This window comes from Flavobacterium sp., assembly GCF_029945805.1.
Lineage (GTDB): Bacteria > Bacteroidota > Bacteroidia > Flavobacteriales > Flavobacteriaceae > Flavobacterium.
Genome location: NZ_JAQSDH010000007.1, coordinates 1 through 57,671, shown reverse-complemented (window position 1 = coordinate 57,671; position 57,671 = coordinate 1). Strand labels below are relative to the sequence as shown.

At 34.6% G+C, this 57,671-nt stretch carries 45 protein-coding genes and 1 pseudogene; 16 read left to right on the top strand and 30 right to left on the bottom strand.

Annotated features, from left to right (window positions below; genetic code table 11):
- Positions 1-47: 47 nt before the first annotated feature.
- Together PSU83_RS01535 and PSU83_RS01530 are read left to right on the top strand one after the other, a co-directional pair.
- Positions 48-1,265 carry a helix-turn-helix domain-containing protein gene (locus PSU83_RS01535; RefSeq protein WP_300585924.1) on the top strand — a complete coding sequence of 406 codons (1,218 nt, stop codon included), beginning with the start codon at positions 48-50 and terminating at the stop codon, positions 1,263-1,265.
- Between the two features lie 849 nt (positions 1,266-2,114).
- Complete coding sequence (locus PSU83_RS01530; RefSeq protein ID WP_300585922.1) at positions 2,115-7,919, top strand: hypothetical protein; 5,805 nt, start codon at positions 2,115-2,117, stop codon at positions 7,917-7,919.
- Positions 7,920-8,070: 151 nt separating this feature from the next.
- Here the strand turns inward: PSU83_RS01530 and PSU83_RS01525 are convergent, their stop codons facing one another.
- From PSU83_RS01525 to PSU83_RS01450, 16 genes and pseudogenes are all read right to left on the bottom strand, one after another.
- Complete coding sequence (locus PSU83_RS01525) at positions 8,071-8,220, bottom strand: hypothetical protein (protein ID WP_300585920.1); 150 nt, start codon at positions 8,218-8,220, stop codon at positions 8,071-8,073.
- A gap of 36 nt (positions 8,221-8,256) precedes the next feature.
- On the bottom strand, positions 8,257-8,697 hold the full coding sequence (locus tag PSU83_RS01520) for a response regulator (protein ID WP_363319838.1): 441 nt from the start codon (positions 8,695-8,697) through the stop codon (positions 8,257-8,259).
- Between the two features lies 1 nt (position 8,698).
- Positions 8,699-11,869, bottom strand: a complete 3,171-nt coding sequence (locus tag PSU83_RS01510) for a PAS domain S-box protein (RefSeq protein WP_363319839.1) — start codon at positions 11,867-11,869, stop codon at positions 8,699-8,701.
- A pseudogene (locus PSU83_RS14750) lies at positions 11,858-12,889 on the bottom strand (PAS domain S-box protein); the annotation flags it as partial. The pseudogene PSU83_RS14750 and the gene PSU83_RS01510, both read right to left, overlap by 12 nt.
- A gap of 15 nt (positions 12,890-12,904) precedes the next feature.
- Positions 12,905-13,327 carry a PAS domain-containing protein gene (locus PSU83_RS01505; RefSeq protein ID WP_300585918.1) on the bottom strand — a complete coding sequence of 141 codons (423 nt, stop codon included), beginning with the start codon at positions 13,325-13,327 and terminating at the stop codon, positions 12,905-12,907.
- Positions 13,328-13,609: 282 nt separating this feature from the next.
- A complete protein-coding gene (locus PSU83_RS01500; protein ID WP_300585942.1) occupies positions 13,610-13,825 on the bottom strand; it encodes an ATP-binding protein in 216 nt (71 codons plus the stop codon).
- Between the two features lie 156 nt (positions 13,826-13,981).
- Positions 13,982-15,907, bottom strand: a complete 1,926-nt coding sequence (locus PSU83_RS01495; protein ID WP_300585916.1) for a hypothetical protein — start codon at positions 15,905-15,907, stop codon at positions 13,982-13,984.
- 125 nt (positions 15,908-16,032) lie between these two features.
- A complete protein-coding gene (locus PSU83_RS01490) occupies positions 16,033-16,356 on the bottom strand; it encodes a hypothetical protein (RefSeq protein ID WP_300585914.1) in 324 nt (107 codons plus the stop codon).
- Between the two features lie 293 nt (positions 16,357-16,649).
- On the bottom strand, positions 16,650-17,471 hold the full coding sequence (locus PSU83_RS01485; RefSeq protein ID WP_300585913.1) for a hypothetical protein: 822 nt from the start codon (positions 17,469-17,471) through the stop codon (positions 16,650-16,652).
- Between the two features lie 281 nt (positions 17,472-17,752).
- Entirely contained in the window at positions 17,753-18,469 is a 717-nt protein-coding gene (locus PSU83_RS01480; RefSeq protein WP_300585911.1) for a LytTR family DNA-binding domain-containing protein, read from the bottom strand.
- Between the two features lie 11 nt (positions 18,470-18,480).
- Positions 18,481-18,798, bottom strand: coding sequence for an Hpt domain-containing protein (locus PSU83_RS01475; protein ID WP_300585909.1), 318 nt, complete (start codon positions 18,796-18,798; stop codon positions 18,481-18,483).
- Positions 18,785-21,487: a PAS domain-containing protein gene (locus PSU83_RS01470; protein ID WP_300585907.1), complete on the bottom strand. Its 2,703-nt coding sequence runs from the start codon at positions 21,485-21,487 to the stop codon at positions 18,785-18,787. Before PSU83_RS01470 ends, PSU83_RS01475 begins: the two co-directional genes overlap by 14 nt.
- Positions 21,488-21,492: 5 nt before the next feature.
- Complete coding sequence (locus PSU83_RS01465; protein ID WP_300585905.1) at positions 21,493-21,906, bottom strand: response regulator; 414 nt, start codon at positions 21,904-21,906, stop codon at positions 21,493-21,495.
- 144 nt (positions 21,907-22,050) lie between these two features.
- Complete coding sequence (locus PSU83_RS01460) at positions 22,051-23,094, bottom strand: PAS domain S-box protein (RefSeq protein ID WP_300585902.1); 1,044 nt, start codon at positions 23,092-23,094, stop codon at positions 22,051-22,053.
- Between the two features lie 2 nt (positions 23,095-23,096).
- A complete protein-coding gene (locus PSU83_RS01455; protein WP_300585900.1) occupies positions 23,097-23,525 on the bottom strand; it encodes a response regulator in 429 nt (142 codons plus the stop codon).
- Positions 23,522-26,968: a PAS domain S-box protein gene (locus tag PSU83_RS01450; RefSeq protein ID WP_300585898.1), complete on the bottom strand. Its 3,447-nt coding sequence runs from the start codon at positions 26,966-26,968 to the stop codon at positions 23,522-23,524. The genes PSU83_RS01455 and PSU83_RS01450 overlap by 4 nt, the downstream gene beginning before the upstream one ends.
- Before the next feature lie 377 nt (positions 26,969-27,345).
- Between PSU83_RS01450 and PSU83_RS01445 the strand changes: the two genes are divergently transcribed.
- Entirely contained in the window at positions 27,346-29,364 is a 2,019-nt protein-coding gene (locus tag PSU83_RS01445) for a T9SS sorting signal type C domain-containing protein (RefSeq protein ID WP_300585896.1), read from the top strand.
- A 300-nt stretch (positions 29,365-29,664) separates the two neighbouring features.
- On the opposite strand, the gene PSU83_RS01440 is transcribed toward PSU83_RS01445, so the two are convergent.
- Together PSU83_RS01440 and PSU83_RS01435 are read right to left on the bottom strand one after the other, a co-directional pair.
- A complete protein-coding gene (locus PSU83_RS01440) occupies positions 29,665-29,874 on the bottom strand; it encodes a hypothetical protein (protein WP_300585894.1) in 210 nt (69 codons plus the stop codon).
- A gap of 75 nt (positions 29,875-29,949) precedes the next feature.
- On the bottom strand, positions 29,950-31,539 hold the full coding sequence (locus PSU83_RS01435) for a peptide chain release factor 3 (RefSeq protein ID WP_300585892.1): 1,590 nt from the start codon (positions 31,537-31,539) through the stop codon (positions 29,950-29,952).
- A 254-nt stretch (positions 31,540-31,793) separates the two neighbouring features.
- Between PSU83_RS01435 and PSU83_RS01430 the strand changes: the two genes are divergently transcribed.
- From PSU83_RS01430 to PSU83_RS01415, 4 genes are all read left to right on the top strand, one after another.
- Positions 31,794-33,755: a peptidylprolyl isomerase gene (locus tag PSU83_RS01430; RefSeq protein WP_300585889.1), complete on the top strand. Its 1,962-nt coding sequence runs from the start codon at positions 31,794-31,796 to the stop codon at positions 33,753-33,755.
- Positions 33,756-34,607, top strand: a complete 852-nt coding sequence (locus PSU83_RS01425; RefSeq protein ID WP_300585887.1) for a hypothetical protein — start codon at positions 33,756-33,758, stop codon at positions 34,605-34,607.
- A complete protein-coding gene (locus tag PSU83_RS01420; protein ID WP_300585886.1) occupies positions 34,591-35,997 on the top strand; it encodes a peptidylprolyl isomerase in 1,407 nt (468 codons plus the stop codon). The genes PSU83_RS01425 and PSU83_RS01420 overlap by 17 nt, the downstream gene beginning before the upstream one ends.
- Positions 35,998-36,062: 65 nt before the next feature.
- Positions 36,063-37,016: a MoxR family ATPase gene (locus PSU83_RS01415; RefSeq protein WP_300585884.1), complete on the top strand. Its 954-nt coding sequence runs from the start codon at positions 36,063-36,065 to the stop codon at positions 37,014-37,016.
- 166 nt (positions 37,017-37,182) lie between these two features.
- Here the strand turns inward: PSU83_RS01415 and PSU83_RS01410 are convergent, their stop codons facing one another.
- A complete protein-coding gene (locus tag PSU83_RS01410; protein WP_300585882.1) occupies positions 37,183-38,322 on the bottom strand; it encodes a hypothetical protein in 1,140 nt (379 codons plus the stop codon).
- A gap of 331 nt (positions 38,323-38,653) precedes the next feature.
- Here PSU83_RS01410 and PSU83_RS01405 point away from each other — a divergent pair, with 331 nt between their 5' ends.
- Together PSU83_RS01405 and PSU83_RS01400 are read left to right on the top strand one after the other, a co-directional pair.
- Positions 38,654-39,763, top strand: coding sequence for an acyltransferase (locus PSU83_RS01405; protein ID WP_300585880.1), 1,110 nt, complete (start codon positions 38,654-38,656; stop codon positions 39,761-39,763).
- 166 nt (positions 39,764-39,929) lie between these two features.
- Positions 39,930-42,194, top strand: coding sequence for an aconitate hydratase (locus PSU83_RS01400; protein ID WP_300585878.1), 2,265 nt, complete (start codon positions 39,930-39,932; stop codon positions 42,192-42,194).
- A 71-nt stretch (positions 42,195-42,265) separates the two neighbouring features.
- On the opposite strand, the gene PSU83_RS01395 is transcribed toward PSU83_RS01400, so the two are convergent.
- From PSU83_RS01395 to PSU83_RS01375, 5 genes are all read right to left on the bottom strand, one after another.
- On the bottom strand, positions 42,266-43,099 hold the full coding sequence (locus tag PSU83_RS01395; protein WP_300585876.1) for an IS3 family transposase: 834 nt from the start codon (positions 43,097-43,099) through the stop codon (positions 42,266-42,268).
- Positions 43,099-43,578, bottom strand: a complete 480-nt coding sequence (locus PSU83_RS01390; protein ID WP_300585874.1) for a helix-turn-helix domain-containing protein — start codon at positions 43,576-43,578, stop codon at positions 43,099-43,101. Before PSU83_RS01390 ends, PSU83_RS01395 begins: the two co-directional genes overlap by 1 nt.
- Before the next feature lie 192 nt (positions 43,579-43,770).
- Complete coding sequence (locus PSU83_RS01385) at positions 43,771-44,145, bottom strand: hypothetical protein (RefSeq protein WP_300585872.1); 375 nt, start codon at positions 44,143-44,145, stop codon at positions 43,771-43,773.
- A 147-nt stretch (positions 44,146-44,292) separates the two neighbouring features.
- Positions 44,293-45,741 carry a glyceraldehyde-3-phosphate dehydrogenase gene (locus PSU83_RS01380; protein WP_300585870.1) on the bottom strand — a complete coding sequence of 483 codons (1,449 nt, stop codon included), beginning with the start codon at positions 45,739-45,741 and terminating at the stop codon, positions 44,293-44,295.
- Between the two features lie 188 nt (positions 45,742-45,929).
- Positions 45,930-47,318, bottom strand: coding sequence for a trypsin-like peptidase domain-containing protein (locus tag PSU83_RS01375; RefSeq protein WP_300585868.1), 1,389 nt, complete (start codon positions 47,316-47,318; stop codon positions 45,930-45,932).
- A gap of 134 nt (positions 47,319-47,452) precedes the next feature.
- On the opposite strand from PSU83_RS01375, the gene dapF reads away from it, so the two are divergent.
- The 5 genes from dapF (at position 47,453) to PSU83_RS01350 (ending at position 51,517) form a co-directional block, all read left to right on the top strand.
- The gene (dapF, locus tag PSU83_RS01370; protein ID WP_300585866.1) at positions 47,453-48,238 is read left to right on the top strand and encodes a diaminopimelate epimerase; all 786 of its coding nucleotides are present in this window, start codon (positions 47,453-47,455) and stop codon (positions 48,236-48,238) included.
- Between the two features lie 61 nt (positions 48,239-48,299).
- Positions 48,300-48,827, top strand: coding sequence for a GNAT family N-acetyltransferase (locus PSU83_RS01365; RefSeq protein WP_300585864.1), 528 nt, complete (start codon positions 48,300-48,302; stop codon positions 48,825-48,827).
- A gap of 17 nt (positions 48,828-48,844) precedes the next feature.
- Complete coding sequence (mltG, locus tag PSU83_RS01360) at positions 48,845-49,873, top strand: endolytic transglycosylase MltG (RefSeq protein WP_300585862.1); 1,029 nt, start codon at positions 48,845-48,847, stop codon at positions 49,871-49,873.
- 53 nt (positions 49,874-49,926) lie between these two features.
- The gene (locus PSU83_RS01355; RefSeq protein WP_300585939.1) at positions 49,927-50,793 is read left to right on the top strand and encodes a DUF2279 domain-containing protein; all 867 of its coding nucleotides are present in this window, start codon (positions 49,927-49,929) and stop codon (positions 50,791-50,793) included.
- Between the two features lie 88 nt (positions 50,794-50,881).
- The gene (locus tag PSU83_RS01350) at positions 50,882-51,517 is read left to right on the top strand and encodes a peptidoglycan-binding protein LysM (RefSeq protein WP_300585859.1); all 636 of its coding nucleotides are present in this window, start codon (positions 50,882-50,884) and stop codon (positions 51,515-51,517) included.
- Here PSU83_RS01350 and PSU83_RS01345 read toward each other — a convergent pair whose 3' ends face one another.
- The 3 genes from PSU83_RS01345 to dnaA are packed head-to-tail and all read right to left on the bottom strand — an operon-like array spanning position 51,518 to position 54,224.
- Positions 51,518-52,240, bottom strand: coding sequence for an SAM-dependent methyltransferase (locus tag PSU83_RS01345; RefSeq protein WP_300585857.1), 723 nt, complete (start codon positions 52,238-52,240; stop codon positions 51,518-51,520).
- Positions 52,241-52,288: 48 nt separating this feature from the next.
- Complete coding sequence (locus PSU83_RS01340; RefSeq protein ID WP_300585855.1) at positions 52,289-52,756, bottom strand: low molecular weight protein-tyrosine-phosphatase; 468 nt, start codon at positions 52,754-52,756, stop codon at positions 52,289-52,291.
- 40 nt (positions 52,757-52,796) lie between these two features.
- Positions 52,797-54,224, bottom strand: a complete 1,428-nt coding sequence (gene dnaA / locus PSU83_RS01335) for a chromosomal replication initiator protein DnaA (protein WP_300585853.1) — start codon at positions 54,222-54,224, stop codon at positions 52,797-52,799.
- Positions 54,225-54,411: 187 nt separating this feature from the next.
- Between dnaA and PSU83_RS01330 the strand changes: the two genes are divergently transcribed.
- Entirely contained in the window at positions 54,412-54,810 is a 399-nt protein-coding gene (locus tag PSU83_RS01330) for a thioesterase family protein (RefSeq protein WP_300585852.1), read from the top strand.
- Here the strand turns inward: PSU83_RS01330 and PSU83_RS01325 are convergent.
- From PSU83_RS01325 to ribD, 3 genes are read right to left on the bottom strand one after another with little or no spacing between them, the layout of a single operon-like run.
- On the bottom strand, positions 54,807-55,412 hold the full coding sequence (locus PSU83_RS01325) for a YigZ family protein (protein WP_300585851.1): 606 nt from the start codon (positions 55,410-55,412) through the stop codon (positions 54,807-54,809). The genes PSU83_RS01330 and PSU83_RS01325 overlap by 4 nt on opposite strands.
- 39 nt (positions 55,413-55,451) lie before the next feature.
- On the bottom strand, positions 55,452-56,060 hold the full coding sequence (locus tag PSU83_RS01320; RefSeq protein ID WP_300585849.1) for an HAD family phosphatase: 609 nt from the start codon (positions 56,058-56,060) through the stop codon (positions 55,452-55,454).
- Positions 56,053-57,093, bottom strand: coding sequence for a bifunctional diaminohydroxyphosphoribosylaminopyrimidine deaminase/5-amino-6-(5-phosphoribosylamino)uracil reductase RibD (gene ribD / locus PSU83_RS01315; protein WP_300585935.1), 1,041 nt, complete (start codon positions 57,091-57,093; stop codon positions 56,053-56,055). Before ribD ends, PSU83_RS01320 begins: the two co-directional genes overlap by 8 nt.
- A 28-nt stretch (positions 57,094-57,121) precedes the next feature.
- Here ribD and PSU83_RS01310 point away from each other — a divergent pair, with 28 nt between their 5' ends.
- Complete coding sequence (locus PSU83_RS01310; protein ID WP_300585847.1) at positions 57,122-57,646, top strand: GNAT family N-acetyltransferase; 525 nt, start codon at positions 57,122-57,124, stop codon at positions 57,644-57,646.
- The last annotated feature ends 25 nt before the right edge of the window (positions 57,647-57,671 follow it).

The following is a 57,671-nucleotide window of genomic DNA, read 5'->3' as shown; positions in this document are numbered from 1 at the left end:
TATTTAATTTTAGATTAAAATCAAGATTAATTATTCTGTTTGTAAACATGCCATTTAATTTATACGTATTTAGTATCGGTTCTTTTATGTTTTTGAGCTTTTCGCTTCATTTGCTCATTACTAAGTTTGGAAATACTTATTTAAACAAACTTTTGGCCCTATTAATGCTGTTTCGTGGTTTGCAGATGGTCTATTTTATAAATAACACCAGTGATCAATCCGTCTTTGTTTCAAGTTTATTCACTGTTTTACTGCTCTTTTCTTTTGCCCATCCTGTTTGTACGTATCTTTATTTTAGAGGATATATTGCTGATGAAAGTCGATTTCAAAGAAAAGATTGGATTCACTTTTTACCTTTTGCACTCGTAGCATTAGTAAGTTTGATTAGTTTTTTTACTGATACTTTTAAGAGTAACAATCCCATCAGTTCCTTTATACCTCAAAAAATACACTCTATTTTTTTAAACAAGGGTGTCCTTTTATCAGAATATGTTTTGTTATTGCGAAATGTGTTGTCATTACTTTATTTATTTTTTATATGGGGTATTGTTTTGAAAGCTAAAATTATAAAAAACAGGCGTGCCAATTTGGTTAGCAATAACTGGATTTTATTGCTATTATTTTTTGTGACCTGCACGAGTGCTATTTTTATTTTCAATACTTTCATTATTATTGCTAATGGTACTGCGGCTAGTAATTTATTTATGAATACTAAAGGATCGGTCATTTTGTGTGTCTTAGTTATTTTTTTAATTGGTTTTGTCTTTTACAACCCCAAGACTTTATACGGTTATGTGTTTCTTTCTAAAGGATATGTACCTACTAATAAAAACAATAATGCGCAACCATTAGAAAATGAAAACGCTGTAATGCCGATTGCAATTCCGTTTTTTGATCCAGACCAAACAAAAACATCCGTCAAATTTACTGATGATGAACAATTTTATTTGGAACAAATTACTACCCACATGGAAGCTAAGCAATCCTATTTGAATCCTGACTATTCCATTACGCTGCTGTGTCAAGAAACGGGTATACCGGTGCATCATTGTTCTTATATTATGAATTATTGTATTGGTAAGAATTTTAGAGAATGGATAAATAGTTATAGGATTGCTTATTTTATCGAACATTACCAAAACAATTCAACCATAAAGACCATTTTAGCGCTTTCTATGGAAAGTGGTTTTAAGAACAAAGTCACTTTTTATAGTGCTTTCAAAAATGAAAAGGGCGTCTTGCCTTCGGATTATTTTTCTTCCTAATACTCTTTATTTACTGGTATGTAACTATTAAATTAGTTCAGTTTTACTAAAATTGAACTTATTTACACTGCATATCTAGTTAAACCCGTTATTTTTTCCCGTTTTTCGCAAAAAAAATAGGACTCTATAATGGTAGGGCTGAAACTATTTCGGCTTGTTTGTTTACGGTACAGTTTAATTCTTTTCAGATTTCAATATAAGTATACTATTAAGACTATATTAAGTGCAATAATACGCACTTAAACGATTAAAAATGCATTTTATCGATAAATAAATTTGGTTAGTTCCAATATTATATATTTATTTGTACTCTGTTCTTAAAGATAGTAATGGTTTGCCAGAAGGATATGGTTTTTAAAAGATGGTTTGATAGCATGTAACCGAAGCGACAAAAAAGAAACATGGAGCTAAAGCAAATGGCTTAAAAAAAACAAACCGATAAGATAAAGAATAGCACCATGCCAGAAGAGCAGAATACGAAGAAAGACGAATAACAAATTATTGTATTGTTTAACATATTATATAAATGAATAAACACATTAATATAATAGAAAGAGGAATATAAATAACGCAGGTCTATCACATAAAAAGACGAAAAATGAACAAAACAGTTATTTTTTTACTGCCATAAAGCAGGTTTAACTGCAATTATACCAGTTATTTAAGTGTCATTCATCGAGTATTTTTGCACTTCAAGAGGGCAAATTATATATTAACGAGTTTATTGGCAGTTGAACGAAAATATAGTATTAAAAAAAATAGCGTTTTAATTTTGACGCTCTAAACAATGAATAGTTTACAAATTATTAAAATGAACCCAAATCTAAATTTTATTTAATTAAATGTTTTATGAAAACAAACACACAAACAACTAACAATCTTTTTACTAAGATTACGCGTCTGCAGCGATCGTGTTGGCCGGCGTTATTTTTATTGATGTTCCTGCTGAGCGCGAATAGCTCGTGGGGGCAAAGTGCTTCTGCGACTTGGAACTTAACTTCAAACGGAAATGCTGCTGCAACCGGAAATATTTCAGCAAGTAGTGTTGTAATTGGCAGTGGTATAAGCACAGCCGTCTATAATAGTACAATTGGAATATCAACAAGTTCATGGTCCAACGATGCATCAAATCTTGTTAGCGACGAATATTATCAATATAATGTTTCTCCCAATTCTGGAAACTCATTTAATTTTACTTCCTTGACCGGTGCGCATAGTAGATCAAGTGGGAATTGGAAAGTTGCAGCTTATTACTCACTAAATGATTTTACGAACTCCACTCTAATAGGGTCAGAAATAAGCATAAATTCTTCTACTTCAACAGCATTCTCATTTACAAATTTAAATATAACTGTACCGTCTGGAAGTACACTTAGTATAAGAATTTATGCATGGGAATCAGATGGTAGTAATAGGAGTTATCAAAATAGGAATATTGTCATATCAGGAACTACTTGTATTACCAATGCAGGAACGCTTAGTGGCAATCAAAATATTTGTTCTAATGGAACAACAACTTTAGGTTCAACTGTATCAGGAGGATCATGGTCTTCAAGTAATGCAGGAATTGCTGAAATTAACAGTTCAACAGGAGTTGTATCTGGAGTTGCGGCAGGTACAGCAACAATGACTTATACAGTAACAGGAACAGGCGGATGTTCCAATGCAACTGCCACAAGAACAGTAACTGTCAATCCAGCACCAACTTCTGTTACTGCAAATACAAGTGTATCAGTAATATGTTCAGGAGGTAGTGTTAATTTAACTTCAAGCGCTACTTCTAATTCAGCTACTGCAACGACTTTGTTAACACAAAACTTTAATGGTACTCCTACTGGTTGGACCACTACAAACACTAGTGCTAACGGTACACCTACCAATGCTGCTTGGACTTTAAGAACGAATGGCTATAACGATGGTAACGAAACATTTAACAGCAATGATGCTTCACAATTTTATTTAAGTAACAGTGATGCTCAGGGAACTGGAGGCACAACAAATACCACATTAACATCTCCTGCTTTTAGCACCTTAGGTATGAGTGCGGCTTCTTTGACTTTTTATCATTATTATAGACATTATGACGCAACAGGTTCTGCTATTGTTGAAATTTCAACTGATGGAACAAATTGGACAACATTGAATACCTATACTACCACTCAAGGTACACTTAATGGGTTCGCGCTGGTAACTACTAGTTTAAATTCGTACATAAATCAAGGATCTGTTTCTATTCGTTATAGGTATACAGCAGTTTATAGTTGGTATTGGGCTATAGATAATGTAACTGTTACTTCAACACCAAGCACTCCTGCAATCAGCTATGCTTGGACATCAACACCTTCAGGATATACTTCTTCAACTCAAAATCCAACAGGTGTTTCGCCTACTGTAAATACAAGCTACACAGTTACAACAACTAATAATTATGGTTGTACGGCAACTGCATCAACTGCAACAGTAACGGTAGATCCAATACTTGTACCATCGGTTACCACATCAATAACAACAGGAACAAATCCGACATGTAGTGGTACTTCAATTACCTTTACCGCTGTTCCAACAAACGGTGGTTCACCAACGTACCAATGGACTAAAAATGGGACAAACATTCCTACTGCTACTTCGGTAACTTATACAGGCGTTGCAGGAACAGACTTTGTAAATGGTGATTTGATTAGAGTTGTAATGACATCAACAGCCACTTGTGCAAGTCCAAGCACAGCAACAAGTACAGCTATCAATATGACAGTAAATCCAATACTTGTACCATCGGTTACCACCTCAATAACAACAGGAACAAATCCGACATGTAGTGGTACTTCAATTACCTTTACCGCTGTTCCAACAAACGGTGGTTCACCAACGTACCAATGGACTAAAAATGGGACAAACATTCCTACTGCTACTTCGGTAACTTATACAGGCGTTGCAGGAACAGACTTTGTAAATGGTGATTTGATTAGAGTTGTAATGACATCAACAGCCACTTGTGCAAGTCCAAGCACAGCAACAAGTACAGCTATCAATATGACAGTAAATCCAAACTTGCCAGCGAGTGTTTCTATAGCCGCTTCACCATCATTAACAATTTGTTCAGGAACTAATGTAACGTTTACGGCAACGCCAACCAATGGAGGAACGCCAAGTTACCAATGGAAATTGAATGGAACTAATGTTGGGACCAATAGCGCTACTTATAGCAATGCATCTTTAACAAACGGTAATACAGTAGCTGTTGTAATGACATCAACAGCAACATGCGCAACAGGTTCGCCAGCATCATCGAATACGGTTACAATGACTGTAAATCCAAACTTACCGGCGAGTGTTTCAATAGCAGCATCGCCATCATCAACAATTTGTTCAGGAACTAATGTAACGTTTACGGCATCGCCTACAAATGGTGGAACTCCAAGTTACCAATGGAAACTTAACGGAGGAAATGTTGGAACTAATAGTGCTACATATAGTAATGCGGCATTAACAAATGGTAATACAGTAACCGTTGTAATGACATCAACAGCAACATGTGCAACAGGTTCGCCAGCGACATCGAATACGGTTACAATGACGGTTAATCCAAATTTACCAGCGAGTGTTTCAATAGCAGCATCGCCATCTTCTACGATATGTTCAGGAACTAATGTAACGTTTACGGCATCGCCTACAAATGGTGGAACTCCAAGTTACCAATGGAAACTTAACGGAGGAAATGTTGGAACTAATAGTGCTACATATAGTAATGCGGCATTAACAAATGGTAATACAGTAACCGTTGTAATGACATCAACAGCAACATGTGCAACAGGTTCGCCAGCGACATCGAATACGGTTACAATGACGGTTAATCCAAATTTACCAGCGAGTGTTTCAATAGCAGCATCGCCATCTTCTACGATATGTTCAGGAACTAATGTAACGTTTACGGCAACACCTACAAATGGTGGAACGCCAAGTTACCAATGGAAATTGAATGGAATTAATGTTGGGACCAATAGCGCTACTTATAGCAGTGCAGCTTTAACAAACGGTAGTACAGTAGCTGTTGTAATGACATCCACTGCAACTTGTGCAACAGGTTCACCATCGACATCGAATACGGTTACTATGACGGTTAATCCGAACTTAGCAGCGAGTGTTTCTATAGCCGCTTCACCATCATCAACAATTTGTTCAGGAACTAATGTAACGTTTACGGCAACGCCAACCAATGGAGGAACGCCAAGTTACCAATGGAAATTGAATGGAACTAATGTTGGGACCAATAGCGCTACTTATAGCAATGCAGCTTTAACAAACGGTAGTACAGTAGCTGTTGTAATGACATCCACTGCAACTTGTGCAACAGGTTCACCATCGACATCGAATACGGTTACTATGACGGTTAATCCGAACTTAGCAGCGAGTGTTTCTATAGCCGCTTCACCATCATCAACAATTTGTTCAGGAACTAATGTAACGTTTACGGCAACGCCAACCAATGGAGGAACGCCAAGTTACCAATGGAAATTGAATGGAACTAATGTTGGGACCAATAGCGCTACTTATAGCAATGCAGCTTTAACAAACGGTAATACAGTAGCTGTTGTAATGACCTCTACTGCAACTTGTGCAACAGGTTCACCAGCGACATCAGGCGCTATTACTATTACGGTTAACACTCCAATAGGAATTACGTCTATAACAGCAGCAAATAATCCGATTGCTCCTACTCAAACTACAACAATTACAGCTACAGGAGTTGTTGGAACAGGCGCACTTGTTTCTTGGTATTCTGGTCCAAATCAAACAGGAACAGCATACGGAACTGGTCTAACATCAAATGCAGTTGGTCCCGGTACTTATTATGCTTATGTTACGGGTACTTGTGGTTCGGCTATCGAATTGGCTACTACTATTTCTCCGCTAGCAAGTTGGACCGGAACGATTAATAATTTATGGCATGTTACAGGAAACTGGGCAGAAGGTGTTTTGCCAACTACTGCTACCAATGTTGTCATTGGTGATGGTAAAGTTGTACAAATTTCTTCAGCAGACGCGGTAGCTAATACTATTACTATAAATGGTTCGGGAACGTTAACCGTTCAATCCGGAAGAACAGTAACCGTTACTAATGCAATAAACACTACTTCTGCTTCGCAATTTGTATTAGAGAGCAATGCTAATTTACTTCAGGGAGGTACTACAAATCAAAACACAGGTGCCATAACCGTAAAACGGAATAGTTCTGCTTTGATGCGTTTAGATTACGCATTGTGGTCTTCTCCTGTTATAGGTCAAGGTCTTTATGCCTTTACTCCATTTACTTTCGGAAATCGTTTTTATGTGTATAGAACTAATAATAATGTGTTTAACAATGCAGATGTTGGTTTTAGCTTGACAGGTTTAGATGCAAATGGTGTTAATGGAACAGATAGCAGTAATGTACCGTTTACTCAGGCAAAAGGATATTTAATCCGCATGCCGTGGAATCATCCAACAGCACCAGCAATTTGGGATGGTAATTTTAAAGGTGTTCCAAATAATGGAAATATCGACTATACTTTGGTTGATGGTGGCGCAGGGAATAGATTCAATTTAGTAGGTAATCCTTATCCATCACCAATTAATGCAGTAGCTTTTGTTGAGAATGCGAATAATAGTTCATCCATAACAGGTGCGATATATTTTTGGAGAAAAACCAACAATTCGTCGGTACCTACTTATTGCACTTGGACTATGGGAGGTTTTGTAACCAATGGAGGAGCTCAGGTTTTTGATCCGAATGATGTTATCCAAACCGGACAGGGATTCTTTGTTGAACGCAAGGCGACCGGAAGCGGAACGATTAATTTTGATAATACAATGAGAATTAATAATCATGCGAATCAGATTTTCAGACCCGGAGGTACTACTTCGGTGAACGCTATTGAAAGGAATAGAATTTGGTTAAATGCCACTAGTGCGAGCGGAGCATTTTCTCAAACAATGGTGGGTTATATCACTAATGCTACTCAAGGTGTTGACCCTTCTATAGATGGGAAATATATTAATGATGGTGATATCGCTTTAACATCGTTAATAAATGAAGTGCCTTATGCAATTCAAGGTAGAGCACTGCCATTTGATACTAGTGATAGTATTCCTTTGAATTTCAAAGCAACAACTGCAGGTAATTATACCATTGCTATTGACCACGTTGACGGATTGTTTACAGGTGGTGCACAACCCATATATCTTAAAGATAATTTGACAACAACTATTCATGATTTGAATACCGGTGCATATACTTTTGCTGCTACAGCAGGAACGTTTGCAAGTCGTTTTGAAATTGTATATCAATCGTCAACATTAGGTGTTACTACTCCTGGTTTTAACGAAAATCAGGTTGTCATATACAAAACGCCAACAAGTGAGTTGTCTATAAATACAGGAAGTGTGATCATGTCAAGTGTGAGAATATTTGATATTAGCGGCAAACTTTTATTGGAGAAAAAAGGAATAGACGCATCACAAACCTTATTAAGGCTGAATTCCACAACAGAGATATTATTAGTTCAGATTACATCAGATCAAGGTGTCGTGGTTACAAAGAAAGTTTTGTTTTCAAGAACATCTTTAAAGAAAGATAAAAAGATTGATGTCAAAACACAATTGGCAGAAGATGAATAGGTAAGTTTTTCTATATTTTTATTTAGTTAAGATCCCAACGGAAGTTGGGATTTTTTTTTGTGTCATGTACTAGACTAATTTAGTCTATTTGACATAAATGCTTTTTTATACACTTTTCATACAGTAGCTATGCCTTTCCTGTGGCTTTAAATTAGATTGTAATAGCTTTTGTTGCTGTGTTTAGCTTTACTATTCCTTTATTCGCAAAAGGAGTTCTTTGTGGAGTTGCTAATTTGTTTAAAACCGCAACGGCAATATCTTTAAAAAACTCATATTTATTTTTATAAATTCTAATTTTCATAAAGTGTTATTACAAAAACATATTTATTTTTTCAAATTAATTAGAGAGTGTAGTTAGTTGCAACCAAAACTCTTCAATTTTGAGTATTGTGGTTAAAAATTCACTGATTTCTAGCGGTTTTTTTATGTAGCTGTTGCAGTAGTTTTCGTAAGCTTCATCTATGTCTTTTTGACTGGATGATGTGGTGAGCATAATAACTGGGATTTTTTTAAGAATTGAATCGGACTTAATCTGTTTCAACACCTCATGTCCATTAAATATTGGGATGTTTATATCCAAAAGGATAAGATCTGGTTTTTTTGACATGGAAAATTGGCCTCTTTTAAACAAAAAATCAAGTGCTTCCTGTCCGTTTTTTGCGATGCTGATTTGTATTTTTACTTTACATTCTTCAAAAGCTTCTTTTGTGAGTATAATATCCCCTTCATTGTCTTCGACTAAGAGGATGTGCATGAGTTCTATTTTTTTATTGTTCAAGTTACGTAGTTTTAGGGATTGTAAAATAAAATGTAGTGCCTTCACCAACAGTAGAGTCTAGCCAAATTTGTCCTCCTAAAAATTCAACTTGTCTTTTGGCAATAGAAAGTCCTATTCCTGTGCCGGGATAGTCATCCTTGTTATGCAATCTTTGAAAAATAATGAATATTTTAGAAAAGAATTGAGGGTTAATTCCAATCCCATTGTCTTTTATAGAAAATTTCCATTCTTTTTTATTTTCTGCCACGACAATATCAACTATTGGAGGGGTATCCTCTTTTGCATACTTGAGTGCATTGTCTAACAAACAATGCAATATCTGGGTAATAGCTGCTTTATAAGTGTTTAGTGTTGGTAGTTCCTTTGATGTAATTATAGCTTTTTTTTCTAAAATGAGTTTTCTTCGTAACTGCTTAAATTCAGATAAGACCTCGCTCATTTCCACTTCTTCTTTTCCATCTGTAGATTTTCCTGCTCTGGAATAGTCTAACAAATCGAGAATAATTTGTTTCATCCTTTTGGCACCATCCGTAGCAAAATGAATGTACTGGTGTCCTTTTTCATCAATCACATCTCCATATTTTCGTTTCAATAATTCCATGAAGCTAGAAACCATTCGCAGCGGTTCTTGTAAATCATGTGAAGCAACAAAAGCAAATTGTTCTAATTCTTGATTGGAGCGTTGCAGTTCAAAAGTATGTTGTTGAAGTAACTGATTAAGTTCGCTTAATTGAACGGTCATCTGTTTTTGCTCAGATATATCAGTCATAGCACCAACCACACGTATTGCTTTTGCTTGCTTGTTTCTGATTATTATTGCTCGGTCTATAACATAAATCGTTTTCCCTTGTTTATTAATTACTCGGTATTCCAATTCCCAACGTGTAGTTGCGGGGTTTTCAATTGCCTCAAAAAAACTGTCCTTAATTTTAATAAGGTCTTCGGAATGAAAATGTTCTGTGCTCCATAAATCGGTATCAGGAAATACTCCCGAATATTTTTTTCCAAAAAACCGTTTAATCGCTTTGGAGCGATAATAGGTTTTGTTCTCTATGTCCCAATCCCAAATAACATCATTTGTCGCTTCGGTGACTTTTTCAAAACGTTCGTTGGATTGGAGGATGCTTTCTTCCGCCTTTTTGCGTTCTGTAACATCCTGACAAATGCCTAGTGCTAACATTGGCTCGCCATTATCGTTATAAGTTATTTTCCAGCGTTCTTCTACCACTTTAACCACTCCGTCTGCTGTTACTATGCGGTGTTCAATCAGGTTTTGAGAATGATTAGTAGACTTTGTTGAATCTGCGAAAGCTTTATCTACACTATCTCTATCAAGTGGATGAACAAGATTCAAGAATTTCTCATGAGTAGGTTCAAAACTTTTTATATCCGTTCCAAAAATACGGTAGGTTTCATCAGACCAAGTTAACTTTAAGTCAGACAAATTTGTTTCCCAGCTTCCTATTTTGGCGACCTGCTGTGCGTTTGTAAGATGGAGTTGTTGCAATTGTAACTCAAGCGCAAGTAGGCGGTATTTTTGTTCGCTATGAACCAGTTTTTCTTCAGCTATTTTACGTTCTGTAATATCCCTTGTTACTCCCAATAATGAAATAATTTTGCCCTGCTCATTTTTCAACGGAACAGCATGAGTCTCTAGCCAGCGTCGCGTTCCTTTGAATCCTTCTATTTCAAATACAAGTTTTCCAGGTTCGTCATTAAAAACTTTTTTTGTAAGTTCTGAAAACGCTGCTCGATGTTCGGGTAAAAGAATTCCAAGAACAGATTTGCCTATAACCTGTTTTTTAGTATCTGCCCCAATCATGGCTAAGCCAGCAGGGTTCATCATCAATACTTCGCCAGTTGAATCTAATAATTTTATACATTCTGGTTCCGCTTCTAAAATGGTACGAAACCTGTTTTCGCTTTCCGCCAATCTGTTCTCCGCTTCTTTTCGTTCATGGATATCTTGAAAACTGCCGTAAATGCGCTTGCAATGCCCCTCTACAATTTCTGCATTGCCAATTACTCTTACCCAACGTTCCTTATTATTTGCGGTTACTAGTACTGCTTCAAAATCAATAGCTTCCCCAGTAGTGCTACTTTTTTCAATCATGGCATTAATCATAGGCCGGAAATCGTCTCGGTAAAACTTTAGGCTTTCCGCTAAATCAGGAAAGAACGATTTAGGGTCTGTTTCGTGCAGCTGGTGTGTAATTTCAGACCAATAGTTCGTTGCGTTGATTAAATCCACTTCCCAGCTTCCAATTTTGGCCAAAGCCCCGGCTTGCTTGTTTAGCTCGCGGAGTTTCTTTTCTTCTGTTATATTTTTGGCGGTGGCATAGATTAGACCCTCTTCAAAAGAGGGATTACAATACCAACTCAGCCAGATGATTTCACCATCTTTAGTGAGGTAGCGATTCTCAAATTGGGAGGTGTTTTCTCCATGCTGTGATTGCAACACTTCACTAAAAGAAATATTTTTATCATCAGGATGAATAAATTGGTCGAAACTATGGTAAAGGATTTCTTCTTCGGTATAACGAAGTAATTTACAACCAGCATTGTTAATCTTCAAAAACCTGCCTTCAAAATCTAATAGGCAAAGGATATCCGGAATTGTATCGAACAACTGAGTCAAGTCATTTTCAAGCTTTTTCCGGTTGAATTCAGAACCGATAAATCCTTCAATATTTTTAAATAGTTGCGTGTAATTGTTCAAATAATTGCCACTTTGCTTTGTCCCAATCTTTAGAACGCCTATTACATCGCCATCGGAAATTATTGGTATGCCAAGTACAGCTATTAAACCTATTTTTTTTGCCGCATTTTTTCTGACAAAATCATTGTAATTTTGAATGTCAGGACACAGGATCTGTTCCTGTTGAGCCCAAACTTTGCCCGCTAATCCCTCATCTATCGGAATTGTAGTAAGATCGCTGCTGTAGTCATAAAATTTTTCATCTTCAGGAGCAGCTACATACTGGCTAAACAATTGCATATGGCTTTTTTCAAGATTTGGAATCCATACCTCAACCCAATCAAATTTTCCGAATTCACTGATTGATTTACACAGCTTTTTTGAAGCATTAATTAGCTCATTTTCTTCATTAAAGTTTATACTGATTAGAGCCAGCAATTCATTTTCTAATTCTTTATTTTTTTGTTCTGTCACATCCCGCTCAATTGATATCCAGTGAGTGTAACAGCCTTTTTCATCTGCAACGGGAGTCAGCTTAAAGTTAATCCAGAATTCCTCGCCACTTTTTTTATAATTGATGGTGGTTAATTCGCAAGTCTCCCAGTTCCTCATTTTGCGGCCAAGCGCTGCTAATTCTTCTTTGTTAGAATTTGGTCCTTGCAGTATTCGCGGTGTTTTACCGATGACCTCTTCTGCCGAATAACCAGTCAATTTTGTAAAAGCCTCATTAACATAGATGATTTTATTACCCGGTTCTTCAAACGGTTCTGCTTCGGTAATTAAAATAGCGTCAGTAGTATTGGTAATAACCCTCTCGAGCAATTTTAGCTTATGCTGTTCCTCAATTTTTTCAGTAATGTCTCTTGAATTGGCGACGATACCATTCACTGCAGGATTACCCAGCATATTTGTTAGTACAGTTTCCATCCATCGCCATTCTTTTTTATGATTTTGAAAACGAAAAGTGTCCACCACGACTTTATTTTCAGTAACTATTTTTTGTATACTAGCTAAAACTTTTTCTACATCATCGGGATGGATGAATTCAAATGGACTTCTTCCAATAAATTCTTCGGGTTTCATCCCCAGAACAGAAATACTTGTTGGACTGACATACATATAATTACCGTCTGCGTCTAATATTGCTATGAGGTCAGACCCCTCTTGAACCAAGGCTTTAAAACGTTGCTCGCTTCGTTGTACTATTTCGTCCTGTTCAATTTTTTCCTTGTAATCTTTCGCTACAGCATACCTTAATTTTGTGTTAGCATCCCACCTTGCCGACCATAGATTATAGGCAATGCTACCATCTTTTTTCTTATATCTATTTACAAACGAATTAATTTCTTGGCCGCTATTAATAGCATCAATTATTTCGTTCGTTTTTGGTTTATCCGCTTCAAAGAGCAAATCCCTGAAAGAAGTGCCAATAAGCTCCTCGGGAGTATATCCCCAATGACTAAAAGAAGCTGCACTCACATACACAAAACTGCCTTGTTCATCAACAGTTCAAAAAACATCTAAAGGAGAATCGATTAATTGGTTGGCTTCAGATCTTTGTTTTACTATTTGTGTAATATCTTTTGATTGGCAAGCTACTGCAAAAAGCTTATTATCGTCATCGATTAACGGAGTAAAAGTAACCTGGCTATGTTGAATTTCATTGGATTGCGGATGAAAGAACTTAGTTTCTATTTCAATATACTCACCTGTAAATGCACTGCTATAATACGACTTCCATTTTTCTATCGAACCATCACCAAATCCTTCGACCAAGACCGAGTCGTTTAACTTCTTTTCCACCCCAGTGATTTCTTTCATTAAGGTGAGGTAAGTTTTATTGGCATAAACCAATTGGAAGTCAAGATTAACCATCCAAAAAAGATCTTTGCTTTGATCAAGTAAAATATTTGTCAACTGAGAATGGTTCATGTTTGGGTTTGTATTGTAACTAATACTTTTGGGTTTATTATATTTCTATGATAAACTTAATCTTATCAGCGTGGGAAAGGATTTAATAGCGTTTGTAAGTGCAAATTTAATAAATAATTGCGAATGCATGATGAATTACTACCGATAGCTATTTATTTGAATAGTAATTTTGTTACGGATTCTTTATTTTTAGCTAGATCGCATTGCAAGATTCGATTTAAACTTTCGATTCCATTGCTAATAAAACGTATCATTTAAATAATTACTACCACGTAGTTTTTGTTATGACACTGGTAAATAAATAGTAAATATTGTACCAATGCCCAACTTGCTTTCTGCTACAATAAAACTATCGTGGTTGGTTATATTTTTTTTAACAATAGAAAGACGTATTCCTGTTCCTGAATATTCTATTCTACCATTTAAACGCTTGAAAGGTTCAAAGATTTTTGTAGTGTATTTTTCCTCAAAACCAGCTCCGTTGTCTGTACTTTTTATGGGGTACTATTTTTGTTTTTTGTATGGTGCTAGATGACTGATTTCATTTCCATCAATACGCACCGAATTTATTGTAATCTTCGTTCAGAGAAAAAGACTACCCCTGACAGATTTTAAAGCCTGTCAGGGGTAGTATAAATGAACTCTACAACTCTTCTATTGAATAATCTTTTTTGAAATGATTTGATTATCGATAGTTTTTACTTGAACCACTAAGAGTCCGTTTGTAACTATGGTATTAAATTTGAATTCTGTCAAATTGATAGCTTCTTTATGCAATAATAGACGACCCGCGCTGTCAAATACAGTAACTCCAGACATAGGAACAACTCCCGTATTGATCACGATTTGCTGTTGCTCTTTATAAATCAAGATAGCATCGGCATTTAAAACATCATGATTGACTCCTAAAGTGGAATTGTTGTAACGTAGTACAAAACGCGTATCAAATGTTCCTGCCAGGGTTGAAAAAGAATAAGGAGAGTCTCTCAGGTTGTGAAAAACTTGCAATAAAGTGTCTTCCAGATAGACTGCCTGCTGCGTAAACAAACCATCAAAGTGCGATAATGTAATAGTATAGGTTGAAGCAGTATTGGTTTTATATCCTAACGGTACTTCATCATTAGCATTAAAAGGCAAGGCTCTTCCTTGAATAGATAGTTTATTTGTAGTATTTACAGAATAAAAACTTACCGGATTTCCTGCTTCTGCAATTGGACCATCAAAGCCGTCCTCATAATTATTTGTTGCATTGGTTATATACCCCACCAGGATTTCCTTAAACTGACCTTGTTCATTTTTAAAATCAAGCCACAGTCTGTGTTTTTCTGTAGTTGGTGTTGCATTTATATTTTGTCTGTAAAACTGTTCATTGTTTCCGGTAATACGCATTTGATTAGTGAAAGTAGCTACACCTGTAGTAATAGCTTTTACCATAAAGCCCTGTCCAGCTGCAATATTTCCACTGGGAATGTTATTGTTTGCTCCTTCTGCGACCATTATTCCTCCGGTTTTGTTGTAAGCCGCATAATCACTATAAGCATAATTATTATCAGTAATGGGAGTGTTATGCGTCCAGAAATAGAAAGTTGTTCCAAACTCACCCATAGTAGCGGTATTTTCATCCATAAATTCATCAGCACTAATGGCGCTAGGATATGGATTTCCTAATAAATTAAAAGCAGTACTCTCATTGGAATAAACATCAATAGGATAATCTCCATTATTTGGAACACCAGTAAATTCTCCGGTCCAAGATGTTAAAGTCGTAGTAGAAAACGTTTCTGGTCCACGAATAATGTACCCTTTTGCTGGATCCATTATTGATGCTGCTGACAAGTTAGTCCAACCGAAGCTAGGAGTGCCATACGCATTCCACCAATAAAACGTGCTAGGTGAGGTTAAAGGTGAGAATAGGTTCAGTGCTACTGAGGCGACAGGAGATGACCAATACGTATAATCGTATTTACGCATCACAGTATTTCTCTTGTAAGTGATGTTGCCAGAATTTAGGGCATTGCTAATTTGAACCAGACTCGCATTGCTTTCAAAAAGTAACGTTCCGGAAGTTACCTCGACACTGTTTTGAACAGTCAGGGTATGGTTGGTATTAATTATGACCTGTGCATCGTTGACAATTATTACTTTGCATGCATCAACCGATGCTGTAGATGAATAGTTTCCTGTAAAAACTGCAGTGGTACTAGTATCGGGCAGTTCGTTATCCCAGGCAGTTCCATTCCAACGGGTTACTGTGCCTACTTCCACTTTTGCCGGTTGCATGTCCGGATAGTCTGTATCAAGCACAGGTCGAAACCAGGTTGTTTCAGTTAGGCTTCCTATACTGGCGCCGGTTAGGATTGTTGTGGTATTAGGGATATCAATTGGATCGGTAAAAGAACTGTTTGCGGCCTTTTGCCATTTAATAACTTCAGCAGCAGTACCGCTTAGTACAATATCTGCAGGTTGAATCGAATTGCAGATGATCTGGTTTGGTCCGATTAGTGGGGTTTGGGCATTTGTAATGCCAGCACATGATAAAAATACAATCACCATGTGAAGAAAGTGGAATTTATTATTCATAGTTTATTTTTTTTAGTTATTTGATTTGAAATGATTTGATCTTTTATTTGTTTAACTTTTATCTGTTTGCAATTTCAGTTTGCGTTAGTGTGTGTATCAAATTCAGATTTTATTTTGGATGTTTCCTACTCATTATACTCCCTGGCCGTGTCCTTTATTAGAATTGCTTCTTGTAGGTTGAATTGAGTATGCCACAGTAGGGTTTTAAATGCTAGCGCTGCGGGAAGATCTGATTTACCAAATGAAAAAGTATTCTTTTTTGAGTTATCCACAGTAATAGTAAAATTATACCTGTTGATTTTGAAATAGTTGCTCAAGTTCCAACTATCCGTCGTTGGCCTTTTACTGATTTTTATTTCAGTGATTGCAGGGATAAGAATCGTTTCGGTATTTAATTTGTAAAGTATTAAATGGTTGGTTTTTATAATTCCATATCTGGTAAAAATCATGTGATTATGTTTTTTAAATGGTTGCTATTATTTTGACAGTTTTTGTTTTATTAAAGTTTTTGATAGTTTATAATTAAAGGGGAAATATACCTAAATTGACGACCTATTCCAGGCTATATTCTTTTTCTGTTCAGTAGTGTAAAAATTTTAAACTTCAGGCAGATTTAAAACGGTAAAACTTTTTTAAAACCGTCCCGATGGATTGGGACGGTTTACTGTTTTAAATGTCAAATAAAACAAGGGAACTTAAAAAAGAAACATTCTGGTTGACCCAAAAACCAGAGAGTATGTCTCTAAAGACAAAGCCACTTTTTGGAAACAACACTGCCTTCCAAAGTGATAGCTTTTATAATTACATACTGATTGTTTAAAGAAACTGTAGTAATAGTAGTCAGACTTGCATTAACCTGACTGTTTTGATATAGCAATTGTCCATTGATTGAATATAGCGCCACACTTTTTAAAAGCGTTACTCCTGCATCGATTACGACATTGTCATTTTTTTGATACACAGCAAGATTAGATGCAGTAAAAATGTTTTGATTATTTCCCAAAACATTCGAAGGTTGGGCATAGATAAGTTCAAAACGATTATTGTTTATACCAATAGGAGCAGTAAAAGTATAGCTACTGATTTTTAAGTCGTTATATGTATTTGTAACTGTATCATGAATGTATATAGGAAGGTTCGAATTGTTAAAAAAACCATCCATGTGGTCAATGGCAAAAGTATAATTTCCGGCATAGGATGCACTAAAGCTTAATGGTACCGCATTAGTTGCTGAAAAAGGTAATCCTTTGAACTGAATGGCATAACGTACACCATCAATTAGAGTAGCCAATGCTACAGCACCATTGTTCATATAAGCGCCATCCAAGCCATTATCCACTCCGTCAGTAGCGCCATCACGATACCCCATTAGGGTTTGTGAAAAAGCACCGTTTGTATCGGTTACATTTATCCAAACTCGATTGGTTTCTACCAGAAGTTCTGATTTGGAGTTTGTGTCTAAAATTGCAGCTTGTGTTTGAAAGCCAAAAAAAGTTATCACAATTGTTACTGAATTAATGTAATTTTTAAGAAAGCCGAGCAGATTTAGGGTACTTTTTTTCATGTTAAAAAATTTAGTTGTTAATACTTCTTTTGACTAAAATTGGGGGCTATAATCTGATACAAATATATTTACATGATTATCGGCTAGTGCAAAAATTCGACGACTGTATTTTGTCTGTGGCTGAAAGGTCAAAATCTATAGACGAACGTGATTTTTTATCGATGTTCTGCTTTTTTTAATGGATTGGTATGATAAATAGTTACGCGGTAGTAACAAAATACCCTGCCAAAAACTGGCAGGGTAGCGAAGGCATTTAGGTGCGTTTTAAAATAAGTAATCCTCTATAACAGATTAAGTCTGGCCATTAATTCATTTCTATTTCCGCGACTCACAGGAACCACATCTTTACCTATTAGTACACTATTGTCTTTTATATCAATAATCTTTTTGGTATTGATAATATAAGAACGGTGTACTTTCAGGAACAAACTGGGAGGAAGTTTAGCTTCTATTTTTGTAAGTGAAGTATGTACCGTGTAGGTAGTAGTATCTGTTTTTATAATAATATAATCACCATTCGCTTTTACTAAACTTACAGACGGGATTTCAATTTTTATTAAGCGGTTTCCAATATTGATATAAAATTCGTTTGTTTCATCGTCAGTACTGATTTTTACTTTAGTTTTTGAAGGTGCTGCATTTAACAGATGGTAGGTGTTTAGTTTTTCTATTGCTTTATTAAAACGTTCCTCAGAAATCGGTTTTACCAAATAATCTACGATACAATCAAATTCAAAAGCTTCGAAAGCAAAGTTTTTATCTGAAGTTACCAATATAATTTTAGGCGGACTTTTTAAGGTTTTAATAAAGTCAAATCCTGTGAAATCAGGCATGTGAATGTCTAGAAAGATAAGATCTACCTGGTTTTCATTTAAATATTTGATGGCTTGTATGGCGTTAGGAAATTCGTTTACTATTTTAATTTTAGTTTGTGAAGTAACAAACTGCGCTACGATAGCTCTTGCCATCATTTCATCATCAATAATTATACAATTCATAAGCCCTTATCTTATAGTTCATTAACAAAATTCTGCATTAAAGTTAAGGTATTTTCAAACTTTTTTTGTAGATTTTTTTTGTTTTTTTTTAGTTCGTCTTCATATTTTTCGGCAGTATAGTAACTTTCTTCAAGTCCTAATATACCTATTTTGTGTTTTAATTTATGAACACAAGAGGCTGCTTGTTTCGTTTTTTTTAAATGCATGCATGCAAAATAGGCATCTATTTCTAAGGGCAGTTCATATTGCAGTATACTAATAAGTTTTAGTTGAATGGCTTCATCATCACCCGAAAGTTTTAGGATATAGTCAAGGTTAGGTTGTTCCATGTTTTTTTGGAAGTTTTATAAAGAATGTTGTTCCTATTCCTAATTCGCTTTCAATCCATATTTTTCCATTGTAATTGTTCACGATTCTTTTTACTATCGACAGCCCAATACCAGTTGATTTTTCTTTTTCTATAAACGATTCAAATATTTTGAATATTTTGTTATGGTACTTCGTGTCAATTCCAGGGCCATTATCAGCTACATAAAAAGTGTAGTTGTTGTCATCCTCATTGCAGCCTATAGTTACGATTCCTTTTTCTTTATCGTTATAATTTACAGCGTTACTTATGAGATTTTGAAACAATTGTTGCATTCTAAATTTGTCGGCTTTTTTTGTTGGAAGTTCATTCGCTATTGTAACACTAACGTTTGGCGGAATATCAATAATCCTTATGATATTCTTTACAATGTCGTTAAGGTTAATAAGCTCGTTTGAGAGTTTGGTTGAATCTATTTTTGAATAGGTTAATATTCCCTGAATCAAATAGTCCATTTTTTCGACCTTATCTTCAATCATTTCCAAATATTGTTTGGTCTGAACATTAAATTCTTTATCGTTGTCTTCTTTTATCCATGTAATCAAAGTGTATATGCTTCGCAATGGCGATTTCAAATCGTGTGACACCATTTGGGCATATTCATTTAGATTTTCATTTTGTTTTTCTAATTTATTTAGTAAATGTTCTTTTTGCCGTTCATTTTTCTTTTGTTCGGTAATGTCTAAATGAATACCAATTGAACCAGTGATTTCTCCATTTACATTATAATTAGGTGCGCCACTGATTAACCAATATTTTTCATCTCCTTTTTTGGTCGTGATGCTCATTTGATAAGAATCAGAAATGTTATTTTTTCTGATATTTATTTTTTCGTTCATGACCTGTTTGTTCTTATTTTTTAAAAATAAATCCGAAGCTTTCCGACCGATTAATTCTTTAATTTCGTAACCGCTCATATCAAGAAATGACTGATTGGCCAGTTGAATTTGATCACTATTATCAACCTCAAGTAGTCCCATGTTCATGTTGGCGATGATATTGCTGTATTTTTCCCTTTCGGTTTCTAAGATTTCTTTGTGTTTTTTCTTGATGGTTATATCTTCATAATTCCAGAGATGGCCATCATATTTTTCACCATTTATTATAGGTATAAAACTTCTTTCAAATATACGACCATCAGCAATACTAATTTCTTCGGCGATGACTATATCCTTTTTTTCCAGTATTTCAGAGATTCTTTTTAAAAAGGTATCGGGTTCTGCGAAAAAATCTTTGGTTGCGTCAGCCATCAAGTTGCAATCAAAACCTTTCATCAATTCAGGCTCCACTTCAATATCAAATAATTCACAGAACTTTTTATTTACAAATACAATTTTTCGTGCCTCATCTTCAAGTAATATTCCTGATTGTAAATTGGCTATGATGGAATTAAGTCGGTTTTCAGATTCTATTAATTGTTGATTGAATTCTTTCTCAAAAGTGATGTCTTCCTGAGTGGCAAAAAATTTAATGACTTCGCCATATTTATTGTGAAGTGCTTGTCCTTGTATGCGAACCCAGTATTTTTCTTTTGATTTGGTATAGTTGATAATTTCACAGCTAAACGGAATGCCATTTTTGATTTGATTTCTCAGAAAGGCAATGGTAGTTGGATCACTTTCTGGACCTTGAAGTAAATTTCCGGGCTTTTTACCAATAAGTTCTGATAAAGAATAGCCTGTCATTTCCAAAAAGCTTGAATTTACCCATTCGGTTTCTCCTTTTTCATTGGTAATTATAACCGAATTAGTATTTTTTTCTGCTATAGATGACAAAAGTAATAGTTGTTGCTCCCTTTCTTTTTCAAACGTAATATCTTCAATAATTGCAAAATACTGGCTCACAAAACCTGCATCGTCCATAATGGGCTGGCCCGTGATTTTGGCCTGAAATGGATCTCCTTTTTTCTTTAAATGGATGTATTCTACCTCAAAACCTGAACCATTATAAAAGGCTTCCAGCATTTTAAAAACCTCTTCTTTATTGGTTTGTTTTCCGCAACCAACCTCTGTCAGCGTTTTTCCTATAATTTCCTTTTGTCCAAGTCCTGTTAAATTCATAAAGGATTCGTTGCACCAAAAAATTTCACCTTGAGGATGGGTAAAAACTACTCCGTCTTTATTGGCGCTTGCCACCAGTGACAGTTTATCTAGTTCTTCCTTGTCATCTTTCAGTTTTTTTCTTTGGAATTCAGTTGTGACAATGAGTTCTTTTAACTCTTTATTAGTGGTTTCCTGATTCTTTAAAACCTGAAGTATGTCAATTAATGGGTCGTGATGTGCAAAATCTTTAGCGGTTAATTGACTTTTATCCACTTCCTGCATTGACATGAACCAAGGAGACCCTACGAAAAGAAATCCGTTTTCGTGGGGTTCAAATTGTCCTCTGAGCGTTACTATATTTTTTCCTTTTGAAGTAAAAACAACCAGTTGATTTAGAAGTGCCTTGAAATTTTGTGGTTTTATATTATTTTTAAAAGGCCTTACAATGGTGAAGTGTTTAGTAAAAGGCTCTTCCGCAGTAAGCTCCGGCTTCATTTTAGAGATACTCTCCCCAAAACTTTTGATGATGAGATGCTCATCAATTAAAAGATAAAAAGGGAAAATACTATTTAAGGTTGAACCTTTTAAAGTAAACTGTAATTCAGGCATATCCTTTATTCTGATATTAACTCGTTACAACCCCAATAATCGAAAATCTTTTGAATTTTAGATACATAATCTTCATATTTCAATGGTTTCAAAATATAACCTGCAATACCAATCTCGTAACATTGTTTAAGGTCTTTGTGATTACTTGATGTAGTTAGAATTATGGTTGGAATGTATTTAAAAGTTTTATCGTTTTTTAGAAAAATAAGGAACTCTATGCCATTCATTTTTGGCATGTTCAAATCTAGGATAATGATGTCAGGAAGGTTTGAACGATCTTTTAAAAGTTCCATGGCTACCTCGCCGTTGTGTGCTTCCACAATGCGATGATTGAATCCCAGAGTCTTTATTACTCTATTAAATTTCATGACTTCAATAGTATCGTCTTCAATAAAAAGTATTTTCAATGATTCCAACATGTTTCTGAAAATTATAATTACAAAAATATTTTAACAGTTTTTCTTTTCTCTATAATTTCGTTCGTTGACCATATACTATAGTCAAATGGCATTAAAGTATAGATAGGTACTAGTTTTTAATAGACGAAAGATATGGAAATAAGCCTATTGTAATGGTTTTTTATGTTCAATTTGCAGTTTTATTTCTTCTGCTTTGTTTGATATATCCCTAATAATGGTATCTAATTCTGCTGCGGAATTCAATAAATAGCCAAATAATTTTTCATTATCAGAACCCGCATTAAAGCCTTCATTTTTAATAAGATCTATAAGTCCTACGATTTTGGCTAATGGAGCTCTAACCACATGCGATTGTATCCAGGCAATTTCCTTTAGTTTTTCGTTTTGTTTTTCGATAGCTTCGATATAGGCAAAGCGTTCAGTGACATCGTTAGCCAAAATAATTCTGCCTATAGTATTCTGGAATGGCAGCGTGTTACTTTGAATGTCAACATGGATGATATCACCATTCTTCTTTTTATGTCTATAGGTTCCTGAAAAGAATGTTGGTTTATTTTCATTTAAAATTTGAACTCGTTCTAACATTAAAGGAATATCTTCTTTTGGTCTGATATCGCCAATTGTCATCCCTAAAAATTCCTGTAAGCTGTAACCATAATGCTTTTCAGCAGCCATATTGACATCTAGGAAACGCATTGTCTCAGTATCATATACCCACATTGGTATTGGACTTAGATGAAATAAATCGCTATAGCGTTTTTCAGAAATTTCTAATTGAATTTGCGACTTTTTTCTTTCTATATTATAAAGGATGCTTTTGTAAAGAGAGGCAGGATCTAATTCGTCTTTTATTAAATAATCGGACGCTCCTAAAGAAAGCGATTTTATTCCAAATAGTATATCAGAGTAACCGGTAAGTATAATCAACGGAATATCGGAACAAAGCGGAATAATGTCATTAATAAGTGCTTCTCCGCTTTTGTCTGGTAAGGTCAGGTCTAATAATACTATGTCACTTTTACGTTCTGAATTTATTAAATATTCTTTAGCCTCCTTAAAACTCTTGGTCCATGCAATTTTAGGAGACATTAATCTTTCTTCAAGATAATCCTGAATAAGCGTAAAATCGCCGATATTGTCTTCAATGACTAGTATATGATAATTTATTTTGTCTATGTGGTTTTTCATAATTACAGCCTTGGAAGATGAACAATACTAATCCAAAAGTTTTCTATTTTAGCCACAGCGTCTATAAAGTCATTAACCTCTAAAGGTTTTGAAATAAAACAGTTCGCATAATTTTTATACGACATCATAATATCCTTTTCAGAAGAGGAAGTGGTCAGCATAATTATGGGAATATGTTTAAATTTATCATTTGATTTGATGTATTGCAATACTTCGTGACCGTTCTTTTTGGGAAGGTTAATATCTAACAATATAAGATTTGGTAATTCAGCATCTTTATGCTCGTTTTTCTTATTTAAAAAATCAATCGCCTGATTTCCGTCTTTTACAACACTAATCTTATTGATTATTTTTTTTTCTTCTAAAACATCTGTGGTAAGAAGTATATCTCCCTCATTGTCTTCTACTAATAAAATGTGAATTGAGTTCATAATCTTTTTGTTTGTTTCTTAGGAATTGTAAAATGGAAAGCAGTGCCGACGCCTTCTTCAGATTCCAGCCAAATCTGGCCACCTAAATTATCAATGATTTTCTTTGTTATTGCTAATCCCATTCCCGTTCCGGAATATTCGTCTTTATTGTGCAGTCGTTGAAATATGATGAAAATTTTTTCGAAATACTCTGAATTGATTCCAATGCCATTATCTTGAATAACAAATTTCCATGAAAGTGGTGTTTCTTCACTGGTAATTTTAATTACGGGAGCTGAATCTGATTTGGAATATTTTAAACTATTACTGATGATGTTTTGGAAAATTTGTTTTACCGGCGATGAGTAGCATTTTATTATGGGCAGGTTTTTACAAACAATTTTGGCTTTCTTTTCTTCTATTTGTTTTCTATAGAGTAAAACAACCTCGTGTACAATTTCATTTAAATTGATTTCTTCTAATTTGCTTTCAATTTTACCAATTCTTGAAAACTCTAATAAATCTAAAATAATTTGGCGCATTCTTTTAGCTCCATCTACGGCAAAAAAGATATATTTCTTTCCTTTTTCATCTAAAATAGCTTCATATTTTTTTTCAATTTGTGTTAGGAAACCGGTAACCATTCTAAGGGGTTCCTGCAAATCATGTGAAGCTATATAAGCAAACCGCTCTAGTTCCTCATTAGAAATAGCCAACTCTTTTAAACGGGTTTCTAAGGTTCTGTTTGTTTTTTTTAACTGATTCTCCATATGCTTTCTTTGATTAATATTCTTGAAATAAACGGTTAATCCCATACTGGACGGAAAGCCATTTACTTCAAACCAATTCTTACTAATCTTTGAAAAGATTTCTAAACGAACAGGTTTATTTTCATTTTTAGCCTTATGAAATTGGTAATACATTTTTTTTGAAATTTTTCCTTCATATACATCCCATATATTCATGCCCTCCATTTCATATTGATTTTTGCCAGAAATTCCTTCAACTACATGGTTCCAATACATCACATTCCAATTGTTATCCAAAGTATAAAACCCATCTTGAATACTATCCAGAGTATGTGCTAATTTTTGGCTTACTTCGGATAGGTTTTGTTCCTGTATTTTGCTTTCGGTGACGTCACGTTCTATAGATACCCAATGCGTATGCTCTCCTTTGTTATTGAATACAGGGTTTACTACTAAATTTACCCAAAACTCTTGTCCGTCTTTTTTATAGTTTAATATTGTTATGTTTGTGGTTTTTAACTCATCAAGCGCTTTATAAAACAGTTCCAATTCCTTGGGGTCCGTATTGGGTCCATGTAATAATTTGTGTGTTTTGCCTATTATTTCACTTTTAGCATACCCACTCATTTTTGTGAAAGCATCGTTAACATAAAGTATTTTTCTGCCCAATTCACGTGAGGGATTTGCTTCTTTTATTACTACAGCATCGGTGGTATTGGTAATTACAGTTTCTAAAAGCATTAGACGTAATTCCTCTTCTTTTTGTTTGGTAATGTCCTGCATAGCGCCAACCATTCGCTTGGCTTTTCCAGTGGCGTCTCTTATTACAATTCCTTTGTCATTAACAAAGGCGTAATCTCCATTAGATTTTTTATACCGGTATTCCGCCATCCATTTATTCTCTTTGCCATTTATGATGTTGTAAATAGTTGCTAAAACACTTTCGTTATCATCAGGATGTATATTTGATTTCCAAAAAGCACTGTTATTTTGATGGGCATCGATTTTGTATCCAAATAAACGATCAAAACCTTCTCCGTAATAAATACCATCAGTAATTAAATCCCAATCCCAGACGGCATCTGATGTTGCTTTGGTTACATATTCGTAACGCTCATTACTTTCATGAATTATTTTTTGTGCTTGTACCTGATCCGTCACGTCCATTACAGTAGAAATAATCAGATTTTGTTCAGGAATGGGAATGGAAAGCGCATTCATAATTTTCTGCTCTCCTGTCTGAGTGGTAATGATAAGGTTTTTCGAATTGATCTTATCCTTATCGCCAGTTCTAATATCATTCATGATACTTTCCGATATTTCATTTCGATACCTTTCGTCTGGAAATATCTTAGTTAAATAATCCGGAAATTGACTCATTACTTCAGCAGGCCAACCATTAATTTCCGTTACTTTTGAATTCATCCAAAGTACTTTAAAGTTTTCGTCTACTTTCTGAATAGTTACACCAATTGGTAAATTTTTCAACGCGATTTCAATAAAATCTTGTTTTTCTTTAGCTTCTTTTTTTGCTATTTTTAGGTTGGTAACATCCTTACCCACACCATACACTATTTTTTCTGATTCATCAAATCGAGCCGACCATAACATAGAAACTAAGCGCCCGTCTTTGTGAATCATAGTATTTTCTAGGACTTTGACTGCTATTCCGGAAACTACTTCTTCTTGTGCATCTATTGATTTTGTAAAATCATCTTTATATACAAATTCAGTAAAGTTTTTTCCTTTAAATTCCTCTGGGGTATAGCCCAAAATCAACTCGCAGGCAGCGTTTGTAGTAAGGAAATTACCAAGTTCATCACCCGTACAAATAATATCTAATGATAAATCTAATATTTTTTGAATTGCTCTTTTTGACTCTAATGCATTAAATTCTGCAGTGGTGATATCGGTTGTGTCTTGAATCGTTCCAACTATTTTTTTTGGTTTGCCGTTATTGTCAAATATAAAAACACCTCGAATTGTTATATAAACTATGGATTTGTCTTGGGCTACAAATCGCACATTCATATAAAAATCTTCCTGATTTTTTTGCGCATGCTCAAAAAGAGTATTTCTTCTCTCTATATCATCGGGATGGATAAATTCAAAAATTTTTTCCATTGTTATTTCAAACTCTTGCGGTTGGTAACCAAGGAGCAAATACAGATTGTCTGACCAATGCATTTTTCCTGTAACAAAATCGCGTTCCCATCTCCCGATTTTTGCTATTTCTTCAGTTTGTAGCAGAATTTTAGTCCTTAATTTTTCACTAATTTTGGATTCATTCGAATTTTCATCAATTACTTTTTTTTCAGTTACATTAGTAAAAGAATGAATAATCATCTTTATGTCTCCGCAATCATTCAATAATGGACTGTTCTCTGAATCCCTATACTTAAGTTTATATTTAGAAGTTCCCTTAATAGGAATAGGGTATTTTTGAAGCGCCATTTTATGGCTCTTTTTGGTTTTAATAACCGTATTGAGAGACTGTGTTAAGTTCTTCAAGCTTTCAGCAGTTGGGTCTGACGCGTCGTAAGGAAAGGCTTCAAGAATTCCTTTGCCAATTAAATCTTCACGCATAGAGTTAGTTGAGGCAAGATAAGCAGGATTGACTTCAACTATTGTAAATTTTGGTCCATCAGGAAGCAACACTAAACTAGGCGTTGACGAAATATTAAAAAACTCGATTAAAGATTTTTCACTAATCATAAATAAAATAATGGAATTTAAGTTTTCAGATTAAAACTAATAAAACGATTGGTGAGCCTGCGTGATATTCAAATTTAAGTTTTTTTTATGATTTTTTGAAATTTAATTTTGTTAAAAATTGCCATTATTATCAAATAAAATTCTGATTAACTGATTATAATTATGTTATAAAAAGAGTTAAAAATGTATAGCTGAAAAAAAACGTAATTTTTATAGCCTTAATTTATGCATTTTATGTTCGTCATTTTGTCGAGTAAATTACCGTTTAACTACAATAAAAAGATTTTCGTCTACACTTACTATGTCATTCGTCTAAATTTTTAAAGTAGACTAGGTAATACCAGTAAGTTTGTCTCATAATTAAAACCCTGAAAATTATGAAAGCAAATTTACCTACTCCTAGAAAGCATGTTTTATGTTCGTTACTGATCTTTGGATTGTCAATTGTTTCTTATTGTAAAACAAATCCTTTATATAACAATGAAAATCCCTTCAATAGAAATTTAGTATCAGTTCACTCCAACTTTTTAATTACTGGAGAAGGTGGACTAGTTACCGCTAATCAAACCATTTGCGCAGGAACAAGACCAGCCAATTTAGTTTTGACAGGCTATGCTGGGGATATTTTAAATTGGGAAAGCTCAGAAGACTCTAGCTTTACTTCGCCTAGTACTATTGACAATACTTTAGCAACTTTAACTGGAGCTAGGGTAGGACAATTAAGTACCACTATTTATTTTAGAGCTGTAGTACAAACAGCAAATTCGGGTATTGTTTATTCTGAATATGCTACTGTAACAACAACAATAACAAGTACAACTTGGAACGGGACTAGTTGGAGTGCAGGCGAACCTACTCAAGCCGTCTCTGCCATAATACAAAGTAATTTCACGTCTCAAGGAACCAATATTTCAGCTTGTAAGCTAACAGTCGTAAATAATGCAACTGTGATTATTTCATCTGGAGATACTGTTAATATAAAAGGTTCGTTAGAAGTTTCAGAAGGAAGTTCAGTAAGTTTTGAAAGTAATGCTTCTTTGTTGCAAAGTGAAGATTCTAATCCTAATATAGGGGATATCTTAATCCACAGAAATAGCTCTCCTTTAAAACGATTGGATTATACGTTGTGGTCATCACCTGTTGCCAATCAAATACTTACTGATTTTTCACCAAATACAGTAACTACTCGCTTTTATACTTACAACACTGCTAGCAATTTGTATGATGTAGTAACTGCACCTAGCGCAACTAATTTTAATTCGGCAAAAGGATATCTGATTCGTACGCCAAATAACCATCCGACTACTCCAACTGCTTGGACTGGTGCGTTCAGAGGTGTGCCAAACAACGGAGATTATTCTGTCTCTCTTGATGACAATGTATTAGGTCAACGATATAACTTAGTAGGTAATCCTTATCCATCTCCTATTGATGCTTTAGCTTTTGTTTCTAACAATAACAACAGTCTCAATATTACGGGTGTCCTTTATTTTTGGAGAAAAACTAACGGGAGTTTAAACTCAAGCTATTGTGTCTGGACCGAACTAGGATTTACTAGTAATGGAGAAGATGGTGTGACGAATCCTAATGGTGTTATTCAAACTGGACAAGGATTTTTCGTGGAACGATTAGAGAACTTAAGCGAGAGTTTTGTTATTTTTACTAATGATATGAGAGCTTCAAATAGCGCTAATCAATTTTTTAAAACTGCTGCTACTAATGCTATTGTTGAAAAACATCGTATTTGGTTGAATGCCACTAGTGCAACCGGTTCTTTTTCACAGACTATGGTCGGTTATATGAATGGTGCTACTGTAGGAGTTGATTCCAAAATTGACGGCAAGAATATTAACCAAGGAGATATTGTTTTAACATCTTTAATTGAAGCTACTCCTTATGCTGTTCAAGGAAGACCGCTGCCATTTGACAACGCTGACGTGGTTCCGTTAAGTTTTAGCGCAACTACAGCAGGAAACTACAGCATAGCTATAGACCATGTTGATGGTTTATTCTCTAGTGGGCAAACGGTTTATTTGAGAGATACTTTAGCGAATACAGTTCATAATTTAACCATGGCTGGAGCCTATACTTTTGCTTCTAATGCCGGAACATTTACTAGTCGTTTTGAAATTTTATATCAATCTCTATTAGCGACTCCAATATTTACTGCCAACAATGTAGTTATCTACTCTCAAAGCAATGAGTTTGTAGTGAATTCTGGAAATGCAATCATGGCATCAATCAAAGTATTTGACATTAGAGGCAGATTGATAGAAGAGAAAAAAGCAATCAATTCAAACCAAACTACTATAAATGGGGGATTAGCAAATCAAGTGTTGTTAGTTCAAATTACTTCAGAAGATGGAGCAATGGTAACTAAGAAAGTAATAAGATAAATTTTAGATATATTTTACCTTTAAATCCCCATTAATTCGATGGGGATTTTTTTATATACTTACTTATTGTGTTTTGCCTTTTTTCTAGAATGACATTAAATTTTTAAACTCTTTACTTTTGTAAAATAACAGTACCATCAAAAAGGTTTACTTAAAGTTATAGCTTGATTCCTATATAAGAAGTAAAGTAGTAGATTATAATTGACCGCAAATTTCATTAAATAGTATCACAAAAAAGCACAACAAAAAATCCCTGCTAGTGATAACAGGGATTTTTTTATTTTGAAACTTAAAAATTGTTTAAGCTTGTTTTCTGTTTTTTCTAAAACTGTAAACTGCGAAAAGAATACCAATAATTGCTAAAAGGATTAATTTGCTGTCGATAGGTGCTGGTTGTGGATCACCACCTTCAAGACCTCCAGTACCATCATCATCACCGGGTTGGGCAAAGGCTATAAAATCCGACAAAAATATAAACGAAACTAAATATAATTTAACTAAATTTCTCATAAACACTCTATTTCAAGGGGTAAATATAGGAATCATTTTCAAAACTAAAAAATTTAGTTTGGATTTTACGATGATTTAATCAAATTCAGAGGTGAAATACAACTTTACGTTAGGAAACTTCGTTTGAGTCATCTGAATTGTAAATTCAGAATCGGCTAAAAATACTAATTGTCCATATTTATCATGCGCTAAAAACTTCTGTTTAATTCTTTTGAACTCCTTAAATTCTTCACTCTTAGGGTCATTTGGCTTTACCCAGCAGGCTTTGTGAACTGGGAAATTCTCGTAGCTGCATTTTGCTCCGTATTCATGTTCTAAACGGTATTGAATTACTTCGTATTGCAGTGCGCCAACCGTTCCAATAATCTTACGGTTATTCATTTCTAAAGTAAATAACTGTGCAACCCCTTCATCCATTAATTGGTCAATTCCTTTGTCTAATTGCTTTGCTTTTAACGGATCGGCGTTGTTGATATATCTAAAATGCTCTGGTGAGAAGCTTGGAATACCCTTGAAACTCATTATTTCGCCTTCGGTTAAAGTGTCGCCAATTTTAAAATTTCCCGTATCATGTAATCCTACAATATCACCAGGATAGGAAATGTCGACAATTTCTTTTCGCTCTGCAAAGAACGCATTCGGACTAGAGAATTTTAAATTTTTGCCCAATCTCACATGCATATAAGGTTTGTTGCGTTCAAATGTTCCTGAAACAATTTTGACGAACGCCAATCTATCTCGGTGTTTCGGGTCCATGTTTGCATGAATTTTAAAAACGAATCCGGCTAATTTTTCTTCTTCAGGTTTAACCAATCGCGTTTCTGATTCTTTTGGCCTTGGTGCCGGAGCAATCTCAATAAAACAATCCAATAATTCTCTAACTCCAAAATTGTTCAAAGCCGAACCAAAGAATACGGGCTGTAAATTCCCAGAAAGGTATTTTTCTCTATCAAATGGCGGATAAACTTCTGAAATTAATTCCAATTCCTCACGCAACTTCACTGCAGGTTTTTCTCCAATGATTTTCTCTAATTCTGGACTGTTCATATCAGAAAAAGCAATAGTATCTTCAATATTTTTTCGGCTATCACCACTGAAAATATTAATGTTTTGTTCCCAAATGTTATAAATTCCCTGAAAGTCATATCCCATTCCAATAGGAAAACTTAAAGGGGTAACGCTCAACCCTAATTTTTGCTCTACTTCATCCATCAAGTCGAAAGCATCTTTTCCTTCTCTATCTAATTTGTTGATAAAAACAATCATTGGAATATTTCGCATTCGGCAAACGGCAACTAATTTCTCGGTCTGTTCCTCAACACCTTTCGCAACATCAATAACAACAATAACGCTATCAACAGCGGTCAAAGTTCTAAAAGTATCTTCAGCAAAATCCTTATGTCCCGGAGTATCTAGTATGTTTATTTTCTTTCCTTTGTAATTAAAGGCCAAAACGGAAGTCGATACCGAAATTCCTCTTTGACGTTCAATCTCCATGAAATCCGAAGTGGCTCCTTTTTTGATTTTATTGTTTTTAACGGCACCAGCTTCTTGGATTGCGCCTCCAAACAGTAATAACTTCTCTGTTAGTGTAGTTTTTCCGGCATCGGGATGCGAAATAATCCCAAAGGTTCTTCGACGTTCTATTTCTTTTAAAAAACTCATGATTTTTAATAAATTGGTTGCAAAAATACTATTATTTACTGATTATTTCTGCATGCTTTGCAGTGCAAATCTTCTTAGGGCTATTTACATAGGAAGTTGTGTTAATAAAATTTTGTTAATAGTAGCTTGTATAGTTGGATAATGTGTTTGAATTACTATTTTTGTTGATTGTTACTATGCAAATCTTAACTAATTTTAGCTAGTAAAGGAATACCAAAAGTAATTGTAAATTTTATATAGAAAATTTTATCAGCATGAACTTAAAACAGTTTTTTTTCGGTTTATTATTTTTACTGTCCATTGCCAGTTTTGCACAAAATAATTCAAAAGAAGTTTTGTTTACGATTAATGAAAAACCGTATTATACCGACGAATTTTCTCGGATTTATAAAAAGAATTTAGATTTAGTTAAAGACGATACCCAAAAAGATTTAGACCAATATTTAGAGCTTTTCATTGGCTACAAATTGAAAGTTAACAAAGCATACAAATTGGGTTTGCAAAATAATCCACAGTATCAAAATGAGTTAAAATCGTATAGAACGCAATTGGCCAAAAACTATTTTAACGATACTAAAATCACTCAAGAGCTTATTGAAGAAGGATACAATCGCCTTCAAAAAGAAATTAAAGCGTCTCATATTCTTATCTTGGTAGATGAAAATGCAATTCCTGCAGATACATTAAAAGCATACAAAAAAATAGAAGATATTAGAAAAAAAGCGGTTGCCGGAGAAAATTTCGATGATTTAGCCACTCAGTTTTCTGAAGATCCATCTGCCAAAGAAAACAAAGGTGATTTAGGTTATTTCAGTGCGTTTAGAATGGTATATCCATTTGAAAATGCAGCTTTTAGCACTTCAAAAGGGCAGGTTTCTAAAATAATCAGAACGCGTTTTGGATACCATATTTTAAAGATTAATGATGTTAGAGATAACCGCGGCGAAATAACGGTGGCTCACATTATGATTTTAAATGAAAAACCAGAAGAAGCAGAGAAGAATTCTAAAAATACGATTAACGATATTTACAAAAAAATTCAACAAGGAGAACAATTTGACGCTTTAGCCAAACAGTTTTCTGAAGATAAATCATCGGCTGCAAAAGGTGGCGTTCTAAATCGATTTGGTTCAGGTCAGTTGAGTTCTCAAGAGTTTGAAGATGTTGCTTTTTCACTTACAAAACCCGGCGAAATTTCAAAACCATTCCAATCTCAGTTTGGATGGCACATTGTCAAATTAATAGAAAAGCATCCAATAAAATCATTGGATGAGATGAAATCCGAGTTGGAAACTAAAATTGGTAAAGACGATAGGTCAAAAAAAATAACTGCGTCTTTAAACGAAAAACTTAGAAAAAAGTATACGTACAAGACAGATAAAAAACAGTTTTCAGCACTTTCAAAGCTGATAACAAACGATTTCTACGAATCAAAGTGGACACTTCCTGCAAACGCGAACGACTACAAAGCGCCCTTGTTGACGATAAATAATAAAAGAATTGAGGGTAAAACCTTTTTGGAATTTGTTGACAAACAACAGAAGGCCGCTTCTAAAACCAAACCGCTTTCAAATCTAATAGAAGAATTGTACACAAAATTCCAAGACGAACAATTGACCGCATACTATGATGAAAACCTAGAAAATGATTTTCCTGATTTTGCCAATGTAATGGAAGAATATCGAGATGGATTATTGCTTTTTGATCTAATGGAAAAAGAAATTTGGGATCGTGCAAAAACGGATACTATTGGGCTGAATAAGTTTTATGAAGCGCACAAAATGGAGCATTTATGGAAGAAAAGAGTTGAAGTTACAGTAGCATCATCCACCAAATTGGAAATGATTAAAAAGGCACAAGCACTTTTAAAGAAAAATACCGAACCACAAGAAGTTAAAGACCAACTAAATCTTAACAATGTGGTGAATGTGATGACCAACAGCGGTGTTTTTGAAGAAGGAAGTGATGCTTTGCCAAAAACAATGAAATATGATGTTGGCGTTTCCGAAGTGTTCAAGGAAGGCGAATATTATTTTGTAACCAACGTTGAAAGAATACTGCCAGAAAGTGTCAAAAGTTTGGAGGAATGTAAAGGGAAAATGGTTAACGATTATCAGCAATATTTAGAACAAGGCTGGGTTGCTGATTTGAAAAAAGAATTTACAGTGAAAACGAATACAACGGTTTTTGAGCGCGTAAAACAACAGCTGAAGTAAATGTTAAGAAATAGTTTTTTACTAATCTTTTTGTGTATAATTTCATCATGCAATTATTTCGAACCAGGAAAAAAACCACAATCCATTGCTAGAGTAGGGAAGAATTATTTGTATAAAAGTGACATTGCGACATTGGTCTCGGAGGGAACTTCAAAAGAAGACAGCTTACTTTTAGTGCGTGATTTTATTGATAGATGGGCAAGTCAAAAGTTGTTAATTGATGCGGCTGAAAGGAACCTTAGCGATGGTAAAAAGAAGCAATACAGCGCGTTAATCAAACAATATCAAATTGATTTGTATACGAGAGCCTATATAGAAGAAGTGGTTGAAAATACTGTTGATACCGTTGTAAGTAAGAGTGAATTAAAAAAATATTACGACGAAAACAAAGAGAATTTTAAAACCAACGGAACATTGGTTCAGTTGCGGTTTATCCATCTGGCAAAAGACAACCCGCATTTTGAAACTATAAAAAGTAAGTTCTTTAATTATAATAAAAAGGATAAAAAGTTTTGGGAAACCTATAAGCTTCAGTTCAAAAACTTTGCATTAAATGATACGGTATGGGTTGATATGAGTCAGGTATATGAAAAATTACCGGTCATAAATCCAGATAATAGGGATGAATTCATCCAATCTGGAAAAAAATCGGAAATTCAGGACAAAGACAATGCTTATTTGATAAAAATATCTAATGTAATTGATAGGAATCAAGTTTCTCCTTTTGAATACATTAAACCAACATTGAAGGAAGTTATCCTGAACAGAAGAAAATTAGAATTGATTAAAAAATTTGAAAAAGATATTACTAATGATGCCATTAAAAACAAGGATTATGAAATATATAAGTAGCAAGTTTATTGTAGCGATAGTAGCAATTTTTTGCACAGTAAGCTTTGCGAATGCTCAAGAAATTATTAAAGATACCGTGAAGACAAAAGCGGTATCCTTTGGTACTAAAAAGCAAAAAGTAGATGGCGTTATAGCAACAGTTGGAGATTACATTATCCTTGATTCAGACGTGGACAAAATGTTCCTAGAACTTTCAAGCCAAGGACAAGCTGTAAAAGATATTACGCGTTGTCAAATGTTAGGAAAACTATTGGAAGAGAAATTATTTGCGCATCAAGCGGTGCAAGATAGTATTATTGTTAGAGATGAAGAAGTTAAAGAAAAACTGAACGAGCAAATGGCGTATATGTTGGAGCAACTTGGTTCGGAAGAGAAAGTGATTCAATATTTCAAGAAAAGTACCATTGATGAATTGAAGGCTGAATTATTTGATATCATTAAAATCAACAAACTTGGTGCTGAAATGCAAAAGAAAATTATTGATGGTGTAGAAATTACTCCAGAAGAAACACGTACGTTCTTTAAATCAATTAAGGAAAGTGAATTGCCAACTTTTGGAGCAGAAATGGAGGTAGCGCAAATTGTAGTAACTCCAAAAATTAGTAACGAGGAGAAGCAAAGAGTAGTTGCCAGATTAAAAGAAATTAAAGCAGAAGTGCTAGCAGGTGCAAGTTTTAAAACTAGAGCCGTTATTTATTCCGACGATAAAGGTTCGGCTTCAAGTGGAGGTTTTTATAAAATTAATAGAAAAACTCAGTTTGTAAAAGAATTTAAAGATGTAGCGTTCAGTTTGGCAGAAGGTGAAATATCAGAACCATTCGAAACTGAATATGGTTATCATATTATTATGGTTGAAAAAATCAAAGGGCAGGAAGTGGAATTGAGACATATTTTGATGATGCCAAAAGTTTCTGACCAAGCTTTGAAAGATGCCAAAGAGAAAATTATTCAAATTAAAAATAAAATTGAAAGTGGTGAAATAACTTTTGGAGATGCAGCGAGAACCATGTCTGATGAAAAAGAAACACGCGCTAACGGTGGCGTTTTGATCAATCCAAAAACACAAGACACTCATTTCGAATTGACAAAAATGGATCCGAGTTTGTACAGCGAAGTGTCAAACTTAAAGGATAAAGGAATTACACAGCCTATTTTAGATGATGATCCTAGAACTGGGAAAAAATACAAAATCATCACGGTGACAGATAGAATTGAATCGCATCCAGCAGATTACGCTAAAGATTATGTAAAAATCAAAGATTTGGCTTTGAAAGAGAAGCAAATTAAAGCGATCGGAAAATGGTCTGATGAAAAAATTAAAGAAACCTATGTAAAAATTAATGGTGAGTACAGAAATTGTACTTTTGTCAATAATTGGATAAAAAAATAAGTCGTAAATCTAACCCGAGGCGCTACCGAACTTTATGGAGCGTATCGGAATAAAATCTAAATCAAATGTCAGACGTTACCGCCATTAAAAATTTGGTTACTAAAAGAATAGAGCTTAAACAAGAAATTGCCAAAATTATTGTTGGACAAGATGATGTTATTGACCAGATTTTGTTGAGTATATTTTCGGGAGGGCACGCACTTTTGGTCGGTGTTCCCGGATTAGCAAAAACGTTAATGGTGAATACTATTTCTCAAGCATTAGGATTAGATTTTAAAAGAATTCAGTTTACGCCCGATTTGATGCCGTCCGACATTCTTGGAAGTGAAATTCTAGACGAGAGCCGTCAGTTTAAATTTATCAAAGGCCCCATTTTCGCAAACATCATTTTGGCTGATGAGATCAATAGGACGCCACCCAAAACGCAGGCTGCTTTGCTTGAAGCGATGCAAGAACGTTCGGTAACTATTGCGGGCCAAAATTATAAATTGGATTTGCCGTATTTTGTTTTAGCAACCCAAAATCCAATTGAGCAAGAAGGAACATATCCTTTACCGGAAGCACAGTTAGACCGGTTTATGTTCGCTATTAAATTAGATTATCCTTCATTTGCAGAAGAAGTTGATGTCGTTAAAAATACAACTTCGGATAGCAAACCTGAAATAAATCCACTATTTACAGCTCAGGAAATTATTGATTTTCAACATTTGGTTCGTAGGATTCCAGTTGCGGATAACGTAATTGAATATGCGGTGACTTTGGTAAGCAAAACGCGTCCTAACAATCCGTTGTCAAATGACTATATTAAGAATTATTTAGATTGGGGTGCTGGACCAAGAGCGTCTCAAAACCTTATTTTGGCTGCCAAAGCCAATGCAGCTTTCAACGGAAAATTCTCTCCAGATATTGAAGACGTAAAAGCAGTTGCAACCGGAATTCTTCGTCACAGAATTATCAAAAATTACAAAGCTGACGCGGAAGGAATTACCGAAGAAATGATTATCGATAAATTACTATAATTTTTTGGTATAATTTTTTAATTAATGTCAATTATTTATCGTTTGTCACACTGAGCTTGTCGAAGTGCTTAAAAACGTATTCGTCAAGCTCAGACTGAAATTTTTGAATCAAATTGGATTCAGAATACTTTGAAAGCTGACCGACTGACGATAAGCACCAAACAGGTTATTTTAATCCTTTTTGAAGTAAATCATCCAATTCTTTATCGTAGAAAAACAAAAACATGCTTCCCATCATGTCTTGATTTATTTGAGAAGTGTTGTCGACATCTAATACAATTTCATAATCGTGATTTTTGTAGAGCCAAATCCCTTCTTCAGAAGAAAATGGATCAATCCTCGTTAAACCAATCTTACCTTTGTGATTTACAATGTTGCTTATAACAATTGGCTTGTTTGCAGTTTTATCAAACAATGAAATCTTGGTTGCAAACGGATGCACATGAATCGTCGCCGCATGCAGACGCAAGCTGTCTTGTAGCTGTAACTGTTGGTTCACGGAACTTCGATACGTGTGTTTACCCATTGGAATTACCCAATGACCTGAAAGTTTATTGCCTTTGCCATCATCATAAGTATGATTTCTGGTTTCCACTGGAATACATTGGTTGGTTCCAGGATCCAAAGGAGATTTGTACGGATCAGATTCGTTGAACGGAAGCATTATAAAAGCCGTTCGACTCATTAAAGGTCTTGTGGTTTTCGCTCTTGAATAGGTAATATCCACTTCATGCCGTATCCAAAAATTAGCATCCGGTAGATTGTGGTTTAAAGCTTGCGTTGTCACATAAAGAAACTCAGTTCCTTTCATCGGAACACCATAACCAGCAGGAAAACTAAAATGTTCCATACCATGAGAAAGTGATGTCAGCCGCGGATATTGTGTGCCAATCCGTTTTTCTAGATGAAACGAACTATAATAGTTTGCATCATTAAAATCAACATTAGTATGGCAAATAAAATCATTAGAAATATACTTTAATGAACTATTGTCAAGTGCTTTTACTTGAAATCCGGTCAGCCAAAGCAAAGTCGAATCTTGCGAAAGCTGAACATAATTAGAAGATTTGGGTCCTTCCATCGATTTGTAAATTCCGTCAATATAGAATTCAGGCGAAATCATTTTATAGGTTTCCAATTTGTTCTCAACTTTCCAATTCGGATTTACTATTCCTAATTTTTCAAATAAAAAAGTCTTGGCAATGGCTTTGTGACGCTTAGGCAATTGCCAATACCAGATTCCGCCGCCAATAATGACTAACAAAATTAGAACTCCTAAAAATTTATATATCTTTGATTTTCTCATTGTTGTCAAATTTACATTTTTATATGAAGGATGGAAAGCAAATAATTACAAAAAATAGTTTTTTTGGATTAGATTTTCTACGAGTGCTTGCCATACGAATAACCTTGTGTACTCATAAGTTATGGCTGTATATTACAACGGGAATTCTAGAGAAGTTCGATTGTGCGCATCGATTTTTGGGTGTCAAATTGTTCTTTGTTTTGAATTGTTTTTTTAATTGGCGGAATACTATACAAACTATCTTTATATGGAAACTATATTTTGAAGAGTGCCCGTCTGTTTATTTGCCGAAAACCAATCATTGACTATCGGACTAAAAACTTGAAATTGAATGGCAAATAATAGGCAACGTATTTTTGGATTAGATTTGATGCGGGCAACAGCCATTATGATGGTTTTGTTTGCGCACACCCTTTGGATTTTTCCCGAAAGCAATGGGTTTTTTTATCAGATATTAAAACTATTTGGGTTTTTAGGTGTTGAGATTTTTTTTGTTTTAAGCGGATTTTTGATTGGCAAAATTCTATATCAATTATACCTTAAAGATAATTTTTCGCTAACAGCAGTTTTCTTTTTTTTAAAACGAAGATGGTTTAGAACAGTACCGAGTTATTTTTTAGTACTGCTTCTAAATATCATAATTGCATCAATAATTGGCTATTCAGTGCCCGAATTATGGCGGTATTTCCTTTTTCTTCAAAATTTTAAAGCAACTATGTTACCTTTTTTTCCAGAGTCTTGGAGTCTCTCGGTGGAAGAGTATGCCTATGTTATTTTGCCGTTTTTCCTGTTACTGCTGTCGTTCATTACTAAGCCTAAAAATAAACCTAGATTTTTTTTACTAGCGGTTTCATTCTTGATTTTACTCTTCTTTAGTACTAAAATGTTTTATCAAAATACGACTTTAAACACTACTATTGATCAATGGAATGTTTCGTTAAAGTCAGTGGTTTTGTATCGCTTGGACAGCATTTTTATTGGTGTTTTTTGCAGCTGGATCTATAGTAGCCGCTATTTTTTTTGGATAAAAAACAAGTTGTTTTTTGTGTGTTTTGGAACGTTGATTTTTGGTTTTTTGTTTGCTGGAATTGGATATTTTGGCCTATTTATTGAAACAAATGCAGCATTTTGGAATGTTATTTATTTACCTTTAGTATCTGTTGCCGTAGCTTGTTTTTTGCCTTTTTTATCAGAATGGAAGGAAGAAAAATCACTGATAAATAAACCAATTGCCTTTATTAGTATCATTTCATATTCCATTTACTTACTCCATTATAGTGTCATTTTGCAATTGATGAAATATTACGCTTCTACTGCAATAACTACTTATTTTGGATTATATACCTTCGCTTTTCTGTATATACTCATTACCGTACTAGTAAGTTCTATTTTTTACCGTTTTTATGAAAAACCGATGACGGATATAAGGGATAAAAATTGATAATTGTCATTATATAGGCTTTAAAATAGCGTATTGACAAAAAACTAACTCCAAAAGCAATCATTTCGCAAAATAGTGATCCAAATCAATATATTCTATTAAAAACTTTTACATAAGTACAACGTTTTCGTAAATTTGCACAGCAAACAATTAAACCCAATATACTATGGCTTTTGATATTGAAATGATTAAAAAAGTGTATGCAACAATGGCTGAACGTGTTGACGTAGCTCGTGAATTAGTTGGACGACCATTAACACTTTCTGAGAAGATTTTATATTCCCATTTGTGGGAAGGAAATCCAACACAATCTTTTACGCGTGGAAAGGATTATGTAGATTTTGCTCCAGATAGGGTAGCGTGTCAAGATGCTACTGCTCAAATGGCTTTGCTACAATTTATGCACGCCGGAAAAAAGACAGTAGCGGTTCCAACAACCGTTCATTGTGATCACTTAATCTTAGCAAAAGATGGCGCCATACCTGATTTAGCCAATGCCAATTCACAGTCAAAGGAAGTTTTTGATTTCCTTTCATCTGTTTCTAATAAATACGGAATCGGGTTCTGGAAACCGGGTTCGGGAATTATTCACCAAATTGTGTTAGAAAATTACGCATTTCCAGGTGGAATGATGATTGGAACCGATTCACATACAGTAAACGCCGGAGGATTGGGAATGTTAGCAATTGGAGTAGGTGGTGCGGACGCTGTTGATGTAATGTCGGGAATGTCTTGGGAGCTTAAATTCCCAAAATTAATCGGAGTAAAATTAACCGGAAAACTTTCGGGTTGGACTGCTCCAAAAGATGTAATTCTTAAAGTAGCAGATATTCTTACTGTAAAAGGGGGAACTGGCGCTATTGTTGAATATTTTGGCGATGGAGCAATTAGTATGTCGTGCACAGGAAAAGGAACTATTTGCAATATGGGTGCCGAAATTGGCGCTACGACTTCGACGTTTGGCTATGATGATTCTATGAGAAGGTATTTGTCCGCTACCGGTAGACAAGATATAGTTGATGCTGCTGATAAAGTGGCTGATTATTTAACGGGTGATGCCGAAGTTTATGCTAATCCAGAACTGTATTTTGATCAATTGATTGAGATTAACTTATCAGAATTGGAACCCCACATCAATGGACCTTTTACGCCAGACAGAGGAACTCCAGTTTCAGAAATGAAAGCTGAAGCTGCTGCAAACGGTTGGCCAATAAAGGTGGAATGGGGGTTAATCGGTTCTTGTACTAATTCATCTTATGAAGATATGGCGCGTGCGGCGTCAATTGTACAACAAGCAGTTGATCATGGGATTAAACCAAAAGCTGAATTCGGAATTAATCCAGGTTCGGAACAAATTAGATATACTATCGAAAGAGATGGAATCATCGCGACTTTTGAAAAAATGGGAACAAAAGTATTCACCAATGCTTGTGGACCTTGTATCGGACAGTGGGATAGAGCAGGTGCCGATAAACAAGAAAAGAACACCATTGTACATTCGTTTAATAGAAATTTCTCTAAACGTGCCGATGGAAATCCAAATACACATGCTTTTGTAACTTCGCCAGAAATGGTGGCTGCTTTAGCAATTTCTGGTGATTTAACTTTTAATCCAATTACGGATACATTATTAAACGATAAAGGTGAAGAAGTTAAATTGACTGCTCCGTTTGGCGATGAATTGCCTAAAAGAGGTTTTGATGTTAAGGATGCAGGTTTTCAAGCGCCAGCTGCCGATGGAAGTCATGTGCAAGTTGTGGTTGCTCCAACATCGGATAGACTGCAATTGCTAGCGCCATTTGATGCATGGGATGGTAAAAATATTTCTGGTGCTAAATTGTTAATCAAAGCGTTCGGAAAATGTACTACAGATCACATTTCTATGGCTGGACCATGGTTGCGTTTCCGCGGACATTTAGATAATATTTCTAATAATATGTTGATTGGAGCCGTGAATGCTTTTAATCAGGAAACGAATAAAGTTAAAAACCAATTAACGGGTGAATATGGCGCAGTTCCTGCGGTAGCTAGAGCTTATAAAGCGGCTGGAGTTCCAACTATTGTTGTGGGAGACCAAAACTATGGGGAAGGTTCGTCAAGAGAACACGCTGCAATGGAGCCCAGGTTCTTAGGTGTGAAAGCGGTTCTAGTGAAATCGTTTGCTCGTATTCACGAAACGAATTTGAAAAAACAAGGAATGTTAGGATTAACATTTGCTAACGAAGCAGATTACGAAAAAATTCAGGAAGATGACACTATCAATTTCTTAGACTTAACCGAGTTTGCTCCAGGAAATCCTTTAACCTTAGAATTTGTTCATGCCGATGGTTCAAAAGATATTATCTTAGCAAATCATACGTACAACGAAAGTCAAATTGGCTGGTATGTAGCGGGTTCAGCATTGAATTTGATTGCGGCTGGAAAAGCATAAGTAACTTACGTTTATAAATATAAAAATCCTCTCATTTTAGACTGAACCCAAAAGTTTAGACAAATTTATAATTAATTTTGATAATAATGAGCTCGATATTTAATCGGGCTCATTTTGTTTAAATTAGACTTGATTCTATCGTTATTGTAATAATTTATATATTCTTCAATTTCTTGTTTTAATTGGTCTATCGACTTGTATTTTTTAAGATAAAATAGTTCAGATTTAATTATTCCGAAGAAGTTTTCGATAATGGCATTATCTAAACAATTTCCTTTTCTTGACATACTTTGCTTAATCCCTTTTTGTTGCAATAAATGTTGATATTGTTTCATTTGATATTGCCATCCCTGGTCAGAATGCAGCACCAGATTAGTGTTATTTGGTATTGTCTTAAAAGCTTTATTTAACATCATAACTACTTGATTGAACACTGGTCGTTCTGTAAGTTCATAACTGATAATCTCTTGATTAAACAAGTCTATTATAGGTGATAAATACAGTTTGTTCCCAGAAACATTAAATTCTGTTACATCAGTTGCCCATTTCTGGTTTGGTGCTGTAGCTCTAAAATTTCTTTCTAAAATATTTGGAGCTATCTTCCCTTGTTCTCCTTTGTAAGATTTGTATTTTTTGATTCTAATGACACTCTTTAATGCCAATAATTCCATTAATCTAAAAACCGTTTTATGATTAATAATTATTCCTTTATTGTTTAATTCATCTGTAATTCGCCTATATCCATAACGTCCTTTATGTTTGTGATAAATGGATTTAATCTGTTCTTTTATCTCTTTGTATTTATCAACTGACTTGCTTTGTTTTTCATGGTAATAAAAACTACTTCGAGCTAAATTGGTAAGATCTAAGAGTAATTTTAAATCATAATGATGCCTTAATTCCACTATGGCTTGCGCTTTTTGGTTTTTTCTGCTTGAATTAAGGCTTGCAACTTTTTTAGTAAATCGAGTTCACAACGAAGTCTTTCGTTTTCAAGTAAAAGTTCTTCTTCTCTACTTAATGGTTTGTCTGATGTACGCTTGGAACGTTTAAAATTGCTCATAGATTTTGGTCTGCCTCTGGGTTGTGAATTTAATCCATTAACCCCAAAATTAGCAAAATCTCTTTGCCATTTTATAATAATTGCACTGTCAGGAATATTAAACTTTATCGACGCTTCTCTCAAAGACGTTTTTTTTAATTCAATAAAACGTATAACACTTATCTTAAAATCAACACTATAGCTTTGATTTTTACTTGGTAATAAACCAATTTCGCCATACTCTTTGTAAAACCCAATCCATTTGCGAATGTTGGCTCGGCTAGGGCCTTTAATCGTTGAAACATAAGTAATAGGATTATGCTCTTCTAAAACTAACTTCACACATTCCAATTTAAATTTAAACGTGTATTTGACTTTTCTTTCCATAAAAATACCCCCAAAGAGTGTCTAACTTTTTGGGGGCAGTCTATTTAGGTATGAGAGGATTTTTTTGTCATCGAACTTTTTTATTCTGTAAAAGTCGAAGTTACAAGAAATTTAAAAAAAAATGCTCAACAATCGTTGAGCGTTTTTTTATTTTAAACCGTTTTTATAAACTTCTTTGAGTCCTGAGTTCCAATCAACCACTTCATAATAGAAATCGACTGTTGTTAAGCTATTCTTTTTTCTAATAAGGCATTTTCCGGTTACGTTAGCTTCTAAACCTTCTACCGTTATTTTTTTGTTGTTCTGTAATTTATTTTCCAAATACAGATTGTATAATTTTTTAGCAATATCTTGACGGATTGTCATTTTCGAATTGAAGGTACTAACGATGATTACACCTTTGTTAGAACGCGCTACAAGCTCCATTCCGTTTTGGCCATAATTATATGTTTCTACAGTTTTATCGCTTTTTGAGAAAGCAAAACAAGCCACTACAAGTAAACCTAAAAGCACTTTTTTCATAAATAATAGATTTGAAGGCGTTCAAATGAAGGCGAAAAATAATAATTTATTTAATACAAAACGTAGTTTTCAACAAAAAATTGTTGAAAACTCAAAAAAAACGCCAAATCTTTTACAATTTGGCATTTTTACTGAATTAATAATCTACTAGTAGTAGGTATATCTTCTAACTTTTGCAATGTATTTTGCCAAACGAATTACTTGATGACTGTATCCGTATTCATTATCATACCAAATGTATAAGACAATATTTTTTCCGTCCGCAGAAACAATTGTCGCGTTACTGTCATAAATCGATGGTTGCGCTGTTCCAACAATATCAGAAGAAACTAACTCATTGTTTAATGAATATCTGATTTGCTCTACCAGTTCGCCTTCAAGAGCGTATTTTTTCATTATTGCATTGAAATCTTCCACAGAAGTTTCTTTACCAACTTCAAGATTCATCACCACCAAAGAGCCATTTGGAACAGGAACACGAATCGCATTTGAAGTTAATTTCCCTGCTAATGCAGGCAATGCTTTGGCAACAGCAGATCCGGCACCGGTTTCTGTGATGACCATATTTAGCGCTGCTGCACGACCACGGCGGTATTTTTTGTGCATATTATCCACAAGATTTTGGTCATTCGTATACGCGTGGATGGTTTCGATATGACCTTTTATCACGCCGAGCGAATCTTCAACTACTTTCAAAACTGGCGTAATAGCATTGGTTGTACAAGATGCCGCAGAGAAAATGGCCACATCATCTGGATTATACTCGTTATGATTTACACCATAAACAATATTTGGAACTCCTTTTCCAGGAGCAGTCAATAACACTTTTTCTACTCCCTTAGATGTTAAATGGCGTTTCAATTGTTCTTCGGTTGTGAATGCACCTGTATTGTCAATAACTAGACAGTCTTCAATTCCGTATTGAGTGTAATCAATTTCTTCTGGACTATTTGCAGTAATAACATGAACTGTAGTGCCGTTAATGATTAGCGCATTATTTTCGGCATCCGCCTGAACAGAACCTTGAAAATCTCCATGAATGGAATCATAACGCAGTAAAGAAGCTCTTTTCTCTAAGGAACTAGCATCATTTTTATCACGTGTTACAATGGCACGAAGACGAAGTTGTTCGCCTTTACCCATTTTGCTCATCAGTTCACGAGCCAGCAAACGACCAATTCTACCAAAACCGTACAAAACAACGTCTTTTGGTTTTAAATTTGGAAATTGTTTAGCATTTTTAAGTTTGTCAATAACAAAAGCACGACTATCGTTATAGTTATTGTCTTCCAAGTGATATTCGTAGGTTAATTTTCCAATATCGATTCGAGAAGGCGGCAAATCTAAATCCATAATAGCACGCGCAATTTCAACAGAATCAAAAATATTGATTGGCTTTTGAACAAATTCTCCCGCATATTCGTGGAAATTGATAATGTCACTCACGTTTCTATCAATTAACTGATTTCTAAAAAGAATCAATTCGATAGATTTATCATACCACAAATCACTTATGATTTTGATTAATTCGACCCCGGCCTTAAGTCGGTCTGCCTGAAACGATAATTCCTTCTCGTATAATTTGTTACTGTCCATAAAATAAATAAGTGTTTAGTTGTGTTGTTTTTCTGTTCCTAAAATTCTGGACATTTTAAAATCCGCTGAATTTTGCGCAAAAATATAAAATAGATACGTTTTACGAAAACGATTTCGTTACTTTTTTATAAAACAAAAAAACCAGTTCAAAAACGGAACTGGTTTTAATGATGATTAACCTCTTAACCTTATAAAATGATTTGGACGATTTGTCCTATTTTGTTTATCATTTGAATATTCACGCTTTGACCTTCGTCTTTTTTATTCAAAAATTTTGAAATCGTTTCAAGATCAGTAGCTTTTACATTGTCCACGGAAAGGATAATATTTCCTTTCAATTGGTCAGCATAAGGTTTCAAACTTTCACTATTAATCTCTTTAATGCGAACGCCATAGCCAATTCTGAATTTCTTTTTATCCGATGCATCGATATCTTCGAGTTGCAATCCTTTAAATTCGGTATTTACAAGATCGTACTTTATTAAAGTAACCGGAACCGATTTGGTTTCGCCGTCGCGCAGGAATGTTACCTGAACTTTGTCGTTTGGTCTTTTGGTACTAATATATCCCGAAAGTTCAGAGAACGTGTTGATTTTTTGGGTATCTAATTTTTTGATAATATCCCCTTTTTTTAAACCTGCTTTTTCCGCACCTGAATTTTTGGTTACTTTATTAATGTAGAAACCTTCTGTGTCATTAATTCCTAAATCTTTGGAAGCTTTGCTGTTCAATTCGCCACCTTCAACACCAAGAATGCCACGCTGAACATTCCCAAATTCCATAATGTCTTCAATAATTTTTCGGGTAATATTCGATGGAACGGCAAAGGAATAGCCAACATAAGAGCCTGTTTGTGAAGAAATCATGGTGTTGATTCCAATTAATTCACCTCGAGTATTCACCAATGCGCCACCAGAATTTCCTGGATTAACAGCTGCATCCGTTTGAATAAAGGATTGGATTCCGCTCGTGTCTAAGTTTCTGGCTTTCGCCGATACGATTCCGGCTGTAACGGTAGATGTCAAATTGTACGGATTCCCAACAGCCAAAACCCATTCACCCACTTTTACTTGATCAGAATCGGCAAAGGTGGAATAAGGGAGTTTCTCGTTTGTATCAATTTTCAACAAAGCGATGTCCATTTTAGAATCGGTTCCAATCAATTTTGCTTTGTATGATTTGTTGTTGTTAAGAGTAACTTCCAATTCGCTGGCGTCTTTAATTACATGATTATTGGTTACGATATAGCCATCTTCGGAGATGATAACGCCTGAACCTGTTCCGATTTGTTCTTGTTGTTGTCCGCCACGTGATCCATAGAAATATTCCATAATTGGATCAGAAACCGTTCGGATTGAAACATTTTTAACGTGAACAACGGTATGAACTGTGCTTTCTGCAGCAGCAGTAAAATCGACTGCTTCGCTAGATAAACCAACAGCTTTACCGTAATTTGTTGGCGCTGTCGTTACCACCGAAGTACGATTGTCCTTGCCTTCTATAAATAATTTATATGCGCCCAATGTGGTTGCACCACTCAATAAAGAAACTAAAAATAAACTTGATAATCGTTTCATAATTACTACTATTTTAAATTATTGGAACGTAAAATTAGATAAAAACAATTTCTGCCCGAACGCTCTTTAACTGTCGTTTAACAATTTTTAAGTTAATCTTAATATTTGCTATATTTGTTGAAGTAAACTACGCTATGAAGACTACATTTTACAAATACGAAGGAACAGGAAACGACTTTATCTTTATTGACAACAGGCAAAACAGTTTTCCAAAAGACAACGTCACCCTTATCGAATCCTTATGTAATCGCCGCTTCGGAATTGGAGCAGACGGATTGATTCTCATAGAAAACGATGCTGAGACTGATTTTAGAATGGTATATTACAATTCTGACGGGAATGAAAGTTCGATGTGTGGAAATGGCGGTCGTTGCATTGTTTCTTTTGCGAAAAGTTTAAATATCATTTCAGATCGAACAACTTTTTTAGCTGCTGATGGACTGCATCATGCTTATATTTTAGAAGACGGAATTATTTCTTTGGGAATGAAAGATGTTACCGAAGTAAAAATCGAAAACGATTATGTTTTTTTGAATACCGGTTCGCCACATCATGTAACGCTTATTGACCGTCTAGAACATTATGATGTAAAATCAAACGGAGCCAAAATACGATATTCCGATTTGTATGGGAAAGCCGGAAGCAATGTCAATTTTGTAAAACAGCTTTCGGACGAGCATTTTCGCTTACGAACCTACGAACGTGGCGTCGAAGATGAAACTTTGTCTTGCGGAACTGGAGCAACAGCAACGGCCATTGCGATGAATGCTAGTGGCAAAACCATTTCACATAAAATTAAATTAGATGTTGAAGGCGGACAGTTGGAAGTTTCATTTGATAAAGAAAATGATAGTTACGTCAATGTTTTTCTAACCGGACCAGCGACTTTTGTTTTTGAAGGAGAAATCGATTTTGATTAACAAATGCTGATTTTTAAAGTTCTGCAATCCAAAATCCCTAAGCTTCAATCTTAAATAAAATATGGTAACATTAAAAGGACAAAATATATATTTACGTGCACTCGAACCTGAAGATTTAGAGTTTGTCTACGCTATAGAAAACGATGAAACTATTTGGGAAGTTAGCAATACAATTACACCTTACAGCAAATTTCTTATTAGGCAATATCTCAAAAATGCCCATCAGGATATTTATGAAGCGAAACAATTGCGATTGGCTATTTGCATAAACGAAAAATTAGAAGCAATTGGTTTGATAGATTTATTCGATTTTGATGTGAAGAATAAACGAGCTGGAATTGGAATTATCATCCAAAACGAAATGAATAGAAATAGTGGCTTTGGCAAAGAAGCATTGGGTTTGGTAATTAACTATGCTTTTGGCCCATTGCAATTGCATCAATTGTATGCAAATATTGGAACCGAAAATAAAGCGAGTATGTCGCTTTTTACTACATTTGGATTTGAAAAAATAGGAGTTAAAAAAGATTGGAATTTTTCCAATACTACTTTTCAGGACGAAGCTCTTTTTCAGTTGATTAAAAAATAAATTTAAACATTCCCGTTTTGAACAGAAATAAGTTTATCAAGGTTTTTGCAATTAGTTTTATTGTTTTTATTGGAGTTATCTATGTAAAGTTCTTCACTTCGGACACAAATTTCGACGAAAAAGAAGTTTATGTTGAGGTTCCAACCGGTTCCAACTATCAGGATGTTGAAAAAATACTTTCTCCATTGGTGAAGAATATGAGTTCGTTCGAATTTATAGCAAACCGTCGTTCGTATCCAGAAAATGTAAAAGCGGGACGATTTCTCCTTAAGAAAGGAATGAGTGCTTTTCAATTGGTTGCCACAATGCGAAGAAATGTTCCCGTAAAATTAGCGTTCAACAATCAAGAACGTTTGGAAAATCTGTGTGAACGATTGAGTTCTCAAATAGAACCCGATACCACAAAATTATTGGAAACTTTTCGCGATCCTGTATTCATGGAAAAAAATGGATTTACAAAGGACAACGTTTTTGCCATGTTTTTGCCTAATACGTATGAAGTATACTGGAATATTTCGGCTGAAAAATTTAGAGGCCGAATGCTTGATGAATACAATCGTTTCTGGACAAAGGAACGCATTGCAAAAGCGGAAGCGCTAAATTTGACAAAAGTACAGGTAATTACGGTTGCATCAATTGTTCACAAAGAATCTGTGAAGAAAAGTGAACGTCCAATTATTGCTGGAGTCTATCTAAACCGACTTAAAGATGGAATGCCACTGCAGGCTGATCCAACAGTAATTTATGCTTTAAAGATGCGTGACAAGGATTTTGATCAGGTTATCAAACGCGTTTTGTATAATGATTTGTTTATTCAATCGCCATACAACACGTATCAGAATGTTGGTTTGCCTCCGGGACCAATTGCTATGCCGGATGTTGATGCTATTGATGCGGTCTTAAATGCACAGAAGCACGATTATATTTATTTCTGTGCTAGCGTAGAAAAATTTGGGTATCATGTTTTTGCTGCTACTTATGAGCAACATCAAGTAAATGCCAAAAAATATTCAGACTGGCTTAATAAACAGGGTACAAACCGCTAATTTTGAAAAGTATTAAAAGTTTAGCACTAGTATTATTAGTATGGTTCTGCCAAATGTCTTATGCTCAAAATTCATTTCAGAATTTTCTAAAGCCTTCGGATACTTTAAATGCGAAACGACTCAAAACTATTGTTATTACTGAAGCCGTTATTGGAACGGCCACTTTGGTTGCATTGAATCAGGCTTGGTATGCCGATTATCCACGATCGGATTTTCATTTTATTAATGATAATGCGCAATGGCTTCAAATGGACAAAGCGGGACACGTTTTTTCATCCTATCATCTCGGAAGTTTTGGTGCCAATGCATTGAAATGGGCAGGTGCAAATCGAAAAAATCAACTTATTTTCGGTTCGACTTTAGGCTTGGCTTTCCTCTCAGCCGTCGAAGTTTTTGATGGATATTCTTCTAACTGGGGCGCGTCATTAGGTGATGTGGCTGCTAATGTTTCGGGAACTGCTTTGTACGTTTCCCAGGAATTAGTGTGGAACGAACAGCGTATTGTTCCGAAATTTTCTTTTCACACGACGCCTTATGCTTCTGCAAGACCAAATGTTTTGGGAAGCGCTATTCAGGAACAGATATTAAAAGATTATAACGGACAAACGTATTGGCTTTCCGCTAATATTCATTCATTTGTCAAAACATCAACGGTTCCGAAATGGCTAAATATTGCTGTCGGATATGGTGGAGAAGGCATGATTACGGGCAATGATGAGTTTGTTAACACAGTTTTTCTTCCAGAAAGCAAAAGATACCGACAATTTTACCTTAGTCTTGATGTGGATTTGACCAAAATTGAAACTAAATCTCATCTTGTTAAGACAATTTTAACAGTTTTTAATTACATCAAAATTCCTGCTCCAACCTTTGAGATTAGGGGCTCAGGAGGAACTAAATTTCACTTCCTTTACTTTTAAAGCATTGATATTCAATTTCCTAAAATAAGTTGTATATTTGCAACCGAAAATATTCATGTCGGTGACAGCGCATGAGAAATAAATTTAAATGATAAAGAAAGGTATATTTTACACTTCAATCCTACTAGTTGTAGCTTTTATAAGCTCTGGTTTTAAACCCTATAATGCCCAAATCAGCGATAATTTAAGCGTTGATTCTTCAGAAGAACTTTCATATGTTTTTCCATCTCAAAATACGATCGACTACGTCAGCCTTAAAATTCCGTACACCGGAAAATATTTTATAGGTTTTAAAGAAGCTCTGGCCCACAAAGAGTCGCAAGGGAAATACAAAAAAATTAACACATTAGGTTATTTAGGAAAGTACCAGTTTGGAAAGGAAACCTTAAAATCTATTGGAATTAATGACAGTGTTCATTTTATGAACAGTCCAAAACTTCAAGAAAAAGCATTTGTTACGCTACTTTCTAAGAATAAGTATGAATTGCAAGATTATATTCGAAATTTCGAAGGTAAAGTAGTTGCAGGTATTAAAATTACCGAATCTGGGATTTTAGCTGCCGCACATTTAGGTGGTGCGGGATCTGTAAAACGTTTTTTTAATTCGAATGGAGAAAGAAGAATCAAGGATGAATACGGAACTTCAATCCGTTCCTACATCAAAGATTTTGGTGGATTTGAAACTGCGGGAATTCTAGCAGTCAAAAATGCTAAAGTGAAATAATTACATCTTGTGAATAATAAAAATAGTAGGTCGGTTGTGTAAATCGACCTTTGTCTTTTTCCAATCCGCCACTCGAAATGTTTTAATGTACTCTGTTGGTAATGTGATGTCAGTTGCAATACAAAGATGCGTGTTGGGTTGTAAACTACTCAATAAATCTTCTAATAACTTATTGTTTCTATAGGGTGTTTCAATAAAAATCTGAGACTGATTTTTTGTATTTGATAAACTTTCGTAATTCTTTAAGGCAGATTTTTTCTCGCCTTTATCAATCGGAAGATAGCCGTTGAAAGCGAAACTCTGTCCATTCATACCAGAACCCATCATCGCTAATAGGATTGAAGATGGTCCAACTAATGGAACAACTTGAATTCCTTTTTCATGAGCTAGTTTGACAATTGCAGCACCAGGATCAGCAACGCCAGGACAACCGGCTTCACTCATTAACCCAACATTTATTCCATTTAAGCACGGAGCAATCATCGAATTGTGTTCGGTAATGTTAGTATGTTTATTCAGTGATGAAAGTCTTAAACTTGACTGAACTTTTTCAGGATTTATGGATTTGATGAATTTACGTGCTGTTTTTTCATTTTCAACAACGTAATCGTCAATAAAATCGATAGCTCGTTTTACTGTCTGTGGCAAAACATCATGTGGATTCATTTCTCCCAACGTTGTTGGGATTAAATATAATTTACCTTTTAAAGTTACTGGTTTCATCTGCAGATTTATGGTTTATTTATTGGTCAGATGTAGTATTAAAGTATTTTAACTGTGTTTTTCAATCAGTTTTTTAGATAAAATATCGCAGGATTCATCAAGCATTTCGTAGACCATATCAAAACCATTTTGTAGGCCGAAATAGGGATCTGGAACATCTACGTTGTCGCCAGGAAAGAGCTCATTTAGAATAAGATGGACTTTCTTTTTTTGCGTTTCATTTTTGGCTAATGCAATAACAGTATCATAGTTAGTGTTATCCATAACATAGATATAATCAAAATCATCAAAATCCCTAGAAGTAAATAGTCTGGCTCTTTGATTGGAAATGTTTAAGCCTTTCTTTTGCGCAGTTTGAATCGAGCGTTGATCCGGTTTTTGACCAAGATGAGAACTGCCTGTTCCAGCAGAATCTACAGTGAATTTGTCTCTAGGAAGTTTAGCCGCTAGAAGACCCTCTGCCAATGGTGATCGACAAATATTTCCAAGACAAACCATCAAAATTTTAACGGGCATACTATTTATTACTAGACTAATTGCTAACTCAAAAAAGGACTTATAGTGATAGTTTTTTATGAATATCTTCTACAAATTTTTTGAACTGTTTATCAGTTGAAACTAAATTATCTACGGTTTTGCAGGCGTGTAAAACTGTTGCGTGATCTCTATCGCCAATTTGAGAACCGATGTTTGCCAGTGAAGATTTAGTAAATTTCTTTGCAAAGAACATTGCTAATTGACGCGCTTGAACAACATGACGTTTTCTCGTTTTGGATTGAAGTGTGTCAAGGTCTAACTGAAAATAATCAGAAACTACTTTTTGAATATAGTCGATAGAAATTTCGCGTTTTACATTTTTAACAAATTTCTCTACCACGCTTTTCGCCAAATCTAAAGTCACTTCTTTTTTGTTAAAAGACGATTGGGCGATTAATGAAATAATTGCTCCTTCAAGTTCTCTGACATTTGATTTAATGTTACGTGCTACATATTCTATAATTTCATCGGGCATTTCCACACCATCGCGATATAAAATATTTTTTAAGATAGAAATTCTGGTTTCATAATCAGGCTGGTGCAATTCAGCAGATAATCCCCATTTGAAGCGCGACAATAAACGTTGTTCAATGTCTTGCATGTCAACCGGTGCTTTATCTGAGGTAAGAATTACTTGCTTGCCATTTTGATGCAGGTAATTGAAAATGTGGAAGAATACATCTTGAGTTCCTGTTTTTCCTGAAAGGAATTGAACATCGTCAATAATCAACACATCAATTAATTGGTAGAAATGAATAAAGTCATTTCTATTATTCTTTTTGACTGAATCAATATACTGTTGTGTAAATACTTCAGCAGAAATATATAAAACTGTTTTTTCAGGATATTTATCTTTTATTTCAACGCCAATAGCATGTGCTAAGTGTGTTTTTCCTAATCCAACACCACCAAAAATCAATAAAGGATTGAATGATGTTCCTCCTGGTTTATTGGCTACAGCCATACCAGCAGAACGTGCTAATCGGTTAGAATCTCCCTCCAGGAAATTGTCAAAGCTGTAATTAGGATTTAGTTGAGACTCAATTTTTAAATTTCGTATTCCTGGAATTACAAAAGGATTTCTTAATTCGGGATTTAGATTTTTGAAAGGAGCATCAACATCTTGTGATTTTATAGGGCTGCGGTGCGCACTAGGCAATTGTTCCGTAAACGGTTGTTTATTGCCATAAGTGTTTTCCATTTTGATTTTATACAGTAACTTTGCATTTTTACCAAGTTCTTTAGTTAATGCAACTTTCAACAATTTCACATAATGTTCTTCAAGCCATTCGTAAAAGAATTTGCTTGGCACTTGAATGTAGAGAGCATTGTCAGTTAGTTCCACTGATTTAATCGGTTCAAACCAAGTTTTGAAAGCTTGTTCTTGAATATTGTCTTTTATAAATAGGAGACAGTTTTCCCAGACCGATTGCGCAGTTTTGCTCATATTTGGTTTAAAATTATAGTATTTATGTATTAGGTTCTAACTCAAAAAAAACAACGAATGTTTTAATGTTTTTCGGGGTAACAAATATGTGAATAAATTTCGTTAAAAAAAATTAAATAGGCATTGATTTTTTAAAAATATTGTCGTAGAGGCAAATTTAAATTTCGTTAAAAAGCAATAAAATCAGATGAAAGAACATCAAATTCAGGTTAGGGTACGTTATTCAGAAACCGATCAAATGAGTGTGGTTTATCACGGTAATTACGTTCCGTATTTTGAGATGGGTCGAGTGGAATGGCTAAGGAACAAAGGGATTTCTTATAAATCGCTTGAAGAAAGCGGAATTGCACTTCCAATAGTTTCAATGACGATAAATTACAAAAAACCAGCGCGCTATGACGACTTACTTACAGTAATTACAAAGTTTAAAAATCAAACGTCTGTGAAGATTGAATTTGATTGTGAAATTCGCAACGAAAACAATGAGTTATTAACAACTGCTCATTTTATATTGGTGTTTGTAGATGTAAATTTGGGGAAAGCAATTCAGCCACCAAAATACATTTTGGACATTATGAACGATTAAATTTTTTTAATCGCCACTTCAAACAAACTTGAATAAATGTCGAAAATTAATTCGGCATTTTTTTTTCGGGTTGCTATTTCAATTTGGCAACTTTCATCCATTTGTTGTGAAATTATCTCTAAGTTTTTCTCTTTTATGATTCGCATTACTTTATTCATGTTTTTATAATCAAATGAAAGATTGAAATGAATGTTAATTGTTTTTTCAACGATTTCCGATTCTCCTAAAGCCATTTGTGCTGCAGTTTTATAAGCTGTAATTAATCCACCAACGCCCAATTTTACGCCACCAAAAAAACGAACGACAACAACTAAAATATTGGTTAACCCAAAAGACTGAATTTGTCCATAAATGGGCATACCTGCCGAATTACTGGGTTCTCCATCATCATTCGCGCGAAATTGGATAGTTTCCGTTCCCAGTTGGAACGCATAGCAAAAGTGACCGGCTCCAAAATGTTGTTTGCGTAAATTGTCTAAATGAGATTTGACTTCATCTTCGGTAGTAGTTAGTGGAAAAGCGTAACCATAAAATTTACTGTTTTTTTCTTTAAAGAGAATTTCAGTAGAAGGGAAAGCTATAGTTTTATAAGTGTCAATCAAAACTTTAAAAAAATTGGTATTGATAGTGAAGCTGATTTTTTATAAAGGCAAATGTTTTTTATCAAACAAGTGAACCACATCTTCTTCGCCAACTTGCAAATTCCAGACGTGTAATCCTAAAGATGCTGCAATGTCTGTATTCTCTTTTTTATCATCTACAAACAAAGTGCGCTTGGGTGATAAATCGTGTTTTCTAATTATGGTATTAAAAATTTCAGGATCTGGTTTTCTCATTCCCATTTCATAAGAATAATATACTTTTTCAAAACAACGATAAAAATCCGAATAGAATGACATGCCCACTTTATGTTCGAAACGACTGATGTGAATAGAATCGGTATTGGTCAAAAGAAACAAACGGTATCTGGTGGAAAGCAATTGCAGAAACTCTAATCTACGTAACGGAAAATCGCCAATGACCGAATTCCACGCATTAACTATTTCTTGGATTCCTGCGTCTGGAATGTATTTTAGGAAACAATCAATGAATTGAGTCTCGGTTATTTTACCTTTTTCAAATAAATCATTGTGCGTTAGTAAATCTTCATTTGGACCATTTAATCCTAATTTTTGGAATTCTTCCAGCGATTTTTCTTTTCTAAGATTAATAAAAACATCTCCAAAATCGAAAATTATAGTGTTAATCATGGTTGAAAAATAGTTTTAGTTGGTCTTTTTTTGCGGTTTTTATTTCGGATTTTTCATTTAAAACAGGAGCTTTAATTCCGTTTTTCAAATGAGTAGTGCCAATAAAAACTCTGGCTTCGTCCCAAAGTGAATCATCTATAAAAGCTTGAAGTGTTTGTCTTCCGCCCTCTATTAATACAGATTGAATACCATATTTGTATAGAATATGGGTGATATTTTTGGTTAGCTTTGAATCAAAGATAGCATTTTCATAAATACAATTTTCACTAGATGTTATATTTTCTTGTTCTGTAATTATGACGGTTTTAATTGCATTATCTTTTACATGATGCTTTTGACTGATTTTTCCACTTTTGTCTAAAACAATGCGAATTGGATTTTTGCCAAACCAATCGCGAACGTCTAATTTTGGATCATCCTCTAAAACCGTGTTGGTTCCGACCAAAATTGCTTGTTCTTCACTGCGCCATTTATGAACCAATTGTCTTGAAAATGCATTCGAAATCCAAACCGGTTCTTTTTTATCTTTACTCATCGGAGCAATAAATCCATCTGGACTTTCGGCCCATTTTAATATAATATAGGGTCGCTTTTTGTTATGATATGTGAAGAATCTTTTATTGAGTTCGTTACATTGCTTTTCTAAAACGCCAACGGTTACATTCACACCATTTTCCTGAAGTCTTTGGATTCCAGTTCCGGCAACTTTGCTGTTTGGATCAATAGTTCCAACAACAACATTTGGAATTTTATATTTGATAATTAAATCACAACAGGGTGGCGTTTTTCCAAAATGACTACAAGGCTCTAATGAAACGTAAATCGTAGCTTTTGGTAATAACGATTTGTCACGTACCGAATTTATAGCATTCACTTCAGCATGAGCATCGCCGGATTTCAAGTGCCAACCTTCACCAATTATTTTTCCGTTATATACAATTACGCTGCCAACCAGAGGATTTGGATAAGAAGTTCCCAAACCATTTTTGGCTAATTGTATGCACCGTTTTATGTAATTTTCATGTATATTCACGCAACAAAAATAAGACATTACTTTTAGAATGAATGAAATCCTAATAAGAGAAATCCAACTGCAAGATAACGAACAAATTGCTGCAGTAATCCGTGAAGTTTTTGTTTCGGATGGTTATCCAAAAACCGGAACTGCGTTTGCTGATACACAACTCGATTTTATGTTTGAAGCTTATGATAAACCAAGAGCAATCTATTTTGTGGTGGAAAAAAAAGGAAAAATTATAGGTGGAGCAGGAGTAAGTCAATTAGATAATTCAACTGAAAACATTTGCGAACTACAAAAAATGTATTTCCTGCAGGAAGCGCGAGGTAAAGGGATTGGTTTTCAACTGATACAAATTTGTTTTGAAAAAGCAACAGAATTCGGCTATCAGAAATGTTATCTCGAGACGTTACCCGAAATGCTGACGGCGCAAAATTTGTATAAAAAAGTTGGTTTTGAATATATTGATCAACCAATGGGAAATACAGGTCACACCACTTGTCCGGTTTGGATGATAAAACAATTGACAATTGATAAGAAATCATTGTTGTCCGATAAAAGTAAATAAAAAGAAGCCAAATTAATGGCTTCTT

What these genes read in the sequence shown, in the direction of transcription:
- PSU83_RS01430 (WP_300585889.1), top strand. Translation starts at nt 31,794, where the DNA reads ATGAACTTAAAACAGTTTTTTTTCGGTTTATTATTTTTACTGTCCATT.
- PSU83_RS01475 (WP_300585909.1), bottom strand. Translation starts at nt 18,798, where the DNA reads ATGGAACAACCTAACCTTGACTATATCCTAAAACTTTCGGGTGATGAT.
- PSU83_RS01320 (WP_300585849.1), bottom strand. Translation starts at nt 56,060, where the DNA reads ATGATTAACACTATAATTTTCGATTTTGGAGATGTTTTTATTAATCTT.
- dnaA (WP_300585853.1), bottom strand. Translation starts at nt 54,224, where the DNA reads ATGAGCAAAACTGCGCAATCGGTCTGGGAAAACTGTCTCCTATTTATA.
- PSU83_RS01535 (WP_300585924.1), top strand. Translation starts at nt 48, where the DNA reads ATGCCATTTAATTTATACGTATTTAGTATCGGTTCTTTTATGTTTTTG.
- PSU83_RS01425 (WP_300585887.1), top strand. Translation starts at nt 33,756, where the DNA reads ATGTTAAGAAATAGTTTTTTACTAATCTTTTTGTGTATAATTTCATCA.
- PSU83_RS01400 (WP_300585878.1), top strand. Translation starts at nt 39,930, where the DNA reads ATGGCTTTTGATATTGAAATGATTAAAAAAGTGTATGCAACAATGGCT.
- PSU83_RS01375 (WP_300585868.1), bottom strand. Translation starts at nt 47,318, where the DNA reads ATGAAACGATTATCAAGTTTATTTTTAGTTTCTTTATTGAGTGGTGCA.
- PSU83_RS01465 (WP_300585905.1), bottom strand. Translation starts at nt 21,906, where the DNA reads ATGTTGGAATCATTGAAAATACTTTTTATTGAAGACGATACTATTGAA.
- PSU83_RS01420 (WP_300585886.1), top strand. Translation starts at nt 34,591, where the DNA reads ATGAAATATATAAGTAGCAAGTTTATTGTAGCGATAGTAGCAATTTTT.
- PSU83_RS01490 (WP_300585914.1), bottom strand. Translation starts at nt 16,356, where the DNA reads ATGATTTTTACCAGATATGGAATTATAAAAACCAACCATTTAATACTT.
- PSU83_RS01450 (WP_300585898.1), bottom strand. Translation starts at nt 26,968, where the DNA reads ATGATTAGTGAAAAATCTTTAATCGAGTTTTTTAATATTTCGTCAACG.
- PSU83_RS01445 (WP_300585896.1), top strand. Translation starts at nt 27,346, where the DNA reads ATGAAAGCAAATTTACCTACTCCTAGAAAGCATGTTTTATGTTCGTTA.
- PSU83_RS01415 (WP_300585884.1), top strand. Translation starts at nt 36,063, where the DNA reads ATGTCAGACGTTACCGCCATTAAAAATTTGGTTACTAAAAGAATAGAG.
- PSU83_RS01380 (WP_300585870.1), bottom strand. Translation starts at nt 45,741, where the DNA reads ATGGACAGTAACAAATTATACGAGAAGGAATTATCGTTTCAGGCAGAC.
- PSU83_RS01480 (WP_300585911.1), bottom strand. Translation starts at nt 18,469, where the DNA reads ATGAATTGTATAATTATTGATGATGAAATGATGGCAAGAGCTATCGTA.
- PSU83_RS01340 (WP_300585855.1), bottom strand. Translation starts at nt 52,756, where the DNA reads ATGCCCGTTAAAATTTTGATGGTTTGTCTTGGAAATATTTGTCGATCA.
- PSU83_RS01345 (WP_300585857.1), bottom strand. Translation starts at nt 52,240, where the DNA reads ATGAAACCAGTAACTTTAAAAGGTAAATTATATTTAATCCCAACAACG.
- PSU83_RS01435 (WP_300585892.1), bottom strand. Translation starts at nt 31,539, where the DNA reads ATGAGTTTTTTAAAAGAAATAGAACGTCGAAGAACCTTTGGGATTATT.
- dapF (WP_300585866.1), top strand. Translation starts at nt 47,453, where the DNA reads ATGAAGACTACATTTTACAAATACGAAGGAACAGGAAACGACTTTATC.
- PSU83_RS01350 (WP_300585859.1), top strand. Translation starts at nt 50,882, where the DNA reads ATGATAAAGAAAGGTATATTTTACACTTCAATCCTACTAGTTGTAGCT.
- PSU83_RS01505 (WP_300585918.1), bottom strand. Translation starts at nt 13,327, where the DNA reads ATGAACCATTCTCAGTTGACAAATATTTTACTTGATCAAAGCAAAGAT.
- PSU83_RS01460 (WP_300585902.1), bottom strand. Translation starts at nt 23,094, where the DNA reads ATGAAAAACCACATAGACAAAATAAATTATCATATACTAGTCATTGAA.
- PSU83_RS01455 (WP_300585900.1), bottom strand. Translation starts at nt 23,525, where the DNA reads ATGAACTCAATTCACATTTTATTAGTAGAAGACAATGAGGGAGATATA.
- PSU83_RS01470 (WP_300585907.1), bottom strand. Translation starts at nt 21,487, where the DNA reads ATGCCTGAATTACAGTTTACTTTAAAAGGTTCAACCTTAAATAGTATT.
- PSU83_RS01495 (WP_300585916.1), bottom strand. Translation starts at nt 15,907, where the DNA reads ATGAATAATAAATTCCACTTTCTTCACATGGTGATTGTATTTTTATCA.
- PSU83_RS01330 (WP_300585852.1), top strand. Translation starts at nt 54,412, where the DNA reads ATGAAAGAACATCAAATTCAGGTTAGGGTACGTTATTCAGAAACCGAT.
- PSU83_RS01530 (WP_300585922.1), top strand. Translation starts at nt 2,115, where the DNA reads ATGAAAACAAACACACAAACAACTAACAATCTTTTTACTAAGATTACG.
- PSU83_RS01410 (WP_300585882.1), bottom strand. Translation starts at nt 38,322, where the DNA reads ATGAGAAAATCAAAGATATATAAATTTTTAGGAGTTCTAATTTTGTTA.
- PSU83_RS01525 (WP_300585920.1), bottom strand. Translation starts at nt 8,220, where the DNA reads ATGAAAATTAGAATTTATAAAAATAAATATGAGTTTTTTAAAGATATT.
- PSU83_RS01365 (WP_300585864.1), top strand. Translation starts at nt 48,300, where the DNA reads ATGGTAACATTAAAAGGACAAAATATATATTTACGTGCACTCGAACCT.
- PSU83_RS01440 (WP_300585894.1), bottom strand. Translation starts at nt 29,874, where the DNA reads ATGAGAAATTTAGTTAAATTATATTTAGTTTCGTTTATATTTTTGTCG.
- PSU83_RS01355 (WP_300585939.1), top strand. Translation starts at nt 49,927, where the DNA reads ATGTCTTATGCTCAAAATTCATTTCAGAATTTTCTAAAGCCTTCGGAT.
- PSU83_RS01310 (WP_300585847.1), top strand. Translation starts at nt 57,122, where the DNA reads ATGAATGAAATCCTAATAAGAGAAATCCAACTGCAAGATAACGAACAA.
- PSU83_RS01385 (WP_300585872.1), bottom strand. Translation starts at nt 44,145, where the DNA reads ATGAAAAAAGTGCTTTTAGGTTTACTTGTAGTGGCTTGTTTTGCTTTC.
- PSU83_RS01485 (WP_300585913.1), bottom strand. Translation starts at nt 17,471, where the DNA reads ATGAAAAAAAGTACCCTAAATCTGCTCGGCTTTCTTAAAAATTACATT.
- PSU83_RS01405 (WP_300585880.1), top strand. Translation starts at nt 38,654, where the DNA reads ATGGCAAATAATAGGCAACGTATTTTTGGATTAGATTTGATGCGGGCA.